Below are 42,080 nucleotides of genomic sequence, written 5' to 3' on the forward strand. Positions count from 1 at the left end.
CATCCTGACAGCCTTCCCCGCCCCCCCCCCCGCCCGCCCCGCCCCCGGCCGCGCCCCCCCCCCCCCCCCCCCCCCCCCACCTCCTGTGTTCACACCTCGCTACATCCAGCGGGCGTGCCACGAACCGCTGTAGTAGACCTCCCACCCGGTGTCGCCGGGGACACTTTGGCGTGAGCAGAGCGTGTTACTCGTGCCCCTGGTGACGGTATTACCCCTGGATATTCCGCCGCCGAAGGGGACGGCGCACTTGATCAGCGCACGCGTCGGGCGATTACACCGATTGAGAGTGACGGTGACTTTGAACGTGTATTCCCCCGTCTTCTCCGGATAGACATCCATGGCACACGCCGGGTCCGCAGCGGCCGGGCTGGCAGCCAACGGAACAACTGCCGCCGCGACGAGAACGGCCGGCGCCAAGGCGCCAAGTATCTTGCTACGCACACTTCCCCCTTCGTGAGGCACACTCAGGGGATGGTCAACCCCGATGTTCTGAGCATGCCAATTCAACTTTTCCAGTATCGGGTGGTTCACTCCCAGCGCTGGTGCCACGAACCCCCGTAGTAGACCTCCCAGCCTGCACCGACAGGAATGGTGTTGCGCGAGCACAACGTCCTACTGGTGCCCCGGATGACCGAGTCGCCTCGGGAGATGCCGCTACCAAACGGATACGAGCACTTCATGATGGCCCGCGTCGGGCGGTCGCACCGGTTGAGCGTGACAGTGATCTGGTACTCGGACCCACTGATGTTCCTGCCGTAGACATCCTCGGCACAAGGCGGGTCCGCGCTGGCCGGAGTGGCGGTCGCCAGCGGAAGAGCGGCCCCCGCGACAAGCAGGGCAGGAATCAATGCCCTGGTAATTCCCTTTTGCAAAAACATTCCCCTCTTGCGCGCGATTCCACCCCGGGGTGGTCATTCCCGAGTGGCAGCGGGGTCACATGTCGTGAACCCGTCATCTGATCCACCCAGGAGATTAGGTAGCGACACCGAGAACGTCAAGAATATTTTGGCCACACCCTGACGAGGCTTTCCGCCAGGGGGGTTCGATATTTCGCACCCCGCGGACCCCGTCTTTGGGCGAAAAAATGCCACCGCGCATTGACCCCACACCCCGGAATACCAGCAGCGGCGCCGCCGGATCTTTCGTCGTCCCGTCCTCGCCTCGGGTGGCCTGGTCCTGCTCGGCGTTTTCCTCGCAGCGGCCCGTGTGCTGCGAGTGGACGAACTCAACGCCCTCGCCACCGCGTTGCGGCTCCGTCAGAGCCGCACCCCCGTCACTCCCCGACCGACGAGCAAGTCCCTTCGCGAGAGAACGCGTTCGCACCGGCGCCACGACACGCCGTCGGCCCTACTTCAACGCCAGCAACAACGTGTCCGCCGGCGAGCACCACACCGGCCGTACCTCGTCGAACCCCTTCTCGCGCAGCACGCGCGCGTGCCAGGCCGCGGACGGCATGTCGCCGTCGGCGTGCTCGCCGTAGATCTCGTAGCGCCGGGCCGTGGGTTCGGCGAGGACGGGGTCCTTGGAGGCGAGCTGCCACCACTCGGCCCAGTCGAGGGCGCCGTCCCGCTTGGCTTGTTCCATGCGCGCGTGCCGCTGTGCGCGCTCGGCCGCGTTGATCCTGGGGGTCGTCTCGTCGATCATGTGGTCCGCGTTCATGAAGACACCGCCGTCGCGGACGAGCTCCGCGACCTGACCGTAGAGGGCCGCGAGGGGTTCGCTGTGCAGCCAGTGCAGGGCCGTGGCCGTCAGGACGGCGTCGTACGAGTCGTACGGCAGCTTCGCCGGCCAGTCGGGGTCCTTGAGGTCGGCGGTGACGAACGAGACGCGCTCGTCACCCGCGAAGGTGCCCTCGGCGATGGCGAGGAGCGCCGGGTCGAGGTCGACGCCGGTGCTGGTGGCCTCCGGGAACCGGGCGAAGACCCGGGCCGAGATGCTGCCGGTGCCGCAGGCGAGATCGAGGATGCGCGGGGCGGTACCGACCAGCGCCTCGACCATGTCGAGCATGATCCGGAAGCGTTCCTCGCGGTCCGGCATGTACCACTCCTGCTGCCGGTCCCAGCTCTCCTGCCAGGCCGGCCAGTCGGCGCCGGTCGTGGTCATGTGCGCGTCCGTCATCGGAACCCTCCATCAGATAGGTCGCGTAATACCCTGGAAGCACGACCGGCTGTTACCCGACCGCATCCACGACCATAGAGTGCCGCCGTAAGGACTACAAGTGGAACTGGCCTATTACTCGGACTATGCCGTACGGCTCGTGAACAGCGAGGAGCCGTTGCGCGGCAAAGACACGCTCACCTCGGTCGACGCGGTCCGCGACCTCTTCGGCCCCAGCCAGCAGAGCGCACGCCGCGCCTCGGAAGCCGATGTGACACGGTTCCGTTCGGTGCGGGCCCGGCTGCGCGCGGTCTTCGAGGCCGCCGATGGCGGCGACGAGACGCTCGCGGTGGACCTGCTGAACTCCCTGCTGCTGGAGTTCCCGGTGAGCCCGCAGATCTCCGGGCACGACTTCCGCGACGACGACGGCCGCCCGCTGTGGCACATGCACCTGGCCGACCACCCGTCCAACGTCACCGCCGGCTACACCGCCATCGCCGCGATGGGCCTGGCGTTCCACCTGACGGAGTACGGCGTCGACCGCCTGGGCCTGTGCGAGGCCGCCCCCTGCCGCAACGCCTACCTCGACACCTCGACCAACCGCTCCCGGCGCTACTGCTCCGACCGCTGCGCCACCCGCGCCAACGTGGCCGCCTACCGCGCCCGCAAGCGCCAGGAGGCCGACCGCTCGGAACGGCCCGCGCGGGCCGAGCGGCCGGCGCGCACGGGCCTGGCCGCCGACAGCGCCCAGCGCACCAGCGCGAACGGAGAGCGCTGAGCAGGCCCCGGCGGCCGGAACCGGAAGCGGACCCTGCCCAGGATCAGCTCGTCGGGCACGGTCCCGTAGTCGGTGCTGTCACCACCGGCGTAGGCGTTGTCCCCGAGCACCCACCAGCCGCCGTCGCGCCGCTCGGTGGCACGCTTGACGACGAGCAGGTCCTGCTGGAAGGGATGGCGCAGGACGACCACGTCCCCGGGCCTGATCCGGGCGCCGTACCGCACCACCAGCTGGTCCCCGTGGTACAGCGTGGGCACCATGGACGGCCCGGTCACCTCGGCCAGCCCGAAGGGCGGCAGCGCCCTGCCCCGCTCGGTCTCCTGCGACAGCTCCGGCATCCCCGGCACCTCCCCGGTCCGTTCCTCCACCAGTCCCAGTCTGACCCCGGACTTTTGTCCTAAGCCCATGGGGGCACTCGCGAAAACCCGTCTCCCAGGGAGTAATGTCCCACCTGAGAAGACGATCACGAGGAAGGAATGCTCCATGCTTTCCCGCCTGTTTGCCCCCAAGGTCAAGGTCAGCGCACACTGCGACCTGCCCTGCGGTGTGTACGACCCGGCCCAGGCCCGCATCGAGGCGGAGTCGGTGAAGGCCGTCCAGGAAAAGATGGCCGCCAACGACGACCCGCACTTCCAGGCGCGTGCCACCGTCATCAAGGAGCAGCGTGCCGAGCTCGCGAAGCACCACGTCTCGGTGCTCTGGAGCGACTACTTCAAGCCCCCGCACTTCGAGAAGTACCCCCAGCTTCACCAGCTCGTCAACGACACCCTGAAGGCCCTGTCGGCCGCCAAGGGCTCGACGGACCCGAACACGGGCGAGAAGGCTCTCCAGCTCATCGCCGAGATCGACAAGATCTTCTGGGAGACCAAGAAGGCCTGATCCAGACTCATGCCTTCTGACCTGCGATTATTCAGGTTGCAGCGTCTCCCTGGCCGCACCCGGTCCCCAGGCCGCCGAACACGGCGTCTCTCGGGGGCCGGGTGCGGTCGTCTTGTGCGGGAACTCAACGACGGCAGACCAGGATCCCGGCCCGGGAGTTGATCTCGAACGCCCCCGTGCGGGCGATGTGCTCGGTGAGAAGGACCCGGGCACGCTCGACGGTCGCCTCGAACGGGACGCCGTACTGGTCCGCCCAGGCCCGGTGGGAGGCCAGGTGTGCCACGGCCGGTTCCGGGTCGCGGAGGGTGATGGTGCCGGGCAGTTCGATCGTCTGCACGCGGCCGAACTCCTCGCCCAGGAAAGCCGGGGCCGTCTCCAGCGTGAAGCGGGCGGTGAGCGACAGGCGCACCGGGCCGTGTTCGACGCCGAGGACGTCACCGGCGGCCCGCCGCCACAGTTCGTCGAGTTCGGCCTTGTCCCGCTCGCCGTTGGTCGACACGAGCAGCAGACCGTCGTCCGCAACGACCCGGGCCAACTCCCGGACCGCCCCCGGGATGTCGGGCACGTGGTAGAGCATGTGCAGCGCCATGGCCCCGCCGACGCTCGCCGTCGCCAACGGCAACCGCGTGACGTCCGCGACGGCGACCGGGCCCGGGACACCCGCGAGCATGCCGTGAGACAGGTCGAGCCCCAGCACGGTCGGTTCGGGCCGGTCCTGGCGCAGCCGCCGCAGGAACATCCCGTTGCCGCACCCGACGTCCACCACCCGCCCCCGCACCTCCCTCAACTGCTCGGCGACCAGCCCGGGAAGGTCGTACGGGGGCGTCTGCCAGCGGTAGAGCGCCTGCCGGGCGGCCAGGTCCCGGTCGCTGCCGTAGGCGCTCCCCACGAGCCGGTCCCGGTCGGTGACGGCCGCGTCGTGGGCGGTGGAGTGTTCAGGCACGTCGGCAACTCCCGCGGGGCGGGCGGCCCTTGAGGCCGCGAGGACGGCTGGGGGCCGAGCGTAGCGACGCGCGGCGGGGGGCGGCCACCCGCGACCGGGGTCCTCAGTGGAACTGCGGCACGATCAGCCAGATCCCGTACGCCACCACCGCCGCGCCGGCGACGAAGCACAGGCCGGCCTGCGCGAGCCCCGGCGCCGACGTGCCGGTGCCCGAAGCGCGGGCGTCCTCCAGGCGGCCGAGGCCGAGCACGCCGAAGGTGAAGACGACGACCACGGCGACGGTGACGCCGAGGCTCACCGCGGCGACCTGGCCGAGTGCGGTCCAGTCGAGTTGCATGACGAGTACTCCCCGGAGCTCAGGCGGCCGTACCGACGTGGGCCGGTGCGGCGGTGCGGATGGTGACCTCGTGGGCGTCGTTGACGTTGTGCGCGCTCACGGGGTTGCAGCGCGAGGCGGCGACGATGCCCGTGGCGACGGCGACGCCGACCAGGGCGACGACCACCGTGCCGGTGTTCCCGCCGTGCGTCACCGCGCTCGCCGCGACCCCGCCGGCCAGCGCGGCCGCGGGCAGTGTGACCAGCCAGGCGATCACCATGCGGCCGGCGACGCCCCAGCGCACCTCGGCGAGCCGTCGGCCGAGTCCCGCGCCGAGGATGCTGCCGGAGGCGACCTGGGTGGTGGACAGGGCGAAGCCGAGGTGGGCGGACGTGAGGATGACGGTCGTGGAGGCCGTCTCGGCGGCGAAACCCTGCGGGGACTGGATCTCGGTCAAGCCCTTGCCCATGGTGCGGATGATCCGCCAGCCGCCCAGGTAGGTGCCGAGGCCGATGGCGAGACCGGCCGACGCGATCACCCACACCGGCGGTCCGGCATCGTGGCCCAGCGCGCCCGCCGAGATCAGGGTCAGGGTGATGACGCCCATGGTCTTCTGCGCGTCGTTCGTGCCGTGCGCCAGCGAGACCAGTGAGGCCGAGGCGATCTGCCCGGCCCGGAAGCCCTTGGTCACGGACTTCTCGCGGGCACGGGCCGTGAGCCGGTAGGCGAGGTACGTCGCGATGAGCGCCGCCACGCCCGCCACCAGCGGCGAGGCCACGGCGGGGATCAGCACCTTCTCGACCACCTTGTCGAAGTGCACGCCGTGCGAGCCCGCGCCGACCCAGACCGCCCCGATCAGCCCGCCGAACAACGCGTGCGACGAACTCGACGGCAGTCCCACCAGCCACGTCAGCAAATTCCACAGAATCGCCCCGACGAGCCCCGCGAAGATCATCCCCGGGGTGACGAGGGCGTCGTCCACGATGCCGCCGGAGATCGTCTTGGCGACCTCGGTGGACAAAAAGGCGCCGACTACGTTGAGAACTCCGCTCACCAGCACCGCTGTTCTGGGTTTCAGCGCGCCGGTGGCGATGGACGTCGCCATCGCGTTCGCCGTGTCGTGGAATCCGTTGGTGAAGTCGAAGGCCAGCGCCGTGACGATGACCACCGCCACAAGGAGCGTGATGTGATCCATTCCCCTATGCGAACAGGCGCAGACCAATGCCCGGCGAACTGAGGGCAAAAGCTGTTCCAGAACCCCGCGCGCAGTCGGTGGAGACCGTGCGACCCTGATGTGGTGAACATCGAGGAACTGGTCCGGCTGCGCCGGGCACGGGACCGGATCGACCGCGAGTACGCCGAACCCTTGGACGTCCCCGCACTGGCCCGCACCGCGCTGATGTCACCCGGCCACTTCCAGCGCAGCTTCCGCCGCGCCTACGGCGAGACGCCCTACGCCTACCTGATGACCCGCCGCGTCGAACGCGCCAAAGCCCTGCTGCGCCGCGGCGACCTGACGGTGACGGAGGTGTGCCTCGCGGTCGGCTGCACCTCCCTCGGCTCCTTCAGCTCCCGCTTCACGGAGCTGGTCGGCGAGACGCCGAGCGCCTACCGGGCCCGGTCGCACGAGGCCGGTGCGGTGATCCCGCCGTGCGTGGCTCGGACGTACACCCGCCCGAAACGGTCCTAGGGCCTGTCTGACAATTCCCGTCGTCGCCCGGAGGGCGGCCTCGCGGCGTCAGGTGCGTGCTCTCGGCGTGCCGGGCGTAGACCCTCGTACTGGACGTACTTGGGTCTGCGCCCGGTGCGGCGAGAGGGCGTGCATGGCGTCGCGAGGCAGACGGGAATTGTCAGACAGGTCCTAGGCTCGCGGCATGGACCTGAAACTCCACCAGTGCTTCATCGCCGTCGACGATCATGACAAGGCGCTGCACTTCTACTGTGACGTTCTGGGCCTGGAGGTCCGCAACGACGTCGGTTTCGAGGGGATGCGCTGGGTGACCGTCGCCTCTCCGCTGCAACCGGACGTGGAGATCGTTCTGGAGCCCCCGGCCGCCAGCCCGGACTTCTCCCCCGCCGACCGGCAGGCGATGGCCGAGCTGCTGGCCAAGGGCGTGCTCCGCGGCGTCATCTTCACCACCACCGACTGCGACGCGCTCTTCGCCCGGGTCGAGGAGTCGGGCGGTGAGGTGCTGCAGCATCCGACGGACCAGCCGTACGGGGTGCGCGACTGCGCGTTCCGGGACCCGGCCGGCAACGTGCTGCGGTTCATGGAGCGGCCGGGCGGGTGACGCGCGCGTCGGGCGGACCCGTCGCCGCCCTACGATCGTCCCCATGCCCCAACCCATCCTGTGGACCCATGCCTTCATCGACCGGCCCCTGCAACTCTTCGACCGTGCCTGCGCGTTCTGGTCGGCGGTCACGAACACGCGACTGTCCCGGCTGCGCGGCGACCGGCAGGAGTTCGTCACCCTCGTGCCGGCCGGCGCCGACGCCTGTGTGAAGGTCCAGGGGGTCATGGCGGGCGAGGGCGGCGCGCATCTCGACTTCGCGGTGGACCACGTACCGGAGTTCGTGCGGGAGGCGCTGGAGCTGGACGCCGAACTCGTGGCCGATCACGGGCGGTGGGCGGTCCTGGCCTCGCCCGCCGGGCAGCTGTTCTGCGTGGGCCCGTGGTGGCACGGGGAGTCGGTCCGGCCTCCGGTGGTGCGCCGCAGCCGGCTGGACCAGGTGTGCATCGACGTACCGCCGTCCCTCTACGCCGCCGAAGTCGCTTTCTGGAGTGCGCTGATGCCCGGCTGGGAGTCCCTGCCCGGCTCGCTCCCCGAGTTTCACGTGGTCGCTCCGCCGCCCGGGCTGCCGATCCGCATCCTCCTCCAGCGCCTCGACGAGGAACGCCCCGTCTCCGCCCACCTCGACCTGGCGTGCGCGGACATCGAGGCCACCCGGGCCCAGCACGAACGCCTGGGCGCGAGCCTGGTCGCCCGAGAACGGCACTGGACGGTCATGCGGGACCCGGCCGGCGGCACGTACTGCCTGACGGGCCGCGACCCGGTGACGGGCGGGCTGCCGCGGCGGACGGGCGGCGTCCGCTAGCGCCGGGGCGCTGGCAGACGACATCCCCTGGTGGGCCTCGACCCACACGCACAGGGCCCGCATGACGGTGCCGTCCCGTCTCGGGGGTCAGGGGCGGTCCGTGACGTCCTGCCGCAGCAGCGGGGCCGGCGCATCGCTCGGGTCCTGCTGCTCCCAGACGTACGGCCCCGGCGGCTCGGCCGCGTCCCGCAGCCACAGTGTCAGCCCGCCCCCGACGGCGATGGTCACCGCCCACCCGACAACGGCCCAGCGCCACCACCGGCGGCGTCCCCCCGCTCCTGTCACTCCAGCTCCTTCGGCCCACCCACCTGACGGCAGTTCGAGGCCACGTTAGTCCCCGGGCGCCACCGTGTGCTGCTGTTCCTGCGCAGGCCGTTCCTCGGGCTCGGCGCCCTCCACCACGTGCGTGTCGCACTGGGGGTTCCGGCAGGGGCCGGCGACCCACTTCGGGACCCAGGCGCCCAGCGTCTTGTACCGCCGGACGACCGTGTCGACGGGCTGTCCGCAGACGGGACAGACGTTTCGTTCGCTGTCCATGTCCTCAGGGTAGGACGCGAGCGGGCTCAGCGCTTCCTGGTGTACGTCCGCACCAGGACGCCGTTGTCGAAGGCGCGCACCTCGTCGAGGGTGAACTCCGTGACGGCGAAGTCCGAGCCGAACATCGGCATGCCCGTGCCGTACGCGATCGGGTACGTCTTGATGACCAGCTCGTCGATCTCGTCGAGCAGCGCGCCCGCGATCTGCGAGCCGCCGCACAGGTAGATACCGAACTCGCCGTCCTCGGCCTTCAGTGCGCGCACCTTGTCGACCAAATCGTCCGCGATGATCTCGACCTGCGCGTCGGGCGATTCGCCCAGGGTGCGCGAGGCGACGTACTCGCGCAGGTGGGCGTAGGGGCGAGTGATGCCCTCCTTGAGGGCCAGGTCGTAGCTGCCCCGGCCCTGGATGAGGGTGTCGAACCGCTTGTTCGGCAGGTCGTCGATGCCGAGCTGGGTGCGCCCTTGGGTGAACACGGTGTCCGGGTACTCCGTCTTGAGGAATTCGAGGAACTCCCCGTCGACGAAGGCGAACATGGCCGACGCGTCGCCGTCCGGGTCCCCGATGAAGCCGTCGAGCGAGCAGGCGATGTAGTACGTGAGCTTTCGCAAGCCGGTCTCTTTCCGTAGGCTGTGTGAACAACTTCAGTTGTAGTACTTCGACTGTAGTGGTTGCAAGGGGTTTCCTTGGAACAGATCAAGTGGGAGAAGGGATTCCGCATGGCTGGCAACCCGGAGCGCCGCGCCGCCCTCGTCGACGCGGGGGTCGAGGTGCTCGCACGCGAGGGGGCCCGCGGGCTGACGTTCCGCGCGGTGGACGCCGCGGCCGGGGTGCCCGTGGGCACCGCGTCCAACTACTTCACCAACCGCGACGACCTGCTGCGTCAGATCGACACCTGGCTGCACACCCGGCTCGCGCCCGATCCCGAGGTGATCGGCCGGCTGCTGGCGCAGCCGCGGGACCGCTCGCTGGTCACGGCGTTCATGCACGACCTGATGGCTCGCGCGACCCGGGACCGCACCGGCTATCTGGCCCTGATGGAGATGCGCCTGGAGGCGACCCGGCGCCCGGAACTGCGCGCGTCGTTCACCAAGTCGGTGCGCGGGGACCTCGAGGAAGCCATGGAGTTCCACCGGAGCGCCCGACTGCCCGGCGGGGACGAGACCGTCACCGTGCTCTACCTGGCGATGCTCGGCCTGCTCCTGGAACACCTGACCCTGCCGGACGTACTGGACGGCGCCCTGCCCGGCGTGAGCGTGCCAGAGGGGCTGGTGGAACGGATCGCGGCGACGATCGTGCCGGAGGGGTAGCGGGGCGCCGGGTCGGTAGCCCGGGGCGGCTCAGCGGGGCCGGCCCCGGTGCGGCTCAGCCGAGTTGACCCCGCGCGCTGCTCAACCCCTCGGCTCGCGCCACATCGGCCACATCCCCGGGCCGTCCGGGAGGTCCAGCACGCGGCCGGTGAACTCGAACCCGAGCCGCTCGTACAGGGCGCGGCTGCGGGCGTTGCTCGCCTCCAGGTAGGCGGGCAGCCCCTCGCGGTCGCAGCGGTCGAGGACGTGTGAGATGAGCGCGGTGCCCAGCCCCTCGCCCTGGCGCTCCGATGCCACGCCGATCATCCACAGGTAGGCGTGGGCGCGGTCCGAGGGGTGTATCCCAGCCGTGAGCCGGCCGACCGTCTCGACGCGTTCGTTCGCCGGCTCGACGGCCTCGCGCACCTGGGCGGGGCCGTCGTCGTCGGCATGTTCTTCCTCTCCTCCGGCCGGTACGTCCAGCCACAGCGCGCACGCTGCACCGTCCTCGGTGAGGTCGATGCGGCCCTCGGCGAACACGATGTCGGTGAAGGCGGCCATGAGCCGGGGGTGGAACGTCCGGCGCTGCTCCTCACCGGGGAACACCCAGGCGCTCACCGGGTCGTCCCGGAAGGCCTCGTCCAGCAACCGCACGACCAGCTCACGATCGCCCTCGCCCGCCGCCCGGATCGCCACGCCCATGTTCCGCCCCTTCGCTCAATCACCATGGACCGTACGGGAGTTGAGCCTATCGGGAAGGGGTCGGCAGACGGCCGCGAGGGCTGATCCCGCCCTCTGTCGCGAGGACGGGCCCCGCACACCGTGGGGATGTGCGGGACCCGCCGTACCGGGGCCACCGGCGACCGCGCGGGGTCAGGAGCCGCGCGGCCCGGATGGCCCCGGGGCTCGGTCGGCCGGCACCGGCCGGTCCTCTCGTCCGGCCGGCGTCGGCCCGCTTCCTCAGTGACCGCGACGGAGCTCGAACTCAGTTGCTGCGCCGCGTCACGAACTCCGCCAGGGCCAGCAGCCCGCCCGCCTCCTCCGGGTCGGGGATCGCACGGGACAGCTCGTCCATCGCGCGGGCCATGCGGTCGGCCGCCTGGCCCTGCGCCCAGTCGCGGCCACCCGCCCGCTCGACGGCCAGCGTGGTGCGCTCCAGCTCGCCCTCCTCGTACGGCACCCCGTACAGCTCGGCGAGTTCGGCTGCCGCCGGGGTGCCGGAGGAGAGCGCGGCGACCACCGGCAGGGACTTCTTGCGGGCGGCGAGGTCCGCGCCGGCCGGCTTGCCGGTGCGGCTCGGGTCGCCCCATATGCCGATGACGTCGTCGATGAGCTGGAAGGCGAGCCCGGCCTCGCGGCCGAACGCGTCGAGGGCGTCGACGTCGTCGGCCGGCGCGCCCGCGTACAGCGCGCCGAGGGCGCAGGCGCAGCCGAGCAGCGCACCGGTCTTTGCCTCCGCCATGGCGAGCGCCTCGTCGAGGGTGACCTCGGCGGGTGGGCGCCGCTCCAGGGCGGTGTCCGCGTGCTGGCCTGCGCAGAGCTCGACGACGCAGTCCGCGAGCCGGGCGGCGGCCGCCGTGGACGCCGGGTGCGGGTCCTCGGCCAGCAGCCTGAGCGCGAGCGCCTGGAGGGCGTCACCGGCGAGGATCGCGTCGGCCTCGCCGAACACGGTCCACGCGGTGGCGCGGTGCCGGCGGGTGGTGTCGCGGTCCATCACGTCGTCGTGCAGCAGCGTGAAGTTGTGGACCAGTTCCACCGCCGTGGCCGCCCGTACGGCCGTCGACCGGGCCGTCGGTCCGCCGAGGGCCGCGGCTGCGGCGAGGACGAGCGCGGGGCGGATCGCCTTGCCGGCGTGCCCGGCCGCCGGGGTGCCGTCCGCGTGCTCCCAGCCGAAGTGGTACAGCGCGATCCGCCGCATCGAGCCGGGCAGCGAGTCGACCGCCGCGCGCAGTTCGGGGTCGACCGACGCCCGCGCGCGCTCCAGGATCACCGCTGCCTCGTGCCCGTCGGGCGGCCCCGGCCGGTTGTCCTTCTGGGACCCGATGGGCTTCCGCCTTTCGAGCGTCTCGGTGCGCCCGGCCACCGACGGCCGAGCCGGGTCCGTCAGGAACTCGGCCATGAGGCCCCCCTCGGCAGGACCGCGGACGGCGGCGTCTTGGCTCCGGCTGGGCGCTTCCTCGCGGGGTGTCCCCGCCCGGACGTGCGGGGACACGGCGTGCGCGGCGGAAAGGTCACTGCCAGCGACCGATCTCGACGTTCTCCAGGACGCCGAGCGCGTCGGGCACGAGCACCGCGGCCGAGTAGTAGGCCGTCACCAGGTACTTGATGATCGCCTGCTCGTTGATGCCCATGAACCGCACGGACAGGCTCGGCTCGATCTCGTCCGGGATGCCGGCCTGACGCAGGCCGATGACGCCCTGGTCTTCCTCGCCGAGACGCATCGCGATGATGGAGCTGGTCCGGGCCGCGGTGACCGGGATCTTGTTGCACGGGTAGATCGGGACGCCGCGCCAGGTCGGGATGCGGTTTCCGCCCACATCGATGGTCTCGGGGACGAGTCCGCGTTTGTTGAGCTCGCGGCCGAACGCGGAGATCGCCCGCGGATGGGCGAGGAACAACTTCGTCCCGCGCCGCCTGCTGAGCAGCTCGTCCATGTCGTCCGGGCTGGGCACGCCGTCGTGCGGCTGGATGCGCTGGTCGTACTCGCAGTTGTGGAGCAGCCCGAACTCGCGGTTGTTGATGAGCTCGTGCTCCTGGCGCTCCTTCAGCGCCTCCACCGTCAGCCGCAGCTGCTGTTCGGTCTGGTTCATGGGCTGGTTGTAGAGGTCGGCCACGCGCGTGTGGATGCGCAGCACGGTCTGGGCGATGCTCAGTTCGTACTCACGCGGCCGGGCGTCGTAGTCCACGTACGTGTGCGGAATGTCCGGCTCGCCGGAGTGGCCCGCGGCGAGGTCGACCTCCTTCTCGCCGAACTTGTTGGTGCGCTGCTCGGGGATGGCCCGCAGCCGCTGGAGGTGCTCGCTCAGGGTGTCGGCGCGCTCCGCGACCTGGTCGACGTCCTGGCGGGACAGGACCAGCACCGTGCAGGCGGTGTCCGCGCGGGCGGTGTACTCCCAGATGGCGTCGGGGTCGAGCAGTGCCTGGTCGCCCAAGTAGGCGCCGTCGGCGAGCACCCCCAGGACGGCGTCGTCACCGTAGGGTCCGGTGCCGATCTTCTCGACCCTTCCGTGCGCGAGCAGGAACACCTCGTCGGCCTGGCTGCCGAAGGAGGCGATCACCTCGCCCGGGGCGAACTCCCGCTGCCGGCAGCGCTGGGCGAGCTCCGACAGCACCTCCTCGTCCTCGTAGCTGCGCAGCGCGGGCAGTTCGCCCAGTTCGGCGGGGATGACCTCGACGCGGTCGCCGGTCTTGACGAACGTGATGCGGCCGTCGCCGACGGCGTAGGTCAGGCGGCGGTTCACCCGGTACGTGCCGCCCTGCACGTTCGCCCAGGGCAGTACCCGCAGCAGCCAGCGGGAGCTGATCTCCTGCATCTGCGGTGCGGACTTGGTGGTGGTGGCCAGGTTCCGCGCTGCCGCCGTGCCAAGGCTCTGCTGCGGCTTGCCCTGATCCGTGCGGACCTCTTCGCCTACCGACATAGAGAATTGCCCTCCAAGTGATGCACCGGCGCCGATCTGCGCCGGGCACTGATCTCGCGAGCAAGCCTTCCATCACGGAGCGTGCCGGTGCTATTACCCGAAAGAGCGGGAATGGATCATCGGGCAACGGGGCAGAGAGAGGGCTTCCGCTCAGCTCTCGCCCACCTAAAGGTGAGATTACGGAATTGTCCTGATCCGCTCGCACACCGTGCGAATGATGGTGACTCGGAACGTCCGGTTTCGGTAGAAACATGCGGTACGAGGCGGCCGCGACCGGCGGCTGTCCGCAGCACGAAGGAGGGGGTCATGGCCCTTCCCATGTCCGCGGGCACGTTCCTGGAGGCCTTGAGAGCCGAAGGGCTCAGGGTCGTCGAAGTCGGTGACTGGCGGCACCACAACCGCAACCACAAGGGGCCCTGGGGCCCCGTCCACGGCGTGATGATCCACCACTCGGTGACCCAGGGCACGGATCGGACCGTGCGCATCTGCCGGGACGGCCACGACGACCTGCCGGGGCCGCTGTGCCACGGCGTCATCGCCAAGGACGGCACCGTCCACCTCGTCGGCTACGGACGGGCCAACCACGCGGGCTCCGGGGACGACGACGTACTGCGCGCTGTCATCGCGGAGAAGGCGCTGCCCCCGGACAACGAGAAGAACACCGACGGCAACCGGCACTTCTACGGCTTCGAGTGCGAGAACCTCGGGGACGGCGAGGACCCCTGGCCGGCGGTCCAGCTGGAGGCGATCGAGCGGGCCGCCGCGGCGATCTGCCGGCACCACGGGTGGTCGGAACGGTCGGTCATCGGGCACCTGGAGTGGCGGCCGGGAAAAGTGGACCCGCGCGGGTTCACGATGGCGTCGATGCGGGAGCGGGTGCGCGACCGCCTGAAGTGAGCGTCACCCGAGGCTCCAGGAGACCGGCTGAGGCGCGAGCGACACCGTGAAGTGAGCGTCGCCGGAAATCCCGAGGAGCTCCACCGGGGGCGCGGGCGACAATGGTGCCGTGAGCAGCCACGACGCCCCCGACCTCGCCGCCCTGCGCCCCCGGCTGCCTTCGCCCCTGGTGGACGTCGTGGACGAGCGGTTCCACCGGCGCGGGGTCCGGCTGCTCCTCAAGCGCGACGACCTCATCCACCCGGAGCTGATCGGCAACAAGTGGCGCAAGCTCGCGCCCAACCTGGCCGCCGCGGCGGGACGGCCGGTCCTCACGTTCGGGGGCGCGTACTCCAACCACCTGCGCGCCACCGCCGCCGCGGGCCGTCTGCTGGGTCTGCGCACCGTGGGCGTGGTCCGGGGGCAGGAGCTGGCCGACCGCCCCCTGAACCCCTCCCTGGCCCGGTGCGCGGCCGACGGCATGCGGCTGCACTTCGTCGACCGCGCGACGTACCGCCGCAAGACCGACCCCGACACCCTCGCGGCGATCCTCCGAGCAACCTGCGCCGAGGACGCGTACGTCGTCCCCGAGGGCGGCAGCAACGAGAGAGCCGTACGCGGCTGCCTGGCCCTCGGCGAGGAGCTGCGCGACCACGCCGACGTCGTGGCCGTCGCCTGCGGCACCGGCGGTACGCTCGCCGGTCTGGCCGCCGGACTCGCCCCCGGTCGGCGCGCGCTCGGCATACCTGTCCTCAAGGGCGGCTTCCTGACCGCCGCCACCGAGACCCTCCAGATACGGGCCTTCGGCTCCCGCCGCGGCGACTGGACCCTCGACGACCGCTTCCACTGCGGCGGCTACGCTCGCACCACCCCCGAACTGGACGCCTTCGCCGACGACTTCGAGGAGCGGCACGGGCTGTCCGTCGAGCGTCTCTATGTCGCCAAATTGCTCTACGGACTTGTCACCCTCACGGAGGAGGGCGCCTTCCCCCGGGGAACCACGCTCGCGGCGGTCGTCACGGGACGGCCCGAGCCGGGACGGCCCGAGCCGGGACGGGCCGAGCACTGAGGGGCACGGCCACGAAGGCAAGGACCCCCTACGCCGTCTCCCGGTAGGCCGCCGCTTCCTCCAGGTCCAGTCTGCGCAGCAGCGTCCGCAGCATCTCGTCGTCGATGTAGCGGCCGTCGCGCAGCCGGACGAACACCTCGCGCTCGGTGCTGATCATCTCCCGGGTGAGCCGACGGTAGGTGTCGTCGGCGGTCTCACCGGTGACGGGGTTGACCTGGCCGAGTCGCTCCCAGACGGCGTTGCGGCGGCGCTCCAGGACGCTGCGCAGGCGGTCGGCCAGGGGCGCCGGCAGGGCGTTGCGCTCGTCGGACAGGAGGGTGTCCAGGCGCTCCTCGGCGACCCGGGACGCCTGCGCCTGGGCGTTGGCCTCGGCAAGCGTCGCCTGTTGGGGGTCGGGGTCGGTGAACCTCAGCAGCCGGATCAGCGGGGGCAGGGTCAGGCCCTGCACGACGAGCGTGCCGATGACGGTCGTGAAGGTCAGGAAGAGGATGAGGTTGCGTTGCGGGAAGGGGGCGTCGCCGTGATGCACGGTGAGCGGGATCGAGAAGGCGATGGCGAGGGAGACGACGCCGCGCATCCCGGCCCAGGCGATGACGATCGGGCCGCGCCAGGTGGGGTTCTCCTCGCGCTCCCGGATCCGCGCGGACAGCAGGCGCGGCAGGAACGTCGCCGGATACACCCACAGGAACCGGCCCGCCACGACCACCAGGAAGATCGCGATCGCGTACCAGGCGGCGCTGACGCCCTCGTACTCGTCGAGGCCCCTCAGGACGACCTGCAGTTGCAGTCCGATCAGCGCGAAGACCGCCGACTCCAGAAGGAAGGCGACCATCTTCCACACCGCCTCCTCCTGGAGTCGGGTGGCGAAGTCGACCTCCCACGCGCGGTGGCCCAGGTAGAGGGCCACGACGACGACGGCGAGGACGCCGGAGGCGTGGAACTGCTCGGCGGTCGAGTACGCGACGAACGGGATCAGCAGGGAGAGGGTGTTCTGCAGCAGCGGCTCCTTCAGGTGCCTGCGCAGCCAGTGGAGCGGCGCCATCAGGACCAGGCCGACCCCGACGCCGCCGACCGCCGCGAGCAGGAACTCGCCGATGCCGCCCGCCCAGGTCACGCCCTCGCCGACCACCGCCGCGAGGGCCACCTTGTAGGCGGTGATCGCGGTGGCGTCGTTCAGCAGGGACTCGCCCTGGAGGATCGTGGTGATTCTCGACGGCAGTCCGACCCGGCGTGCCACCGCGGTGGCCGCGACCGCGTCCGGCGGCGCCACCACCGCGCCCAGCACCAGCGCCGCGGTCAGCGGCAGCCCGGGCACGATCAGATAGGCGGCCCAGCCGACGAAGAACGTCGCGAAGAGCACGTACCCGACCGACAGCAGCGCCACCGGCCGCAACTGCGCCCGCAGGTCAAGGTAGGAACTGTCGGAGGTCGAGGTGTACAGCAGCGGCGGCAGCAGGAGGGGCAGGACGACGTCGGGGTCGAGGGTGTAGTCGGGGACCCCGGGGACGTACGAGGCCGCGAGGCCGACCGCGACCAGCAGCAGCGGCGCGGGCACCGGGGTGCGCCGGGCGGCCGCGGCAATCACGGCGCTGCCCGCCACCAGCAACAGCAGTGGCATCACGTCCATGTCCCGCCCGCCCTCGTTTTTCCGCGCGGTCACCCGCACGCCCGTCGTAATCTGGCAATCATGAAACAGTGCACGCACGCCGACGCGCTGCCGCACCCCGAGCCCGATCCGCTCAGCGAGACCTGTCCGGAGTGCCTTGCCGACGGTACCCACCCGGTACAACTGCGGAAGTGTCTGGTCTGCGGGTACGTCGGCTGCTGCGACACTTCACCGGGGCGGCACGCCACGGAGCACTACAAGGGCTCCGACCACCCCGTGATGAGGACCTTCGAACCCGGCGAGAACTGGCGATGGTGCTTCGTGGACCATGTACTCGTATGACCCCGGGACGCCCTCGGGCCCGGACGGTTCGACCGTCTGACGTCTGGGTACGTCAATCCGGCGCGCGCTCTTCCCATTTGAGTCCGCAGAACCTCTAGCCACTGTGTGTATTCATGTGTTTACTATGAGTGACAGCAAGGGGTTGGGGTCCTGGGGACAGGACAGTTCGGAGCGCGGTAGCGTCACCGCTGAACCACACTTCGCGTTACCCGAGGGGCGACCCTCGGCCCCGAAAAGCTTGTACCACCATGGAGGTGAGGGTGTCCCAGATCGCAGGCGAGCCCGCGACCCAGGACTTCGTGGAAGTCCGGCTGCCGGCTGCGGGTGCCTACCTGTCGGTGCTGCGGACGGCCACGGCCGGCCTCGCGGCCCGTTTGGACTTCACCCTGGACGAGATCGAGGACCTGCGCATCGCCGTCGACGAGGCCTGCGCGATCCTGCTCCAGCAGGCCGTCCCCGGCTCCGTGCTGAGCTGCGTCTTCCGACTGGTCGACGACTCACTGGAGGTCACCGTCTCGGCGCCGACCACGGACGGTCACGCGCCCTCGCGGGACACCTTCGCCTGGACCGTCCTGTCCGCGCTCGCGGGCAAGGTCTCCTCCGCGGTGGACGAGGACAAGACCGTGTCGATCAGCCTCTACAAACAGCGCGGCGCGGGACCCGGGCCGGCGTGAGGAACGGGGACGGGCCGGTGCGGGACGAAGAGCGCGGCACCCGGGAGCTCCCGGCCGAAGAGGCTCCGGGTGGTTCTCGACGCATGGCGGACGGCATCGACGGCATCCCCGAACAGGCCCGGCCGCATCCGGAGGACGACTCCGCGGAGGCCGGCTTCCCGGGCGACGACCGGCGCAGGGATCGGGAAGGTGCTGTGCACAGCGCGCCTCGGGAGCGACAGATCGGGAGCTCCCCCGTCCATGGGGGCACCCCCGCTCGAGTGAAGCCGGCAGTGGGGGACGAGGCGAGGGCTCGGGGAAGGGCGACGGGCGGGACGATGAGCGAGCACGAGCGAGACGACGACCGGACGCGGGCCGTGGAGGCCACGCAGCCCGCGCCCCACGACCGCAGCGGAGCGCGGGCGAAGTTCGTCGAGCTGCGCGGGCTGCAGGACGGCAGCCCGGAGTACGCGGAGCTGCGCAACCAGCTGGTCCGCATGCACCTGCCGCTCGTTGAGCACCTCGCACGCCGTTTCCGCAACCGTGGCGAGCCGCTGGACGACCTCACCCAGGTCGCCACCATCGGCCTGATCAAGTCGGTCGACCGCTTCGACCCGGACCGGGGCGTGGAGTTCTCGACGTACGCGACCCCGACGGTCGTCGGCGAGATCAAGCGGCACTTCCGCGACAAGGGCTGGGCGGTGCGCGTCCCGCGCAGGCTTCAGGAGCTGCGCCTGGCGCTCACGACGGCGACGGCCGAGCTGTCTCAGCTGCACGGCCGCTCCCCCACGGTCCACGAGCTCGCCGAGAAGCTGTCGATTTCGGAGGAGGAGGTCCTGGAGGGCCTGGAGTCCGCCAACGCGTACTCCACGCTGTCCCTGGACGTCCCCGACACCGACGACGAGTCCCCGGCGGTCGCGGACACGCTGGGCGCGGAGGACGAGGCGCTGGAGGGCGTCGAGTACCGGGAGAGCCTCAAGCCGCTGCTCGAGGACCTGCCGCCGCGCGAGAAGCGGATCCTGCTGCTGCGTTTCTTCGGCAACATGACCCAGTCGCAGATCGCGCAGGAGGTCGGCATCTCGCAGATGCACGTCTCCCGGCTGCTGGCGCGGACGCTGGCTCAGCTGCGGGAGAGGCTCCTCGTCGAGGAGTGACAGTGGAGTGACGGCCCAGGAGTGACGGTTACTTCTGGGCGTTGCCAGGCCCGCGGATCCCGAGGGCCCGGGTCGTCTCACCGTTGACGAGCAGGACGAGCGCCGCGACGGCGACGGCCGCGAGCGCGATGCCCGCGGGGATCGCCATGCTGTCGGCCTGGAGCAGGTTGTAGGCCACCGGCAGCGCCATGATCTGCGTGATGACGGCGGGCCCGCGGCTCCAGCTGCGCCGGGCGAGCAGCCCGCGGGCGGCGAGCAGCGGCAGCAGCGCGAGGACGACCAGCGTCACCCCGCCGGTGACGGCCTGCTGCCGGTCGTCCGGATCCCCCGTGACCCCGAGGACGAGGATCCAGACCCCACCGACCACCAGCGCCAGCCCCTCCAACGCGGCGAGCAGGGCGGCATACATCAGCCGCCGCGGACGCGGACCGTCGGTTTCCGGGCTGCTTTCCGGGCTGCTGGAGATCTGCTCACTGCTCACCCCTGAAGGGTAGCCCGCACGGTGCACGCGCCCGTGGCGAGGCTCACGCAGCGATCTCTTACCAGATCCCCACCTCGCCCTGTGCCCGGTACCACCCAGTAGGTACGCTGCCAGGCATGCGTGCACTTCTCGTGGTCAATCCGGCAGCTACCACCACAAGCGCACGTACGCGCGATGTCTTGATCCACGCGCTGGCGAGTGAGATGAAGCTCGACGCGGTCACCACCGAGTACCGCGGGCACGCGCGTGACCTGGGCCGGCAGGCGGCGGAGAGTTCGGACGTCGACATGGTCGTGGCCCTGGGCGGCGACGGCACGGTCAACGAGGTCGTCAACGGCCTGCTGCACGCCGGCCCCGACCCGGACCGCCTGCCCGGCTTCGCCGTGGTCCCCGGCGGTTCCACCAACGTCTTCGCCCGTGCCCTGGGCCTGCCCAACCACCCCGTGGAGGCCACCGGCGCCCTGCTGGACGCCCTGCGCGAGGGCCGCGAGCGTACGGTCGGCCTGGGGCTGACCTCGGGCACACCCGGTACCGAGGACGAGGCGGTCCCGTCGCGCTGGTTCACCTTCAACGCGGGGCTCGGCTTCGACGCGGGTGTGGTGGGCCGGGTGGAACAGCACCGCGAACGCGGCAAGAAATCCACACACGCCCTTTACGTCCGCCAGGCCGTGCGCCAGCTCCTGGGGGAGCCGCACCGCCGGCACGGGACGATCACTCTGGAGCGGCCGGACGAGGATCCGGTGACCGATTTGGTGTTGTCCATAGTCTGCAACACGTCTCCGTGGACCTATCTGGGCAATCGCCCGGTGTACGCGTCACCTAAGGCCTCGTTCGATACCGGCCTCGACATCTTCGGTCTCAGCCGCCTGTCCACCGCCTCGGTTGCCCGGTATGGCACCCAGTTGCTCACTTCGTCCCCCGAGCGCGGACCCCGTGGAAAGCACGCCGTCTCCCTGCACGACCTGACCGAGTTCACCTTGCATTCGAAGGTCCCGCTGCCCCTCCAGATGGACGGCGACCACCTCGGACTGCGTACAAGCGTGTCGTTCACAGGCGTACGCCGTGCACTGCGTGTGATTGTGTGAGCAGAACTGGCTAAACTCCTTTCACTCGAACGTTTAGGCCAGGGTCCACCCCATGGAAGTACGGCTGTGACCTAGTCGACACCGAGGAATCAAAAAAAACTTTCCAGAAGGGGTTGTATCCGCCGCTGAGGTTTGCGAGTCTCTACGTGGCGATCGGGACGGCCCGCAACACCAGCCTCCACTGATCACCGGAACCCCTCTTCACATCACAGGACCACACCAGGGAACTGGCAGTCGGCCCTTCACTTGTTGAGGGATTCGTGAAAGCGTTCACATTCACAAGCAACCTGCACGTAATACCAAGGAGAGGTAGCAGCCATGGACTGGCGTCACAACGCCGTTTGCCGCGAGGAAGACCCCGAGCTCTTCTTCCCCATCGGCAACACCGGTCCTGCGCTGCTGCAGATCGAGGAAGCCAAGGCCGTCTGCCGTCGCTGCCCGGTGATCGAGCAGTGTCTGCAGTGGGCGCTCGAGTCCGGCCAGGACTCCGGCGTCTGGGGTGGTCTCAGCGAGGACGAGCGCCGCGCCATGAAGCGCCGCGCCGCCCGCAACCGGGCCCGTCAGGCCTCCGCCTGACGCACCCACCCCTGCTGACAGCCTGAGCTTGGCGGCGCGTACACCGCGTACGCTTCTCCCGCCCCCGAGCCGCAGCGCGCAGTACCCCCGATGCGCAGCACATGCTGGCAACGAGCTGTTGAGCCCCGGCCCCCTGAACGGGCCGGGGCTCTTTGCTGTTCAGAAGTCCCCGCGCTACTTCTGCGCTCGAACGGGGACGTCCAGGATGACCCGGGTGCCCCGCTCCGGCGCCGGGACCATGTCGAAGGTTCCGCCCAACTCGCCTTCCACCAGCGTCCGTACGATCTGCAGACCCAGGTTGCCGGAGGTGTGCGGGTCGAAGCCCTCGGGGAGGCCGACGCCGTCGTCCTGGACGGTGACCAGGAGGCGGGCCTCCTTCGTGGTGCCGCCGCGGACCGCTGAGACCTCGACGGTGCCGGTGTCGCCCTCGCGGAAGCCGTGCTCCAGGGCGTTCTGGAGGATCTCGGTGAGCACCATCGACAGCGGGGTGGCCACCTCCGCGTCCAGGATGCCGAAGCGGCCGCTGCGCCGGCCGGTGACCTTGCCCGGCGAGATCTCGGCGACCATCGCGAGGACACGGTCGGCGATCTCGTCGAACTCCACGCGCTCGTCGAGGTTCTGAGAGAGCGTCTCATGCACGATCGCGATCGAGCCGACCCGTCGGACGGCCTCCTCCAGCGCCTCCCGGCCGCGCTCGGACTCGATGCGCCGGGCCTGGAGGCGCAGCAGCGCCGCGACCGTCTGCAGGTTGTTCTTCACCCGGTGGTGGATCTCCCGGATGGTCGCGTCCTTGGTGATCAACTCGCGCTCGCGCCGTCGCAGTTCGGTGACGTCTCGGAGCAGCACCAGTGAACCGATGCGAATGCCCTTGGGCTTGAGCGGGATCGCCCGGAACTGGATGACGCCGTCGTTGGCCTCGATCTCGAACTCGCGCGGCGCCCAGCCGCTGGCGACCTTGGAGAGCGCCTCGTCCACCGGGCCCCGGGTCGGGGCGAGTTCGGCGGTGGTCCGGCCCAGGTGCTGGCCGACCAGGTCGGAGGCGAGGCCCATGCGGTGGTAGGCGGACAGCGCGTTCGGGGAGGCGTACTGGACGAGGCCGTCCGCGTCCAGACGGATCAGACCGTCGCCGACGCGGGGCGCGGCATCCATGTCCATCTGCTGGTCGGGGAAGGGGAAGGAGCCCGCCGCGATCATCTGCGCGAGGTCGGACGCGCTCTGGAGGTACGTCAGCTCCAGGCGGCTCGGGGTGCGCACGGTGAGGAGGTTGGTATTGCGGGCGATGACGCCCAGGACGCGCCCGTCGCGTCGTACGGGGATCGACTCGACCCGGACCGGGACCTCCTCGCGCCACTCGGGGTCGCCCTCGCGCACGATCCGGCCCTCGTCCAGCGCGGCATCCAGCATGGGGCGGCGGCCGCGGGGGACGAGGTGGCCGACCATGTCGTCCTGGTAGGAGGTGGGGCCGGTGTTGGGACGCATCTGCGCCACGGAGACATAGCGGGTGCCGTCGCGGGTGGGGACCCACAGGACCAGGTCGGCGAAGGAGAGGTCGGAGAGCAGCTGCCACTCCGAGACCAGCAGGTGGAGCCACTCGAGATCGGAGTCGTCGAGGGCGGTGTGCTGGCGTACGAGTTCGTTCATGGAGGGCACGTGTGCGAGCGTACCTGGCGGTACGGACAAGGCTCGCAACCAGCCGCGGAGCCCCGAAAACACCCGCGGGCCGCGGCGCCTGGGAGGGACCCTCAGCCCTCCCGGCACCGCAGCCCGGAGCAACATCGGCCGCGGGGTGTGCGGTCCCGGTCGGCCGAAGGATGAGGAACCGGGGCAGTCAGGGCAGAGAGCTCCGGATCCTCGGTCCGCCTTCCTGTGCGGGGAAGACGGAGGTCTGCGTTGTTCTCGCTGTGCACTTCTCCTACGCAATTGTGGACTAGACCACTATGGGTGTCCATGCGTTGGAGCCTGTTTGTTGTTGGCGCTTTCCCGGGCGGTCCGCACTAGTCGGACGCCCTGGCGTCCACCACGCAGCCTAACGCGTGTGGGTTCGTGTGCGGGGCCAGATGGTCATGGCAATTTCGGCGAGCGCCTCCAGTTCCTCCCGGCTCGCCCCGTCACGTGCCTGTTGGGACATGCCCTGGATGATCGCTCCCGTGTGCCGGGCGAGCGCGGCGACGTCGGTGTCCGCCGACAGTTCGCCCGTACTGACGTCGTCCTGTATCCGGCGTTCGAACGCGGCGATGTTGGCGTTGCGCCGCTCCCGCAGGGACTCCTCGACTTCCGGGCTCGTGCAGTTGGTGGCGGCGTGGATGACCAGACAGCCGTGCGGGCGGCCGGGGGCCGTGTACTCGACGGCGGCCTCGCGCAGCATCCGCTCGACGGCGGCACGGGCGGTGGGCTCCTCGGCAAGGGCGCGGTCACCGAAGGATCCGTACCTCACGCCGTACTCGCGCACCACCTCCTCGAAGAGCGCCCGCTTGTCACCGAAGGCCGCGTACAGGCTGGGGGCTCCGATGCCCATGACGGTGGTGAGGTCCGAGACCGAGGTCGCCTCGTAGCCGTGCTCCCAGAAGGCCATGAGCGCCTTCTCCAGCACGGTCTCCCGGTCGAAGGAGCGGGGGCGGCCCCGAGGCCTGGAGACCCTTCCGACCTGTGCTTTCCCTGCCTCGCTGTCCACCATGGAGTGAATTCTATAGGGGACGCTAGAGAAATGTCGGCGGCCTGCTGTACGGTTTTTCTGTAGCGACCGTTAGGAAAATGAGAAAGGGGCGCCGACATGGGCGTGCTCACCGGCAGGACGGCCCTCGTCACGGGGGCGAGCAGGGGAATCGGGCGAGGAATCGCCGAGCGGCTGGGGCGCGACGGCGCACGGGTCGCGGTGCACTACGGCAGGAACGAGGCGGCGGCGAAGGAGACGGTCGCCGCGATCGAGGCAGCCGGCGGCTCGGCGTTCGCGATCGGCGTCGAGCTGGGGCCGCCCGGGGACGCGGAGGCACTGTGGGAGCAGTTCGACCGGCACGCGGAAGGGCTGGACATCCTGGTGAACAACGCGGGGATCGGTGCCTCGCGACCGATCGAGGAGATCGACGAGCGGGAGTACGACCGGGTCTTCGCGGTGAACGTGAAAGCGCCGTTCTTCGTCGTCAAGCACGGCATGGCGCGGCTGCGCGAGGGCGGCCGGGTCATCAACATCTCGTCGGGACTCTCCAGGACAGCCGTCTTCCCGCACAACATGGCGTACGCGATGACGAAGGGCGCCCTGGACGTCTTCTCCCGGGACCTGTCCAAGGTGCTCGGCCCCAGGGGCATCACGGTGAACTCGGTGGCGCCCGGCATCATCGCCACCGACAACACCCAGCAGCTGCTCCACGCCGACGAGGGCGCGTGGGACCGGGCTGCCGGGATATCCGCGCTGGGGCGGGTGGGAGAGACGGCCGATGTCGCGGACGTGGTGGCGTTCCTCGCGGGCGAAGGGGGCCGATGGGTCACGGGAAGCTGGGTGGACGCGACGGGCGGCTCGCTGACCTAGTACCGATTCGCCTTGCTCCCGCCACGCCCCCATAACCCAACTCTGCTAGATTGGTCTAAACCACATAGCCTCATTCGGCCCCTTCAGGCCTCACAGATCTCTCCAGATCCCTCCAGAACGGCAGGCCCAGCGTGGAAGTTGTCATCGTTCCGGACGCCGCGTCGGGCGGCGAGCTCATCGCCGAGGCCATGGCGGGGCTCCTGAGGCGCAAACCCGACGCGCTACTCGGTGTGGCCACCGGCTCGACCCCGCTGCCCATCTACCAGGCACTCACGGCCAAGGTGCGCTCCGGCGCCGTGGACACCTCACGCGCGCGGATAGCCCAGCTCGACGAGTACGTGGGGCTGCCCGCCGACCACCCCGAGTCGTACCGCTCGGTACTGCGGCGCGAGGTGCTCGGGCCGCTGGGCATCGGTATGGAGGCGTTCCTGGGGCCGGACGGCACGGCAAAGGATGTGCAGGCGGCGTCCGAGGCGTACGACAGGGCGCTGGGCGAGGCCGGCGGGGTGGACCTCCAGCTGCTCGGCATAGGGACCGACGGGCACATAGGGTTCAACGAGCCGTGCTCGTCGCTGGCCTCGCGCACCCGGATCAAGACGCTGACCGAGCAGACCCGCATCGACAACGCACGCTTCTTCGACGGTGACATCGAGCAGGTCCCTCACCACGTCATCACCCAGGGCATAGGCACGATCCTGGAGGCGCGGCACCTGGTACTGCTCGCCACGGGCGAGGGCAAGGCGGACGCGGTCGCGGCGACCGTCGAGGGGCCGGTCGCGGCGGTGTGCCCGGCCTCCGCGCTCCAGCTGCACCCACACGCCACGGTCGTGATCGACGAGGCGGCAGCGTCCAAGCTGAAGCTGGCGGACTACTTCCGGCACACCTACGCCAACAAGCCGGACTGGCAGGGGATCTGAGGACCGAGTGCGCGAAGGCGCCGGGGTCCTTTGGGGACCCCGGCGCCTCCTCGTAGTTCTCGCTCCGCTCCTGCTCCGTTCCTGCGGCGCTTCTACTCCCCGGGGCAGCTCCGCCCGTCCCGGTCCCCCGCGATGACCTCCGCCGCCGCTCGGCCGCAGACGCGGGCGGCGCCGTGGGTGGCGATGTGGAGGGCGCCGCGAGGAGGTGCCTGGGGGAGGCCCATCTCGACGACGACGGTGTCGGGGCGTGCGGCGAGGAGGGTGTAGAGGGCCCTCGTCATCCAGGGGTGGCGGTGTTCGTCGCGGACGACGGCCACGATCCGCCGCTCCCCGGCCGCCGCGAGCGCCGCGGTCGCCGCGTCCTCCCCGACGAAGCTGCCGGTCTCCGTGCCGGGGAGGCGGCGCGAGAGCTCCGCGGCCACGCCCCAGGGGGTCTCGTCGCCGACGGCGATGTTGGCCACGGGCGTGAGGGCGGCGACGTAGGGCGCCTCGGTGAGCGGGGTGAAGCGTTCGGCGCCGGTGAGGCGCAGGGCGCGGCGGGCGGCGGCGAGGCCCACCTCGGGCCGTCCCGCGGCCCCGTCCTCGGATGCCGTTGTCGTGGTCCACCGGGCCAGCGCCCGTACGCGTTCCGCAGCATCGGCGAGCCGTTCCTCGGGGAGGGCTCCCGCGCGCACCGCCGAGACGAGGGCGTCCCTCAGGCGTCGGACGGTCTCGTCGTCGGCCAGGCCGCCGCCCACACAGATCGCGTCGGCACCGGCCGCGACGGCGAGGACACTGCCGCGTTCGATGCCGTAGGTGCCCGCGATGGCCTGCATCTCCATGCCGTCGGTGACGATCAGGCCCCGGTAGCCGAGTTCGCCGCGGAGCAGGTCGGTGAGGATGCGGTGGGACAACGTTGCCGGGCGGTCGGGGTCCAGGGCGGGGACCAGGATGTGGGCGCTCATTACGGCGCGCGTTCCGGCGGCGATCGCGGCGCGGAAGGGAGCCAGTTCGCGTTCCGCGAGGACCGCGGGGTCGGCGTCGATGCGAGGGAGGGCGTGGTGGGAGTCGACAGCGGTGTCGCCGTGGCCGGGGAAGTGCTTGGTGCAGGCGGCGACGCCGGCGGACTGCAGGCCGGTGACGTAGGCCGCGGTGTGGCGGGCGACGAGGCCGGGGGCGGCGCCGAAGGAGCGGACGCCGATGACCGGGTTGGCGGGGTTGGAGTTCACGTCGGCGGACGGGGCCCAGTTGAGGTTCACCCCGCAGGCGGCGAGCCGGCGGCCCAGCTCGGCGGCGACCTCCAGGGTGAGGGTGACGTCGTCCACCGCGCCGAGAGCGTGGTTGCCGGGGAAGCTGGAGCCGGTGCGCACCTCGAGGCGGGTGACGTCGCCGCCCTCCTCGTCGATCGCGACGAGCACGTCGTCGCGTTCGGTGCGCAACTGGGCGGTGAGGGCGGTCAGTTGCTCGGGGGAGGTGATGTTGCGGCCGAACAGGCCGACGGAGGCGAGTCCCTCACCGAGGCGGCGCAGCAGCCAGTCGGGGGCGGTGGTGCCCGGGAAGCCGGGCTGGAGGACGGTGAGGGCGTCCCGTGTCAGCGTGTCCGTGCCGTGGGCGATTGTCGTCATCGGGTGGGTGTCATCCCTTCACTGCGCCCGCGGTCAGGCCCGCGGCCATCTTGCGCTGGACGAGGAGGAAGAGGACCACGATCGGCACGGCCATCATGGTGGAGCCGGCCATCATCGGGGCGTACTCCGTGCCGTGCTTGGTGGTGAAGTTGCCGAGCCAGACGGTCGCGGTCTGGTTCTTCTGGCTGAGGAGCATGAGGGCGTACAGGTACTCGTTCCAGGCCTGGATGAAGCCGTAGACCGAGGTGGCGACCATGCCGGGGGCGAGGAGGGGGAAGACGACGCGGACGAAGGCGCCCGTGCGGGAGCAGCCGTCGACCATCGCGGCCTCTTCCAGCTCCTTCGGGATGTTGACGATGAAGCCGCGCAGGGTCCACACCGTGAAGGGGAGGATGAAGGTCAGGTAGGTGATGATCAGGCCGGTGAGCTTGTCGTACTGCTCCAGGTCGTTGAGGAGCAGGAAGACCGGGATGATCATGGCGACGAGCGGGACCATCTGCACTGCGAGGATGCCCACGATCACGATCTTGCGGCCGCGGAAGGCGAACCGGGAGATGGCGAGCGCGGCCAGCATGCCGACCACGATGCCGATCGCGACCACCGCGAGGGACACGACCAGGCTGCGGCCGACCGGGCCCCAGAAGTCGGCGATGTCCAGCGCGCGGCGGAAGTTGGCCAGGGTGAGGCCGGTGGGCAGCAGGCTCGGGTCCGGGTCGATGGCGTCCTTGGCCGGCTTGAACGCGGTGTTGAGCATCCAGTAGACGGGGAAGCCGGCGGTGGCGAAGACGAGGAGGCCGAGGAGGTTCCAGCCGAGCTTCGTCTTCCGGCGCGGGGCGGCAGCGAGCGTGCCCGTGCTGCTCACACTGCTCATTCGACCTCTCCGATCTTCAGCATCTGACGCATGTAGACGGCGACCACACCGAGCAGCAGCACCACGGTGATGAGGGCGATCGCCGAGCCCTGCCCGTAGTCGTTGACCACGAAGGCACGGTCGTAGGAGTAGGTGGTGAGGAGTTGGAACTCGGCCTCCGGATGGCCGTTGCGCATCACGAAGACCTGCGGGAAGACGCCCATGTCCCAGATGACCGACAGGGTCGTGAGCATCACGATGATCGGCTTGAGGATGGGCAGGGTGACGTACCGGAAGACGCTCCAGGAGCCCGCGCCGTCGAGCCGGGCCGCTTCCTCCAGTTCGGCGGGGACCTGGGTGAGACCGGCGCTGAGGGTGATCACGACGAAGGGCACGGCCCCCCACACCACAAGGAGCATGATCACGGCCAGGCCCTGCGGCCCGCTGGCGAACCAGTTGTGGCCGATCAGCTCGACGCCCGGCAGCTTGCTGAGCAGGGCGTTGAGGATGCCGTAGTCGGCGTCGAAGAGCCACTTGAACACGGTGGTGGCGACGATGATCGGCATGCCCCAGCTGGCCACCAGCGCGATGTTGACGAGGGTCTTCACCCAGCCGGAGACCCGCTGGAGCAGCAGCGCGATCAGCATGCCGGCGAGCATCGTGAAGATCACGCAGCCGGCGGAGAAGACGATCGTGCGGACGACGACCTGCCAGAACTCCCCGTCTCCCAGCACGTTCGTGAAGTTGTCGAAGCCGACCGACTCGGCCGGCTGGAAACCCCACAGCTGGGACTGTCCGAACTTCTGGAACGACAGGGCGACCAGGCGGACCAGCGGATAGCCCATCACCAGAACGAGGATCAGCAGGCAGGGCGCGAGCAGCAGCCAGGGAGCGGCGGCGCCGGAACGCCGCCGTGTGGGCGGCTGCTTGGCGACGGCCGGTGGTGGCGGCGCCTGGCGCGGCGGTGGCGCCTGGACAGGGGTGGTCGTGTCTGCGGCACTCATCGCGCGCTCCTCAGCGGTCCCTCAGGTCGTACGGAAGGCTCGGCCCCGTACGCGCGGGTCGTACGGGAAGCAGGGCCCCGCCCCCCGAAATCCAGGGGTCGGCGGGGCCCGCGCTCAGGTCACTTGGTGTTGATGACCTTGTCGATCGCGGCGTCCGCTTCCTTCGCGGCGGCCTCGACCGACTTCTTGCCGGTGCCGATGCTCTGCAGCATGGTCTGCAGGACCTGGGCCTTCTCGACCTGGCCCCAGCCGGGCGCCATCGGGACGAACCAGTTGGACTCGGCCGCGGTGGCCGGGACCGCCGTCGCGGGGTCGTTCTTGAGGGGCGCGAGGTCGGTCTTGTTGTTGGGCAGGTTGCCCTTGGCGATCAGGCCCTTCTGGCCGGAGGGGCCGGTGAAGGCGTTGATCCACTCGGCGGCGAGGGCCTGCGCGTCCGACTTCACCGGGACGGCGAGGTCGGATCCGCCCAGGAAGACGGGGAGGTTCTTTCCGGACGGGCCGGGCATCACGAAGTTCTCGAGGTTGCCCTTGAGCTTGCCGCTCTTGTCGTTGTCCGGGAGTTCGGAGGTCGCGCCCTCCCAGGCGGCGCCGAAGATCATGCCGGACTTGCCCTGGCCGTAGACGATGTAGCGGTCGGACTCGTCCTTGGTCTTGTCGCCGTGCATGTACTTGTCGACGACGTTCTTGAAGTCCTTCAGGCCCTTCACGGACTCGGGCGAGGAGAGGTTGCCCTTCCACTGGCCGCCCGACTCGACGGCGATCGAGCCGCCGGCGTCGTAGACGAAGGACATGGCCGCGTACCAGTCGCGGGTGGGCTGGTACCAGGCGCTGAACTTCTTGCCCTCCTTCTTCTGGACCTTGTCCAGGGCGTCGGTCAGCTCCTTGTACGTCTTCGGGGTGGACTTGACGCCGACGGAGGCGAAGACGTCCTTGCGCCAGTTGCCGACGCGGCCGCCCGCGTAGTACGGCACACCGTAGGTCTTGCCGTCGTAGGTGACGGAGGTCTTCAGGCCGTCCAGCCACTGGTCCGAGTTGTCGAACTTCGCGGGGTCGACGGGGGCGAAGGCGCCCTTGACCATGTAGCTGAGCATCTCGCTGTTGCCCATCTCGACGACGTCGGGGGCCTTGTCGGTGGCGAGGACCGCGTCGAGCTTGGCGTTCTTGTCCGGCCAGCCGTAGTACTCGTGGTTGATCTTGACGCCGGGGTGCTTCTTCTGCACCGCCGCGTCGGCGGCCTTCACCAGGTCCGGCCAGTTGTTCTGGGCGTCGACGGTGAGCCAGACGGTCAGCTCCTTGGCGTCCGCGCCGTTGTCCGAGCCCCCGCTGCCCTTGTCGTCCCCGCACGCCGCGATGGAGACCATCATGCCCGCGATACCGATCGCGGCTATCAGCTTGCGCTTCACGCCACCCTCCTCAGGGATGCCACACCCCCCGCCCACGGGCCGGGACCTGGACCAATGGTGTAGACCAGTGCGCAGAGCTTGGCTCAGACCAATAGGCCTGTCAAGGGTGGCCGAACACACTCCGACCAGCCGTTATGGGACCTACATATGCAGGAACCTTTAAGTAAGAAACCGTCGAAAACATCGACCCCGGAGGTGCGAGGCCGGTAGACCACTTGCCTGGTGGACTAGACCAGAGGAGGCTGCGACGGTATACAGAAGAGATCAGGCAAGCAGCGGGGCAGTGCCGCCGCATACGTGCCACGATGTGAGCCGCGGCCGACGGCGTGTCGGCCATTTCGGCACCCGGAGCCGGGAAGGCAGGCCATGACCACCGACGTCAGCAGTGCGGAGAACGAGGGTGGGACGACCGTCCGTACCGCGCGCGTGCCCAAGTACTACCGCCTGAAGAAGCACCTGCTCGACATGACGGAGACCCAGGCGCCCGGTACGCCGGTCCCGCCCGAGCGGACACTGGCGGCCGAGTTCGACACCTCCCGCACCACCGTCCGCCAGGCGCTGCAGGAGCTGGTCGTCGAGGGCCGACTGGAACGCATCCAGGGCAAGGGCACGTTCGTCGCCAAGCCGAAGGTCTCGCAGGCGCTGCAACTCACCTCGTACACCGAGGACATGCGCGCCCAGGGCCTGGAACCCACCTCGCAGCTCCTCGACATCGGCTACGTCACGGCCGACGACACCCTCGCCGACCTCCTCGACATCACCGCGGGCGGGCGCGTCCTGCGCATCGAGCGGCTGCGCATGGCCAACGCCGAGCCCATGGCCATAGAGACCACCCACCTGTCCGCCAAGCGTTTCCCGGCGCTGCGCAGGTCACTGGTCAAGTACACGTCTCTCTACACGGCGTTGGCGGAGGTGTACGACGTCCACCTCGCGGAGGCCGAGGAGACCATCGAGACCTCCCTGGCCACACCGCGCGAGGCCGGCCTGCTCGGCACGGATGTGGGCCTGCCGATGCTGATGCTCTCCCGGCACTCGCTTGACAAGGAGGGACAGCCGGTGGAGTGGGTGCGGTCGGTGTACCGGGGCGACCGCTACAAGTTCGTGGCGCGGCTCAAGCGGCCCACGGAGTAGGCGCACCGATCCCCCGTCGCCGCAGCTCATCGACAACATTTGCGGACCGATATGCGGACGGGGGCTTCCGCTGTCGTGACACCGTCACCTAGATTTCCTGCGCATTACACAGGTGATCGGTGAGGGGACGGAGTCACAATGTCAGAAGCCCCGGAAGTGAGCCGAGGGCCGGTGGTGACGCCCGTGCGCGTCGTCATCGCCCTCTGTCTCGTCGCGCCCTTCGTGGCGATGCTGTGGGTGGGCTCGTACGCCAAGACAGACCCCACCTTCATCGGCATTCCGTTCTTCTACTGGTACCAGATGCTGTGGGTGTTTCTCTCCACGGCGCTGACCATGCTCGCGTACACGCTGTGGCAGCGTGACCAGCGTGCCCGTGCCGCGGGTTCCTCGGACGGGGGTGCGTCGAAGTGAACGACGGCGTGAACGGCGTCGCGCTCGGCGTCTTCATCTTCTTCTTCCTGGCCGTCACGGTCATCGGCTTCCTGGCCGCGCGCTGGCGCAAGGCCGAGAACGAGCACAGCCTCGACGAATGGGGCCTGGGCGGACGGTCGTTCGGCACCTGGATCACCTGGTTCCTGCTCGGCGGCGACCTGTACACGGCGTACACCTTCGTCGCCGTGCCGGCGGCGATCTACGCGGCGGGCGCGGCCGGCTTCTTCGCGGTGCCCTACACGATCCTCGTGTACCCGCTGATCTTCACGTTCCTGCCCCGCCTGTGGTCGGTCTCCCACAAGCACGGGTACGTGACGACGTCGGACTTCGTGCGCGGCCGCTGGGGCTCGAAGGGCCTGTCCCTCGCGGTGGCACTGACCGGCATCCTCGCGACGATGCCGTACATCGCGCTCCAACTGGTCGGCATCCAGGCGGTGCTGGACGTGATGGGCGTCGGCGGCGGCGAGAACACCAACTGGTTCGTCAAGGACCTCCCGCTGCTGATCGCGTTCGGTGTGCTGGCGGCGTACACCTACTCCTCGGGCCTGCGCGCCCCCGCGCTGATCGCGTTCGTGAAGGACGCGCTGATCTACATCGTCATCGCGGTGGCGATCATCTACATCCCGATCAAGCTCGGCGGCTTCGACGACATCTTCGCCAAGGCGGGCGACGCGTTCAGCCAGACCAACCCGGCGACCGGCAAGCCGCGCGGCGCCCTGGCACCGGCCGAGGCGGGCCAGTGGACGTACGCCACGCTGGCGCTGGGCTCGGCGCTCGCCCTGTTCATGTATCCGCACTCGATCACGGCGACGCTGTCCTCGCGCAGCCGTGACGTGATCCGCCGCAACACCACGATCCTGCCGCTGTACTCGCTGATGCTGGGCCTGCTCGCCCTGCTGGGCTTCATGGCCATCGCGGCCGGCGTCAAGGTGACCAACGGTCAGCTGGCCATCCCGCAGCTGTTCGAGAACATGTTCCCGGCCTGGTTCGCGGGCGTGGCGTTCGCCGCGATCGGCATCGGCGCCCTGGTCCCCGCGGCCATCATGTCCATCGCGGCGGCGAACCTCTTCACCCGCAACATCTACAAGGACTTCATCAAGCCCGACGCGACGCCGAAGGAGGAGACCCGCGTCTCCAAGCTCGTCTCGCTCCTGGTGAAGGTCGGCGCCCTGGTCTTCGTCCTCACCATGGACAAGACCGTCGCCATCAACTTCCAGCTCCTCGGCGGCATCTGGATCCTCCAGACCTTCCCGGCCCTCGTCGGCGGCCTGTTCACCCGCTGGTTCCACCGCTGGGCCCTCCTCGCCGGCTGGGCCGTCGGCATGGTCTACGGCACGGTCGCCGCGTACGGCGTCGCCTCACCGACCCAGAAGCACTTCGGCGGCTCGGCCAAGGAGATCCCCGGCATCGGCGAGATCGGCTACATCGGCCTGACGGCGTTCGTACTGAACGTCGTCGTCACGGTGGTGCTCACCTTCGTCCTGAAGGCCCTCAAGGCCCCCGAGGGCATCGACGAGACCAAGCCGGAGGACTACACGGCAGACGCGGGCGACGCGGGCGTCCAGGTGGAGCTTCCGCCGGCAACTGCCGGCTCCGCTCACTGAAACCCGCCCCGAAGGGGCGCGGGGCCGCATCGATCTGCGGCCCCGCCGCGTGGGCGCGACCAGCCACACACAACCCGCAGCGGGCCGCCGACAGCAAGACCAACGGCGGCCCGCTCTCGCGCTCACGACCGCGTACGCCGAGCCATCGCGTCCCAGAACCTGTCCAGCTCCCGCACCCGCATACTCACCCAGTGCGGCGTCTTCCTCCGCAGCCCCCTGGGAAAGCACCGCCGCACCCGTCCGGGCAGCAGCGCCTGTTGCTGCCGGCAGAACGGCTCGCGGATCTCGTCCCGGGGCACACTGCCGCGAGGCGGGTACGGGCAGAGCTTGAACCTGCAGCCAGGCTCACAGTTCGAACCCGGTGGGGGCGGGACGGCGGTACCGGCCGGCGAACCGGGGTCCAGCTTCTCCCGGTTCGTACAGATGCACGGCGGGAGGGACATGCCCGGCCGCTCCACACGGGCCATCCGTTCCTCGACCCCGTCAGGGTTCCCGTCCCGTTCGACGAGGTTCAGCATGACCAGCACATCGGCGACGAGGCGCTGAGCGCGCCCGTCCAGCGTGCTCCAGCCGACCGATGGCGGGATCCACAAGTTGTGCTGACGGGATCCGTCGGCCTGACCGACACGGGAACCGATGTTGTCGGCGACGCCCTTCTCGTCGATCCAGAGGAAGCGCTCGGGTTGCCCGGTCTCCAGGGCGAGGGCCACCAGGGCTCCCGCCTCACTGACGAAGGGATGCAGCCGCCGGGGCGAGTCGCCGTTCTCGCCGGGCGGACCGGGCGCTCTGTTGACCGTACCCGCCGTCCGCAGCCAGCGCTTGACGGTGTCCACGGCGGTCGTCCCGCCGATCCTCCTGGACGGCCGGCTCGATACCTCGCCGTCGCCCTGCCCAGGAGGGCCGACGGGGTCCGGGAGCTCCCACAGGCACAGCGCCTGAAGCAGGCTGAGCTGCGCATACCAGCACCGGGACCGCTGCAGGAACGTGTCCGCCTGCCGGATCAGGTCGGCACGGCTGCCCTGGTCCGTGTGCGGGTGACTTCTGCGCCGGTTGGCCGCGTACTTGAAGCCCTTGGCCAACGCGGCTTCCAGGGCGAGCGGCAGGTCGGGGGCGCCACCTGTGTGGGCCGGGTCGAGGTGGCGCAGCCACTTGGCGAGGCGTTCCTGGGCCTCGTCGCGGTGGGCCTCGTCGACGGAGCCCAGCAGCATGGGGAGGATCCAGGCCCGCATCACGAAGTTCCTCAGCAGGCGAACCCGGCCGCTGCGGTACTCCTCGTTGAGTTCGCGCAGCTCGTCCTGCTCCCCTTGGATATGGTTGGACGACGGGGCCCCGGAGGGCGCACCGGCGTTCGTCCATGGCGCCGTCGCCGCCCTCGCGGCCCAGGCCACGTACCGCGCCCTCTTCGTAGCCTTCAGGTCGGTGACCGCGTCGTTGTACTCCTGCACGGGGTCGTTGTCGAGACGGAACTTCTCGCGTATCACGGCGAACGCGGCGCTGCCTCCGGCGCCGCACTCCTGGGCGGCGGCCAGGCTTACGGCGTAGGAGGGTTCTTCCTCACCGAGGGTGAAGAGCTGCCAGTACAGCCCCATGGTGTCGTCGATTCTGTCGGAGACCCTCCGCAGCGCCGCGCCGAGCTGCTTGATCAGCGCCAGCTTCGCGTCGTCGAGGGTGCGCCGGTCTCCTTTGATGCCGGACCAGCAGTCGTACACCGCGCCGACGATGTCCTTGAGCCGTCCCGGAGTCTCCTCCACGCTCTCGACCTCCAGTGCCGCCGCGTAGAGGTCCAGGACCTTCGGGTCGTCCGTGCGGCGGCTCGCGGCGGTGATGAGCCGGTGGGTCAGGGTGCGCCCGTACACGGGTGCCTGCCGCACCAGTTCCTTGATCTCCTTCTTCGCCTCGGCCCGGACACCGCCTCCCCGGGTCGCGGGCTTTGTCGCCCAGCGGCGGGACAGGAACACCAGGGCGACGAGCAACTCACGGCCGGGGCCGGGCGGTTGCAGCGCCTGGTCGACCAGCTCTCCGGCGCCCCGCTCGCCCATTTCGTCCAGGACGTGGAAGCCGAAGTACGCCTGGACGATGCTGTGGGGGAAGCGGACCTTCCGCTCGAGGCCTTCCAGCAGCCTGAGCTTGTTCGCGTTGGCCGCGAAACGGGCGAGGACGGCCTGGCACTGCTCCCTGCTCCCCTCCTTCAGCCGCCTGCCCTCCTCGTCGCCGAGCCTGGCGCAGAGCGTGTCCCAGATCCGCTCCCGATGCCACTCGGAGAAGACGTTGCCGCGCTTGCCGTACTGGTCGAAGCCCCGCGCGCTGGTCCACAGGTGCTCTGCCCGGGTCCGCGCGCGCTGTAGCGGACCGGGATGCACGTCATCGCCGAGCAACTCGGCGAAGCCGACCTCCAGGGTGTCCTTGAGCAGGCCGATGCAGGCCAGGGCGGACACCACTTCGACGGTGTCGCGGCGCTCCTGCCGGTTCAGCGCGACGTCCTGCCGAAGTCGGCCCTCGCACATCTTGCGTTCCCACCTCTCCAGCAGTTGCAGCCGCAGCGCGCTGCGGTCCCGGCCGGAGATGTCCAAGGGCTTCAAGTCGTCGCGACGCAGGAGGCCGTTGCGGTGCAGCTCGCGCACGATCTGCAGGTAGATGGGCGATTCGGTGACCTCCGCTGTCTCCACGACGCCGTCCAGATACTGCTCGTCTCTGCCCGATGCGCGTTCCTCGACGAAGTGCAGCGCCTCCTCCTCGCTCAACGGCTCCAGCTCCACGATCGCGGCGGCGGTGTTCTCGAGGGGACTGTGCGGCCGCGAGGCGATGACCAGAGGCAGCTTCTCCTTGTGGGCGCGCTCGATGGCGCGGCGGATGATGTTGTCCCGGTTCTGCTGGAGACTGTCGTCGAGGAGCGCCTCTTCCAGGCCGTCGGCGATGACGACCGGTTTGTCGTCGGCGAGCAGTTGCTGCCAGACCCGCTCAATCTTGGTCCGCGCCAGGGTCCCCTGGGGCGTCTCCTCGGCGAAGCGCCGCTTGGCCATCCGCTCAAAGTTCAGGTCGGCCTCGCTGACCGCGTCCCTCAGCCGGATCGGCACGGGCACCGCGCGCTGCCGGGCCAGCAGTTCGGTGAGCCGCACGAGGACGGCGGTCTTCCCCACACCGACGCCGCCGACGAGCAGATAGGGCCGGCGGGTGTCGCGGTCCCGCAGCCGTTCGGCGATGACTTCGGCGACCACGTCGCGGCCGACGATGTCGTCCGTGTCCTGGCCGGCGGTGAGTACCAGCCGACCGGGTCTGCTGCGCGCGTCCCCGAGGTAACGCCGCTTGGTCCAGCCGTACCAGCAGAACAGGAAGAGGGCAGCGGCGATCGAAGCGGTCAGTACGGGGCCGACGAAACGGAGGAAGGCGTCGAACCCCCCGTTCTTGCGGAGGTCCTCGAAGCCGGTCGACTCGCCGGTGCTCAGGATGTACAGGCCCTCCCCGCACCAGGCCAGGAGTGCGAGCACGGCGATGCCCCAGACGAACCTGGTCGCGTTGGCGTAGGAGAACCATCTCCGCCACTTCTTGGGCTGGGTGGCGCCGCGCCGGGCATCCAGACGGATCGTCAGGGCGTGCCGGCGGCCGACGAGGACGCCCCGCACCCGGCTGCCCGCCCGCCTCAGGTCCAGCGTTGCCATCGACGCGTTGCGCTCCCGTTCCCGGCCGCGCGGGCGACGGACGACACTCGTCATCGTGCGTACTCCCTCCGAGAGCGTTCTCGGGACGGAGGGCTCCGTGGGCGCCGGCACCTACTTCCATGGAAGCACTCCCCACACACGCCGCAACCCGGAATTCGGGCGCACGGTGTCGCGTCGCTGGGCCACACTCACCCCCGTGGACATCCTCATCCGGCAAGCGAAACCCGACGAGTACGACACCGTCGGCGAGATCACCGCCCAGGCCTACCTTCAGGACGACCTTCTCGACTTCGGGGAGAGCGATGAGTACCTCGGCGAGTTGAGAGACGTCGGCAAGCGGGCCGCGGCCGCCGAGGTGCTGGTCGCGGTGGAGCGGGGCCAGGTGCTCGGCGGAGTCACCTTCGTGCCTCAGGGCGGTCCCATGGCCGACATCGCCCGGCCCGGAGAGGCCGAGATACGGATGCTCGCGGTCGCGCACACCGCGCGTGGGCGTGGTGTCGGCGAGGCCCTCGTACGGGCCTGCGTCGAGCGGGCACGCGCCGTCGAGGGCTGCACCGGCATGGTCCTCTCCACCCAGGCCACCATGCACACCGCCCACCGCATCTACGAACGCCTCGGCTTCACCCGCACCCCGGGGCGCGACTGGAACCCGATCCCGCACCTCGACGACATCACTCTCCTCACCTATGAGTTGACGCTGTGAAACCACGGCAACACAACATCTGGGGGTGTCACCGTAGCCCGGCACAAGATGTATGCTCGTGCTCGCTGTCGCCACAGGGGAATCCGGTGCGAATCCGGAACTGTCCCGCAACGGTGTACTCATGCGCGTATGCCCGCGTATGAGCGTCAGTCCGAGGACCTGTCGACAGCGCGCCCGGCCCGTCCGGTCCGGGTGCCCGACGTCCGGGCCTCGTGGAGTGGGTCGGTGGACGCGACGCCGCGTGCGCTCGTGTGCTGCCCCCTGCCCTCCGCCAGGCCCCGTGCCGAGCGAGGGAGAGCCCCACGTGACCATCGCGCCAGCCGAACCGGCTTCAGCGACCGAGCTGGAGTACGACGGTCCCGGTGCCGCACTGCTGCGGACCCTGACCGAGCTGACCGCCGACCTGCCCGACGCCGACCCGGGCCGGGTCGCCACCGCCGCGTTGCGGGGCCGGTCCGCGCGGGCGGACGAGACGGAGCTGCGCGAGCTGGCCACGGAGGCGGCCGCCGGCCTCATCTCCGAGGACCCCGTCTACTCCCGGCTGGCCGCCCGTCTGCTGACCATCGGCATCCGCGCCGAGGCCGCCTCGCAGGGCGTCACGTGCTTCACCGAGTCCGTGGCCGTCGGCCACCGCGAAGGCCTCATCGCCGACCGCACCGCGGAGTTCGTGCGCGTGCACGCCGAGCGGCTCGACGCCCTCGTCGACACCGGCGCCGACGACCGCTTCGGCTACTTCGGCCTGCGCACCCTGCACAGCCGCTACCTCCTGCGGCACCCCCTCACCCGCAAGGTGGTGGAGACCCCGCAGCACTTCATGCTGCGCGTCGCCGCGGGCCTCGCGGAGGACGACACCGTGAGGTCCGTCGACGAAGTCGCCGCGCTCTACGGGCTCATGAGCCGCCTCGACTACCTCCCCTCCTCCCCCACGCTGTTCAACTCCGGCACCCGCCACCCCCAGATGTCGTCCTGCTACCTCCTCGACTCCCCGAAGGACGAGCTGGACTCCATCTACGACCGCTACCACCAGGTGGCCCGCCTGTCGAAGCACGCCGGCGGCATCGGCCTGTCGTACTCCCGCATCCGCTCCCGGGGTTCGCTGATCCGTGGCACCAACGGGCACTCCAACGGCATCGTCCCGTTCCTCAAGACCCTCGACGCCTCCGTCGCCGCCGTGAACCAGGGCGGCCGGCGCAAGGGCGCGGCCGCGGTCTACCTGGAGACCTGGCACTCCGACATCGAGGAGTTCCTGGAGCTGCGCGACAACACGGGCGAGGACGCCCGCCGTACGCACAACCTGAACCTCGCGCACTGGGTGCCGGACGAGTTCATGCGCCGCGTGAACGCCGACGGGCAGTGGTCGCTGTTCTCCCCCGCCGACGTGCCCGAGCTGGTCGACCTGTGGGGCGAGGAGTTCGACGCCGCGTACCGCAGGGCGGAGGCGAACGGGCTCGCGAAGAAGACCATCCCCGCCCGTGAGCTGTACGGCCGGATGATGCGCACCCTCGCGCAGACCGGCAACGGCTGGATGACCTTCAAGGACGCCGCCAACCGCACCGCCAACCAGACCGCCGAGCCGGGTCACGTCATCCACTCCTCCAACCTCTGCACGGAGATCCTGGAGGTCACGGACGACGGGGAGACGGCGGTCTGCAACCTGGGGTCGGTGAACCTCGGCGCGTTCGTGGCGGGCGATGACATCGACTGGGAGCGGCTGGACGACACCGTCCGCACCGCCGTCACCTTCCTCGACCGTGTCGTCGACATCAACTTCTACCCGACCGAGCAGGCGGGCCGCTCCAACGCCAAGTGGCGTCCGGTGGGCCTGGGCGCGATGGGCCTCCAGGACGTCTTCTTCAAGCTGCGTCTGCCCTTCGACTCCCCCGAGGCCAGGCAGCTCTCCACGCGGATCGCCGAGCGCATCATGCTCGCCGCGTACGAGACCTCCGCCGACCTCGCCGAGCGCAGCGGCCCGCTGCCGGCCTGGGAGAAGACCCGTACGGCCAAGGGTGTCCTGCACCCCGACCACTACGGCGCCGAGTTCACCTGGCCGGAGCGCTGGGCGGCGCTGCGCGAGCGGATCGCGACCACCGGTATGCGCAACTCGCTGCTCCTCGCGATCGCGCCCACCGCCACCATCGCGTCGATCGCAGGTGTGTACGAGTGCATCGAGCCGCAGGTGTCCAACCTGTTCAAGCGCGAGACGCTCTCCGGCGAGTTCCTCCAGGTCAACTCCTACCTGGTGAAGGACCTCAAGGAGCTGGGCGTGTGGGACGCCCGTACCCGTGAGGCGCTGCGCGACGCCAACGGCTCGGTGCAGGACTTCGCCTGGATCCCCGAGGACGTCCGGGCCCTGTACCGCACGGCGTGGGAGATCCCGCAGCGCGGCCTGATCGACATGGCCGCCGCCCGGACCCCGTACCTGGACCAGGCGCAGTCCCTGAACCTCTTCCTGGAGACGCCGACCATCGGCAAGCTCTCCTCGATGTACGCGTACGCCTGGAAGTCGGGTTTGAAGACGACGTACTACCTGCGCTCGCGCCCGGCGACCCGCATCGCCCGCGCCGCACGAGCCACCGTTCCCGTTCAGCAGCCGGCACCCGAAGACGCCGTCGCCTGCTCCCTGGAAAACCCCGAGTCCTGCGAGGCCTGCCAGTAATGACCAGCGAAGCCAAGACTGTGTCTTCCAAGAACCTCCTCGACCCGGGCTTCGAGCTGACCCTCCGCCCCATGCGCTACCCGGACTTCTACGAGCGCTACCGGGACGCCATCAAGAACACCTGGACCGTGGAGGAGGTCGACCTTCACTCGGACGTCGCCGACCTAGCGAAGCTGTCCGAGGGCGAGCAGCACATGATCGGCCGTCTGGTCGCGTTCTTCGCGACGGGCGACTCGATCGTCGCGAACAACCTGGTGCTGACGCTGTACAAGCACATCAACTCCCCGGAGGCGCGCCTCTACCTGTCGCGCCAGCTCTTCGAGGAGGCCGTCCACGTCCAGTTCTATCTGACGCTTCTGGACACCTACCTCCCCGACCCGGAGGACCGTTCGGCCGCCTTCGACGCCGTGGAGAACATCCCCTCCATCCGTGAGAAGGCCGAGTTCTGCTTCAAGTGGATCAACGAGGTCGAGAAGCTCGACCGCCTGGAGACCCGGGCCGACCGCCGCCGCTTCCTGCTCAACCTCATCTGCTTCGCCGCGTGCATCGAGGGTCTGTTCTTCTACGGTGCCTTCGCGTACGTCTACTGGTTCCGCAGCCGGGGTCTGCTGCACGGTCTGGCGACCGGCACCAACTGGGTGTTCCGCGACGAGACGATGCACATGAGCTTCGCGTTCGAGGTGGTCGACACCGTCCGCAAGGAGGAGCCGGACCTCTTCGACGACGAGCTCCGCCAGCAGGTCATCGACATGCTGCGGGAGGCCGTCGAGGCCGAGCTGCAGTTCGCTCGCGACCTGTGCGGTGACGGCCTGCCGGGCATGAACACCGATTCGATGCGGCAGTACCTGGAGTGCGTCGCCGACCAGCGCCTCACGCGCCTGGGCTTCGCGCCGGTGTACGGCTCGGAGAACCCCTTCTCCTTCATGGAGCTCCAGGGTGTTCAGGAGCTGACCAACTTCTTCGAGCGGCGCCCGTCGGCGTACCAGGTCGCGGTGGAGGGGACGGTCGACCTGGACGAGGACTTCTGAGCCTCCGCCTCTCGCAACTGGCGGTCGAGGGGGGGGGGGGGGGGGGGGGGGGGGGGGGGGGGGCGGGGGGCGGGCGGGGCGGCGCGGGGGCCCGGGGGGGGGGGGGGGGGGGGGGGGGGGGGGGGTGGTGGGGGGGGGGGGGGGGCGGGCGAGG

General features: G+C 70.0%; 40 protein-coding genes, 1 pseudogene and 1 riboswitch. Of the genes and pseudogenes, 21 read left to right on the plus strand and 20 right to left on the minus strand.

Annotated elements, in window-relative coordinates:
* Positions 1-1,347 precede the first annotated feature (1,347 nt).
* Positions 1,348-2,118, minus strand: a complete 771-nt coding sequence (locus tag ACFYWX_RS46450) for a class I SAM-dependent methyltransferase (RefSeq protein ID WP_389431586.1) — start codon at positions 2,116-2,118, stop codon at positions 1,348-1,350.
* Positions 2,119-2,218: 100 nt separating this feature from the next.
* Between ACFYWX_RS46450 and ACFYWX_RS46455 the strand changes: the two genes are divergently transcribed.
* Positions 2,219-2,875, plus strand: coding sequence for a CGNR zinc finger domain-containing protein (locus ACFYWX_RS46455; RefSeq protein ID WP_389431587.1), 657 nt, complete (start codon positions 2,219-2,221; stop codon positions 2,873-2,875).
* 38 nt (positions 2,876-2,913) lie between these two features.
* On the opposite strand, the pseudogene sodX reads toward ACFYWX_RS46455, so the two are convergent.
* Positions 2,914-3,447: pseudogene (gene sodX / locus ACFYWX_RS46460) on the minus strand (nickel-type superoxide dismutase maturation protease); the annotation flags it as partial.
* On the opposite strand from sodX, the gene sodN reads away from it, so the two are divergent.
* Positions 3,359-3,754, plus strand: a complete 396-nt coding sequence (gene sodN, locus ACFYWX_RS46465) for a superoxide dismutase, Ni (protein WP_389431588.1) — start codon at positions 3,359-3,361, stop codon at positions 3,752-3,754. The pseudogene sodX and the gene sodN sit on opposite strands and share 89 nt — an antisense overlap.
* 124 nt (positions 3,755-3,878) lie before the next feature.
* Here sodN and ACFYWX_RS46470 read toward each other — a convergent pair whose 3' ends face one another.
* From ACFYWX_RS46470 to ACFYWX_RS46480, 3 genes are all read right to left on the minus strand, one after another.
* Entirely contained in the window at positions 3,879-4,697 is an 819-nt protein-coding gene (locus ACFYWX_RS46470; RefSeq protein ID WP_389431589.1) for a class I SAM-dependent methyltransferase, read from the minus strand.
* A 103-nt stretch (positions 4,698-4,800) separates the two neighbouring features.
* On the minus strand, positions 4,801-5,034 hold the full coding sequence (locus ACFYWX_RS46475; RefSeq protein ID WP_389431590.1) for a hypothetical protein: 234 nt from the start codon (positions 5,032-5,034) through the stop codon (positions 4,801-4,803).
* Positions 5,035-5,053: 19 nt separating this feature from the next.
* Entirely contained in the window at positions 5,054-6,208 is a 1,155-nt protein-coding gene (locus tag ACFYWX_RS46480) for an anion permease (RefSeq protein WP_389431591.1), read from the minus strand.
* Positions 6,209-6,310: 102 nt separating this feature from the next.
* Between ACFYWX_RS46480 and ACFYWX_RS46485 the strand changes: the two genes are divergently transcribed.
* From ACFYWX_RS46485 to ACFYWX_RS46495, 3 genes are all read left to right on the plus strand, one after another.
* The gene (locus ACFYWX_RS46485) at positions 6,311-6,703 is read left to right on the plus strand and encodes a helix-turn-helix transcriptional regulator (protein WP_389431592.1); all 393 of its coding nucleotides are present in this window, start codon (positions 6,311-6,313) and stop codon (positions 6,701-6,703) included.
* A gap of 184 nt (positions 6,704-6,887) precedes the next feature.
* Entirely contained in the window at positions 6,888-7,304 is a 417-nt protein-coding gene (locus tag ACFYWX_RS46490; RefSeq protein ID WP_389431593.1) for a VOC family protein, read from the plus strand.
* Positions 7,305-7,347: 43 nt separating this feature from the next.
* Positions 7,348-8,109, plus strand: coding sequence for a VOC family protein (locus tag ACFYWX_RS46495; protein WP_389431594.1), 762 nt, complete (start codon positions 7,348-7,350; stop codon positions 8,107-8,109).
* Positions 8,110-8,196: 87 nt separating this feature from the next.
* Here the strand turns inward: ACFYWX_RS46495 and ACFYWX_RS46500 are convergent, their stop codons facing one another.
* Genes ACFYWX_RS46500 through ACFYWX_RS46510 form a run of 3 tightly spaced genes read right to left on the minus strand, consistent with a single transcriptional unit; the run spans position 8,197 to position 9,257 of the window.
* Positions 8,197-8,394 (minus strand): hypothetical protein, encoded by a 198-nt coding sequence (locus ACFYWX_RS46500; protein ID WP_389431595.1) that lies wholly within the window; start codon positions 8,392-8,394, stop codon positions 8,197-8,199.
* A 45-nt stretch (positions 8,395-8,439) separates the two neighbouring features.
* Entirely contained in the window at positions 8,440-8,646 is a 207-nt protein-coding gene (locus ACFYWX_RS46505) for a hypothetical protein (protein WP_389431596.1), read from the minus strand.
* A 26-nt stretch (positions 8,647-8,672) separates the two neighbouring features.
* The gene (locus ACFYWX_RS46510; protein WP_389431597.1) at positions 8,673-9,257 is read right to left on the minus strand and encodes a dihydrofolate reductase family protein; all 585 of its coding nucleotides are present in this window, start codon (positions 9,255-9,257) and stop codon (positions 8,673-8,675) included.
* A gap of 108 nt (positions 9,258-9,365) precedes the next feature.
* On the opposite strand from ACFYWX_RS46510, the gene ACFYWX_RS46515 reads away from it, so the two are divergent.
* A complete protein-coding gene (locus ACFYWX_RS46515; protein WP_389431621.1) occupies positions 9,366-9,956 on the plus strand; it encodes a TetR/AcrR family transcriptional regulator in 591 nt (196 codons plus the stop codon).
* Positions 9,957-10,037: 81 nt separating this feature from the next.
* Here the strand turns inward: ACFYWX_RS46515 and ACFYWX_RS46520 are convergent, their stop codons facing one another.
* The 3 genes from ACFYWX_RS46520 to ACFYWX_RS46530 all read right to left on the minus strand — a co-directional run bounded on the left by ACFYWX_RS46520 (position 10,038) and on the right by ACFYWX_RS46530 (position 13,573).
* Complete coding sequence (locus ACFYWX_RS46520; RefSeq protein ID WP_389431598.1) at positions 10,038-10,637, minus strand: GNAT family N-acetyltransferase; 600 nt, start codon at positions 10,635-10,637, stop codon at positions 10,038-10,040.
* Between the two features lie 283 nt (positions 10,638-10,920).
* Positions 10,921-12,054, minus strand: coding sequence for a family 2 encapsulin nanocompartment cargo protein polyprenyl transferase (locus ACFYWX_RS46525; RefSeq protein WP_389431599.1), 1,134 nt, complete (start codon positions 12,052-12,054; stop codon positions 10,921-10,923).
* 112 nt (positions 12,055-12,166) lie between these two features.
* A complete protein-coding gene (locus ACFYWX_RS46530) occupies positions 12,167-13,573 on the minus strand; it encodes a family 2B encapsulin nanocompartment shell protein (RefSeq protein WP_389431600.1) in 1,407 nt (468 codons plus the stop codon).
* A gap of 306 nt (positions 13,574-13,879) precedes the next feature.
* Between ACFYWX_RS46530 and ACFYWX_RS46535 the strand changes: the two genes are divergently transcribed.
* Together ACFYWX_RS46535 and ACFYWX_RS46540 are read left to right on the plus strand one after the other, a co-directional pair.
* Positions 13,880-14,470 (plus strand): N-acetylmuramoyl-L-alanine amidase, encoded by a 591-nt coding sequence (locus tag ACFYWX_RS46535; protein ID WP_389431601.1) that lies wholly within the window; start codon positions 13,880-13,882, stop codon positions 14,468-14,470.
* A gap of 109 nt (positions 14,471-14,579) precedes the next feature.
* Entirely contained in the window at positions 14,580-15,518 is a 939-nt protein-coding gene (locus ACFYWX_RS46540; protein ID WP_389431602.1) for a 1-aminocyclopropane-1-carboxylate deaminase/D-cysteine desulfhydrase, read from the plus strand.
* Positions 15,519-15,546: 28 nt separating this feature from the next.
* On the opposite strand, the gene ACFYWX_RS46545 is transcribed toward ACFYWX_RS46540, so the two are convergent.
* Entirely contained in the window at positions 15,547-17,145 is a 1,599-nt protein-coding gene (locus ACFYWX_RS46545; protein WP_389431622.1) for a Na+/H+ antiporter, read from the minus strand.
* A 60-nt stretch (positions 17,146-17,205) separates the two neighbouring features.
* Here ACFYWX_RS46545 and ACFYWX_RS46550 point away from each other — a divergent pair, with 60 nt between their 5' ends.
* From ACFYWX_RS46550 to ACFYWX_RS46560, 3 genes are all read left to right on the plus strand, one after another.
* Positions 17,206-17,466, plus strand: coding sequence for a UBP-type zinc finger domain-containing protein (locus ACFYWX_RS46550; protein WP_389431603.1), 261 nt, complete (start codon positions 17,206-17,208; stop codon positions 17,464-17,466).
* Between the two features lie 260 nt (positions 17,467-17,726).
* Positions 17,727-18,140, plus strand: a complete 414-nt coding sequence (locus ACFYWX_RS46555) for an anti-sigma regulatory factor (RefSeq protein WP_004925829.1) — start codon at positions 17,727-17,729, stop codon at positions 18,138-18,140.
* A complete protein-coding gene (locus tag ACFYWX_RS46560) occupies positions 18,137-19,273 on the plus strand; it encodes an RNA polymerase sigma factor SigF (RefSeq protein ID WP_389431604.1) in 1,137 nt (378 codons plus the stop codon). The genes ACFYWX_RS46555 and ACFYWX_RS46560 overlap by 4 nt, the downstream gene beginning before the upstream one ends.
* Before the next feature lie 28 nt (positions 19,274-19,301).
* Here ACFYWX_RS46560 and ACFYWX_RS46565 read toward each other — a convergent pair whose 3' ends face one another.
* Positions 19,302-19,754, minus strand: coding sequence for a hypothetical protein (locus ACFYWX_RS46565; protein WP_389431605.1), 453 nt, complete (start codon positions 19,752-19,754; stop codon positions 19,302-19,304).
* Positions 19,755-19,870: 116 nt separating this feature from the next.
* Between ACFYWX_RS46565 and ACFYWX_RS46570 the strand changes: the two genes are divergently transcribed.
* Positions 19,871-20,839 (plus strand): diacylglycerol/lipid kinase family protein, encoded by a 969-nt coding sequence (locus ACFYWX_RS46570; protein WP_389431606.1) that lies wholly within the window; start codon positions 19,871-19,873, stop codon positions 20,837-20,839.
* Positions 20,840-21,157: 318 nt separating this feature from the next.
* The gene (locus ACFYWX_RS46575; RefSeq protein ID WP_003992873.1) at positions 21,158-21,415 is read left to right on the plus strand and encodes a WhiB family transcriptional regulator; all 258 of its coding nucleotides are present in this window, start codon (positions 21,158-21,160) and stop codon (positions 21,413-21,415) included.
* A gap of 174 nt (positions 21,416-21,589) precedes the next feature.
* Here the strand turns inward: ACFYWX_RS46575 and ACFYWX_RS46580 are convergent, their stop codons facing one another.
* Both ACFYWX_RS46580 and ACFYWX_RS46585 read right to left on the minus strand, forming a co-directional pair.
* Positions 21,590-23,065: a sensor histidine kinase gene (locus tag ACFYWX_RS46580; protein ID WP_389431607.1), complete on the minus strand. Its 1,476-nt coding sequence runs from the start codon at positions 23,063-23,065 to the stop codon at positions 21,590-21,592.
* A gap of 376 nt (positions 23,066-23,441) precedes the next feature.
* Positions 23,442-24,089: a TetR/AcrR family transcriptional regulator gene (locus ACFYWX_RS46585; RefSeq protein WP_389431608.1), complete on the minus strand. Its 648-nt coding sequence runs from the start codon at positions 24,087-24,089 to the stop codon at positions 23,442-23,444.
* Between the two features lie 96 nt (positions 24,090-24,185).
* Between ACFYWX_RS46585 and ACFYWX_RS46590 the strand changes: the two genes are divergently transcribed.
* Complete coding sequence (locus tag ACFYWX_RS46590; protein WP_389431609.1) at positions 24,186-24,938, plus strand: SDR family oxidoreductase; 753 nt, start codon at positions 24,186-24,188, stop codon at positions 24,936-24,938.
* 131 nt (positions 24,939-25,069) lie between these two features.
* Complete coding sequence (nagB, locus tag ACFYWX_RS46595; RefSeq protein ID WP_389431610.1) at positions 25,070-25,855, plus strand: glucosamine-6-phosphate deaminase; 786 nt, start codon at positions 25,070-25,072, stop codon at positions 25,853-25,855.
* A gap of 92 nt (positions 25,856-25,947) precedes the next feature.
* On the opposite strand, the gene ACFYWX_RS46600 is transcribed toward nagB, so the two are convergent.
* The 4 genes from ACFYWX_RS46600 to ACFYWX_RS46615 form a co-directional block, all read right to left on the minus strand.
* Positions 25,948-27,459, minus strand: a complete 1,512-nt coding sequence (locus ACFYWX_RS46600) for a glycoside hydrolase family 3 protein (protein WP_389431611.1) — start codon at positions 27,457-27,459, stop codon at positions 25,948-25,950.
* 10 nt (positions 27,460-27,469) lie between these two features.
* Positions 27,470-28,330, minus strand: coding sequence for a carbohydrate ABC transporter permease (locus ACFYWX_RS46605; RefSeq protein ID WP_389431612.1), 861 nt, complete (start codon positions 28,328-28,330; stop codon positions 27,470-27,472).
* A complete protein-coding gene (locus tag ACFYWX_RS46610) occupies positions 28,327-29,313 on the minus strand; it encodes a carbohydrate ABC transporter permease (RefSeq protein WP_389431613.1) in 987 nt (328 codons plus the stop codon). Before ACFYWX_RS46610 ends, ACFYWX_RS46605 begins: the two co-directional genes overlap by 4 nt.
* Positions 29,314-29,432: 119 nt before the next feature.
* Positions 29,433-30,716: an extracellular solute-binding protein gene (locus ACFYWX_RS46615; RefSeq protein ID WP_389431614.1), complete on the minus strand. Its 1,284-nt coding sequence runs from the start codon at positions 30,714-30,716 to the stop codon at positions 29,433-29,435.
* A 366-nt stretch (positions 30,717-31,082) separates the two neighbouring features.
* Here ACFYWX_RS46615 and ACFYWX_RS46620 point away from each other — a divergent pair, with 366 nt between their 5' ends.
* From ACFYWX_RS46620 to mctP, 3 genes are all read left to right on the plus strand, one after another.
* Positions 31,083-31,847, plus strand: a complete 765-nt coding sequence (locus ACFYWX_RS46620) for a GntR family transcriptional regulator (RefSeq protein WP_389431615.1) — start codon at positions 31,083-31,085, stop codon at positions 31,845-31,847.
* Positions 31,848-31,985: 138 nt separating this feature from the next.
* Positions 31,986-32,258: a DUF3311 domain-containing protein gene (locus tag ACFYWX_RS46625; RefSeq protein ID WP_389431616.1), complete on the plus strand. Its 273-nt coding sequence runs from the start codon at positions 31,986-31,988 to the stop codon at positions 32,256-32,258.
* Positions 32,255-33,883 carry a monocarboxylate uptake permease MctP gene (gene mctP, locus ACFYWX_RS46630; protein WP_389431617.1) on the plus strand — a complete coding sequence of 543 codons (1,629 nt, stop codon included), beginning with the start codon at positions 32,255-32,257 and terminating at the stop codon, positions 33,881-33,883. Before ACFYWX_RS46625 ends, mctP begins: the two co-directional genes overlap by 4 nt.
* A 122-nt stretch (positions 33,884-34,005) precedes the next feature.
* On the opposite strand, the gene ACFYWX_RS46635 is transcribed toward mctP, so the two are convergent.
* Entirely contained in the window at positions 34,006-37,593 is a 3,588-nt protein-coding gene (locus ACFYWX_RS46635) for an NACHT domain-containing protein (protein WP_389431618.1), read from the minus strand.
* Between the two features lie 142 nt (positions 37,594-37,735).
* On the opposite strand from ACFYWX_RS46635, the gene ACFYWX_RS46640 reads away from it, so the two are divergent.
* The 3 genes from ACFYWX_RS46640 to ACFYWX_RS46650 all read left to right on the plus strand — a co-directional run bounded on the left by ACFYWX_RS46640 (position 37,736) and on the right by ACFYWX_RS46650 (position 41,926).
* Positions 37,736-38,242 (plus strand): GNAT family N-acetyltransferase, encoded by a 507-nt coding sequence (locus ACFYWX_RS46640; RefSeq protein WP_389431623.1) that lies wholly within the window; start codon positions 37,736-37,738, stop codon positions 38,240-38,242.
* Between the two features lie 35 nt (positions 38,243-38,277).
* Positions 38,278-38,424, plus strand: a riboswitch (cobalamin riboswitch).
* A gap of 122 nt (positions 38,425-38,546) precedes the next feature.
* Positions 38,547-40,898, plus strand: a complete 2,352-nt coding sequence (locus ACFYWX_RS46645) for a ribonucleoside-diphosphate reductase subunit alpha (RefSeq protein ID WP_389431619.1) — start codon at positions 38,547-38,549, stop codon at positions 40,896-40,898.
* Positions 40,898-41,926 (plus strand): ribonucleotide-diphosphate reductase subunit beta, encoded by a 1,029-nt coding sequence (locus tag ACFYWX_RS46650; protein ID WP_389431620.1) that lies wholly within the window; start codon positions 40,898-40,900, stop codon positions 41,924-41,926. Before ACFYWX_RS46645 ends, ACFYWX_RS46650 begins: the two co-directional genes overlap by 1 nt.
* The last annotated feature ends 154 nt before the right edge of the window (positions 41,927-42,080 follow it).

The organism is Streptomyces sp. NPDC002888 (assembly GCF_042888465.1).
Taxonomy (GTDB): Bacteria; Actinomycetota; Actinomycetes; order Streptomycetales; family Streptomycetaceae; genus Streptomyces.

What these genes read in the sequence shown, in the direction of transcription:
- ACFYWX_RS46550 (WP_389431603.1), top strand. Translation starts at nt 17,206, where the DNA reads ATGAAACAGTGCACGCACGCCGACGCGCTGCCGCACCCCGAGCCCGAT.
- ACFYWX_RS46450 (WP_389431586.1), bottom strand. Translation starts at nt 2,118, where the DNA reads ATGACGGACGCGCACATGACCACGACCGGCGCCGACTGGCCGGCCTGG.
- ACFYWX_RS46610 (WP_389431613.1), bottom strand. Translation starts at nt 29,313, where the DNA reads ATGAGTGCCGCAGACACGACCACCCCTGTCCAGGCGCCACCGCCGCGC.
- ACFYWX_RS46525 (WP_389431599.1), bottom strand. Translation starts at nt 12,054, where the DNA reads ATGGCCGAGTTCCTGACGGACCCGGCTCGGCCGTCGGTGGCCGGGCGC.
- ACFYWX_RS46585 (WP_389431608.1), bottom strand. Translation starts at nt 24,089, where the DNA reads ATGGTGGACAGCGAGGCAGGGAAAGCACAGGTCGGAAGGGTCTCCAGG.
- ACFYWX_RS46545 (WP_389431622.1), bottom strand. Translation starts at nt 17,145, where the DNA reads ATGGACGTGATGCCACTGCTGTTGCTGGTGGCGGGCAGCGCCGTGATT.
- ACFYWX_RS46590 (WP_389431609.1), top strand. Translation starts at nt 24,186, where the DNA reads ATGGGCGTGCTCACCGGCAGGACGGCCCTCGTCACGGGGGCGAGCAGG.
- sodN (WP_389431588.1), top strand. Translation starts at nt 3,359, where the DNA reads ATGCTTTCCCGCCTGTTTGCCCCCAAGGTCAAGGTCAGCGCACACTGC.
- ACFYWX_RS46480 (WP_389431591.1), bottom strand. Translation starts at nt 6,208, where the DNA reads ATGGATCACATCACGCTCCTTGTGGCGGTGGTCATCGTCACGGCGCTG.
- ACFYWX_RS46570 (WP_389431606.1), top strand. Translation starts at nt 19,871, where the DNA reads ATGCGTGCACTTCTCGTGGTCAATCCGGCAGCTACCACCACAAGCGCA.
- ACFYWX_RS46635 (WP_389431618.1), bottom strand. Translation starts at nt 37,593, where the DNA reads ATGACGAGTGTCGTCCGTCGCCCGCGCGGCCGGGAACGGGAGCGCAAC.
- ACFYWX_RS46575 (WP_003992873.1), top strand. Translation starts at nt 21,158, where the DNA reads ATGGACTGGCGTCACAACGCCGTTTGCCGCGAGGAAGACCCCGAGCTC.
- ACFYWX_RS46650 (WP_389431620.1), top strand. Translation starts at nt 40,898, where the DNA reads ATGACCAGCGAAGCCAAGACTGTGTCTTCCAAGAACCTCCTCGACCCG.
- ACFYWX_RS46600 (WP_389431611.1), bottom strand. Translation starts at nt 27,459, where the DNA reads ATGACGACAATCGCCCACGGCACGGACACGCTGACACGGGACGCCCTC.
- ACFYWX_RS46520 (WP_389431598.1), bottom strand. Translation starts at nt 10,637, where the DNA reads ATGGGCGTGGCGATCCGGGCGGCGGGCGAGGGCGATCGTGAGCTGGTC.
- ACFYWX_RS46530 (WP_389431600.1), bottom strand. Translation starts at nt 13,573, where the DNA reads ATGTCGGTAGGCGAAGAGGTCCGCACGGATCAGGGCAAGCCGCAGCAG.
- ACFYWX_RS46625 (WP_389431616.1), top strand. Translation starts at nt 31,986, where the DNA reads ATGTCAGAAGCCCCGGAAGTGAGCCGAGGGCCGGTGGTGACGCCCGTG.
- ACFYWX_RS46490 (WP_389431593.1), top strand. Translation starts at nt 6,888, where the DNA reads ATGGACCTGAAACTCCACCAGTGCTTCATCGCCGTCGACGATCATGAC.
- ACFYWX_RS46495 (WP_389431594.1), top strand. Translation starts at nt 7,348, where the DNA reads ATGCCCCAACCCATCCTGTGGACCCATGCCTTCATCGACCGGCCCCTG.
- ACFYWX_RS46515 (WP_389431621.1), top strand. Translation starts at nt 9,366, where the DNA reads ATGGCTGGCAACCCGGAGCGCCGCGCCGCCCTCGTCGACGCGGGGGTC.
- ACFYWX_RS46475 (WP_389431590.1), bottom strand. Translation starts at nt 5,034, where the DNA reads ATGCAACTCGACTGGACCGCACTCGGCCAGGTCGCCGCGGTGAGCCTC.
- ACFYWX_RS46505 (WP_389431596.1), bottom strand. Translation starts at nt 8,646, where the DNA reads ATGGACAGCGAACGAAACGTCTGTCCCGTCTGCGGACAGCCCGTCGAC.
- ACFYWX_RS46620 (WP_389431615.1), top strand. Translation starts at nt 31,083, where the DNA reads ATGACCACCGACGTCAGCAGTGCGGAGAACGAGGGTGGGACGACCGTC.
- ACFYWX_RS46605 (WP_389431612.1), bottom strand. Translation starts at nt 28,330, where the DNA reads ATGAGCAGTGTGAGCAGCACGGGCACGCTCGCTGCCGCCCCGCGCCGG.
- ACFYWX_RS46535 (WP_389431601.1), top strand. Translation starts at nt 13,880, where the DNA reads ATGGCCCTTCCCATGTCCGCGGGCACGTTCCTGGAGGCCTTGAGAGCC.